Below are 54,388 nucleotides of genomic sequence, written 5' to 3' on the forward strand. Positions count from 1 at the left end.
TGCAAGCGGGCGAAATTATCCGCAATGCTGGCGCGTGGATCGAGCAGTTCCACCCTCTGGTCCAGCAGCGCGCAGGCCGCCGGCCGCTCGACCTTCCCCGCCAAGGGAGGCAGGCTGCCCGCAATAACATGGAGCAGCGTTGATTTGCCCGCGCCATTCGGCCCAGTGATCGCAATCCGCTCCGGCCCGTTGACGCTCAGGGACAGCTCCCGCAGGACCGGCGCACTGGCATCATGACCTGCCGTCACATGGTCCAGCGTCACGATCCTCTGGCCAGACTGAACGGCGGTGGAGGGCAGGGCAACGGTCAGGCTCTCGACCACCTCGATCCGCTGCCGTGCCGTCTCTGCCGCCTGCATGGCTTCCCGCCGCAGACGCTCCGCCAGCCGCGCCGCTTCGCCGCCCGATCCCTCGGCCCGATCCTTCCTCAATCCGATCAATATGCGCGGCATGTCGCCCTTGGCCCCCTTGCGCGCCCCGGCGGCATCGCGCCGCTGCTTGCGTTCGGCCGCGACCTGCGTCCGCTTGGCGATCTCCTTCCGATGCCGTTCGGCATGGGCCAAGTCCTGCTCTGCCGCCGCGAGTTCGACCGCCTTGCGCTCCTGCCATGAAGAGAAGTTGCCGCCATGACGGCTGATGCCCAGCGTGGTCAGCTCGGCGATCACCTCCATCTCCTCCAGCAGCGCCCGGTCATGGCTGACCACGATCGCACCGGCCCGCCATCGCCCCAGCAAAGCGATCAGCGCCGCGCGCCCCTCCGCGTCCAGATTATTGGTCGGCTCGTCCAGCAGCAGGAAATCGGGGCGGGCAAAGATCGCTCCGGCCAGCGCCGCCCGCGTCCGCTGTCCTCCCGACAACTGACAGAGCGCTGCATCGGGCTCCGCCTCCAACCCAACTTCCGCCAATGCTTCCTCGATGCGCGAAGGTAGCGTCCAGTCGCATGCTTCCAGTTCGGCCATGTCCGCGTCGCCCTGTTCGGCCTTGGAGAGCGACGCCATGGCCTCCCGCACGCCGAACAAATCCGCGATCGTCTCGCCCGGCTCGACCTGCACCGTCTGCCGCAGTTCGGCCACCGTCCCGTCCAGCTGAACACTGCCGCCGCTGGGCTTCAGCCTCCCGGAAATGAGCGCAAGCAGCGTCGATTTGCCGACGCCATTGCGTCCGACAAGTCCAATCCGCTCGGAAGTGAAACGAAAATCAAGGTCGCTAAGGACGGATGTCCCGTCAGGCGCGGACCAGCTGATATGAGAGAGAGTAATCGCAGGCATGGACAAAAAACTTCCTGAAAGCAGAGCGTTGGGGCTGTGCGATCAGATGCAAGTCCATTATGTCGATCCTCCGGAAACTGGCCCGCACCGATACAGCAGGCCGCTCACCCTGGCAACCGTAGCGCGCTCCCCCAATTGACGCGGCGCAGCATCGCGGTCACTGAAGGGCCAAAAGGGCTGGGTCCACATGCGAATCGTCATCATCGATGACAGCGGCCTGCGCGCGACGGTTCTCGAAGAAGGACTGCGCGAGGCGGGCTATGACGATATCCACATCGTCCCCCCGCGCGGCGGCTTCGTCGCGCGGCTCGAACGCATGGCGCCCGACGTCGTGCTGATGGATCTGGGCAGCCCCAGCCGCGATACGCTGGAAGAAATGCTGTCGGTCAGCCGCGCGCTCGCCCGGCCGATTGCCATGTTCGTCGATCAGTCGGACGAGTCCATGATCGGCGCGGCGATCGACGCGGGCGTTTCCGCTTATGTGGTCGATGGCCTGCGCAAGGAGCGGGTAAAGCCGGTGCTGGAACTCGCCGTCCGTCGCTTCAACGCCTTCGCCCGACTCCAGACCGAACTGGACGAGGCGCGGACGCAGCTTTCCGACCGCAAGATCATCGACCGCGCCAAATCCATTCTGATGAGCCAGCGCGGCATCAACGAACCGGACGCCTATGCGCTGTTGCGGTCGAGCGCGATGAATCAGGGGAAAAAGATCGTGGATGTCGCCCAGGCACTGATCACCGCGAGCGACCTGTTGGGAGGGGGCCTATGACGATATCCTTGCGCATCGCCTATTTGCCGCTGACCGATTCCGCCGTGCTGGCGGTGGCGCGGGAAAAGGGTTTCGCGGAGGAGGAGGGGATCGCCCTCGATCTCGTCCGCACGGTCAGCTGGGCGACGTTGCGCGACCGGCTGATCTTCGGTCAGGTGCAGGCCGCGCACATGCTGGCGCCGCTCGCCATCGCGGTGACGCTGGGTTTGAGCCAACAGCCCGCGCCGCTGTCGGCGCCCTATAAGCTCAACGTCAATGGCAACATGCTGGTGATGGCGCGCGAGTTCGCGCAGGCGCTCGACCCTGACGTCGCCGCACGGCTCGACGATCCGCTTGGCACCGCCCATGACTTCGCCGCCGCCATCGGCCTGTGGAAACGCAAGCCGGTGATCGGCGTCGTCCACCGCTTTTCCAGTCACGCGATTATGCTGCGCTACTGGCTGGCGAGTGCGGGCGTCGATCCGGATCGCGACGTGTTGTTGCGCGTGGTGCCGCCTTCGCTGACGGTTGAGGCCCTGCGCGGGGGCGAAATTGACGGTTTCATCGCTGGCGAACCCTGGGGCAGCGCGGCTGTCGAAGCGGGCCTTGCCGAAGCGGTGGCGATTGGCGAACGGATCTGGCGGCGCGGCGTTGAAAAGGTGCTGGCCTTCCGGACGCCATGGCTGGAGGAAAATCCGCAAACCGTGGACGCACTGATCCGCGCGCTGGTCCGTTCCGCCGCCTGGTGCGACGACCCGGCGAATCATGAAGCGCTCGCCCACCTCCTGTCGCAACCGCATTTCGTCGATCAGCCCGCCGACCTCATCCTGCGCGCACTGTCGGGCCGCATTACCGCACGGCCGGATATGCCGCCGCTCGACATGCCCGACTTCATGCTCTTCTCCCGCGAAGCGACGCCCTTTCCGTGGCGTAGCCAGGCGCTATGGCTCTATTCGCAACTCGCCCGCTGGAAGATGGTGGATCATACGCCTGAAAACGCGGCCAAGGCGGGATCGGTATTCCGCCCCGACATCTTCCGCCGCGCGCTGGCCGAAAGCAATGTGCCGATTCCCGGCGCCAGCATGAAGGTGGAGGGCGCCGTCGCATCCCCCTTGGCGGTGGGCTCCAAGCGGGGAGAATTGACGCTCGGCCCCGACCGTTTCTTCGACGGCCGCACATTCGACCCCGAACATATCGAGGATTTTCTGAAGAGCTTCTAACGCGCGTGGCGCTTGAAAAAATTGTGCCTTGCAACATGAAACGAATCATTAGATAAGGCAAAGGTCGCGCGACGAAGCGCGTTCATGGATGAGCACGCCCAAGGATGGGGTCGCGCTCTCCTCAAACAATATTTGCAGCAAAGCCGCTGGCCGGGTCTCGTCACAAACGGGCGTCCGGAGAGCGGCTTTTTTTGTGTCCATTTCACTTGGATTGAAGGACCTCGTCATGGCAACTGCTTATTGGGATCGCGAGAAAGGCGGCGAGGGGACAGCCGGGCCAACCAGCTTCTGGAAAGCTGGCCACACGCCGACCCTGATTGCCGCTTTCCTCTATTTCGACCTCGCCTTCATGGTGTGGGTGCTGCTCGGGCCGCTTGCGCCCTCCATTTCCAAAACGCTGGGCCTGACCCCTGCGGAAAAGGGCCTCATGGTCGCGGTGCCGACACTGGCGGGCGCGCTGCTTCGCGTGGTCAACGGCCTGTTGGTCGACCGCATTGGCTGCAAGCAGGCGGGCGCGATCAGCCAGGTCATCGTGATCCTTGGCCTCTTCACCGCCTGGTTCATGGGCGTGAATAGCTTCGGCGGGACGCTGGCGCTGGGCGTCATCCTGGGGTTTGCAGGCGCTTCCTTCGCCATCGCGCTCCCCCTGGCAAGCCGCTGGTATCCGCCTGAGCATCAGGGCAAGGCGATGGGCCTTGCCGGCATGGGCAATTCGGGCACGGTTCTGGCGTCCTTGTTCGCGCCGATCCTTGCCAAGCTGTTCGGCTGGAACGCGGTGCTGGGCCTCGCCTGCATCCCGCTGACCATCGTGTTTTTCCTCTACCTGATCATGGCGAAGAACGCCCCCAACGCGCCCGCGCCCAAGAAGCTGGTGGATTATTTCCGCCCGCTGAAGAGCGCCGACGCATGGTGGCTGATGGGCTTTTATTCGGTGACCTTTGGCGGTTTCGTCGGTCTGGCCGCGTCGCTGCCGATCTACTTCACCGACCAGTTCGGCCTTACCCCGATCACGGCAGGCTATTGCACCGCGGGCTGCGTATTCGCTGGCTCCCTGGTTCGCCCCATGGGCGGCGCGCTGGCTGACAAGATCGGTGGCGTGAAGGCGCTGATGATGGTCTATATCGTCGCCGCATTGGCGCTGGCGGGCGTATCCTATGCGCCGACGCTGGTCTCTGCCCTGGGCCTTTTCGTCGCCGCGATGCTGGCGCTCGGCGTGGGCAATGGCTCGGTGTTCCAGCTGGTGCCGCAGCGTTTTCAGGAAGAAATCGGCGTCATGACCGGGCTGGTCGGCATGGCGGGCGGCATTGGCGGCTTCTACCTCGCGTCCTCGCTGGGTATCGCCAAGCAGTTCACCGGCAGCTTTGCCCCCGGCTTCCTGATCTTCGCGGGCCTCGCCGTGGTCGCGTTCCTCGGTATCTCGCTGGTGCGTGCCAAGTGGCGCGCGACCTGGAGCACCGGCGCGCGTATCTGATCAACGCTTACCGGAGAGGAGAGGCGGCGGCACTCGAAAGAGGAGCCGCCGACCTTGTTTTTGCGCTGCGGCGAAATTTCGAGCCAAGGAATCACTTGACCCCAACCGCGTTTCATTTATGCTGCACTGCGAAGGACAAGGTTGTCCTCTACTGACATAGCTGCGGTGATCCAGGGTTGGATCGTCAAAGCGTTAATGATGGCAAAGCCGCCATCCAGACTCCTGGGTTCAAAGCCCAGGGGTCCGGATGGCGGCTTTTTTTATTGTCTGGAGTCAAGGGATGGATTTTCAGAACAACGCCGGACCGGAGACGGCCAACGAAGAGGATATCTTCGTGCCCTCCGACGATGTTCGCGAACATCTGGTTGTTGTGGGCAACGGCATGGCTGGTTGCCGCGCGGTCGAGGAACTGCTGGCACGCGATGCGGGGCGTTATCGCGTCACGATCTTCGGGGCCGAGCCTTATGTGAACTATAACCGCATCATGCTCTCGCCGGTTCTGGCCGGGGAAAAGAGCTTCGATGACATCGTCATCAACAGCCGCGAATGGTATGATGAGAACAAGATCGAACTGATCGCCGGTGATCCGGTGACGGCAATCGATCGCGCCGCAAAGACCGTCACGAGCCAGTCGGGTCGCACTGTTGGCTATGACAAGCTGCTGATCGCGACGGGTTCCGATCCGTTCATCATCCCGGTTCCGGGCAAGGACTTGGCCGGAGTGATCAGCTTCCGCGACATGAAGGATGTCGACACCATGCTGGAAGCCGCCGATAAGGGCGGCTCTGCGGTGGTGATCGGCGGCGGGTTGCTCGGGCTGGAAGCGGCGCATGGCCTGACTCTGCGCGGCATGAAGGTCACCGTGATCCACCTGATGGACACGCTGATGGAGCGGCAGCTGGACGAAGCGGCGGGTTGGCTGCTCAAGTCCGCGCTCGAAGGACGCGGCCAGACGATCCTGACCGCCGCCAACACCGAAAGCATCTATGGCGACGGCAAGGTCGAGGGCGTCCGCCTGAAGGACGGCACGGAAATCCCCGCGAGCCTTGTTGTCATGGCGGTAGGCATCCGTCCTGCGACCGCTCTCGCCCGTGAAGCTGGCCTTGAAGTCAATCGCGGCATCAAGGTCGACGACCATATGGTCACCAGCGACCCCGATGTCCTCGCGGTCGGCGAATGCGTCGAGCATGACGGCAATGTCTACGGCCTCGTCGCGCCGCTGTGGGACATGTGCCGCAGCCTCGCGGACGGCCTCACTGATCAGCATACGGGCTACAAGGGTTCGGTCACCTCGACCAAGCTCAAGGTTGCGGGTCTGGACGTCTTCTCCGCCGGTGATTTCTCCGGTGGCGAAGGCTGCGAGGACATCGTCCTGCGCGACGCCTCGCGTGGCGTGTATAAGCGCGTCATCGTCAAGGACGACAAGATCATTGGCGCGGTCCTCTACGGCGATACCGTCGATGGCGGCTGGTATTTCGACCTCCTCAAGCGCGAGGAAGATGTCGGCGAAATCCGCGACCTGCTGATCTTCGGTCAGGCTTTCGCCTCTGGAGGAGGCGCGCTGGACCCTAAGGCGGCCGTTGCGGCGCTCTCGGACGATGCCGAGATTTGCGGCTGCAACGGCGTCAGCAAGGGCCAGGTCGTTGCCTGCATTGAAAAGGGTGCATGCAGCCTCGACGCGGTGCGCGGCACCTGCAAGGCGTCGGCCAGCTGCGGCAGTTGCACGGGCCTTGTCGAAAACCTGCTGGCGGTGGTGCTGGGCGATGACGTCCAGTCCGGCCCCAAGACGATGTGCAAATGCACCAGCTTTGGCCATGATGATGTCCGCCGTGAGATCGTGGCGCAGAATATGCGCTCGATTCCCGAAGTGATGCAGAAGCTGCACTGGTCGACCCCGGATGGCTGCTCCTCGTGCCGCCCGGCGCTCAACTATTACCTCCTCTGCGCGCTGCCCGGCGAATATGTCGATGATCAGCAGAGCCGCTTCGTCAATGAGCGCATGCACGCGAACATCCAGAAGGACGGCACTTACTCCGTCGTCCCGCGCATGTGGGGTGGCCTCACCAACCCCAAGGAACTGCGCGCGATCGCCGACGTGGTCGAGAAATATGATGCGCCGATGGTGAAGGTCACCGGCGGCCAGCGTCTCGACATTTTCGGCATCAAGAAGGAAGATTTGCCCGCCGTCTGGGCCGACCTCAATGCTGCGGGCATGGTGTCGGGTCATGCTTATGGCAAGTCGCTGCGCACGGTGAAGACCTGCGTCGGCTCCGAATGGTGCCGCTTCGGCACGCAGGATTCGACCGGCCTTGGCGTCAAGACGGAACGGATGACCTGGGGATCGTGGATGCCCCACAAGTTCAAGATCGCCGTATCGGGCTGCCCCCGCAACTGCGCGGAGGCGACGATCAAGGACTTTGGCGTGGTCTGCGTGGATAGCGGTTACGAACTGCATGTCGGCGGCAATGGCGGCATCCATGTCCGCGCCACCGACTTCCTCTGCAAGGTCGCGACCGAGCAGGAGGCGCTCGATTATTGCGCCGCCTTCACCCAGCTCTACCGCGAGGAAGCCCGCTATCTGGAGCGCACCGCGCCGTGGATCGAGCGTGTCGGCGTGGAATATGTGAAGCAGCGGATCGTGGAAGACGAAGCAGGCCGCGAGGCTCTTCGCGCCCGCTTCCTCTACTCGCAGAGCTTCTCTCAGGAAGACCCCTGGGCGCAGCGCGCAGCTGGTGCGGAGAGCGAATTGCACCAGCATCTTGAACCCATCGCCATCGCTGCGGAGTAACCATCATGACCGATTGGATCGACATCGGAACGCTGGCCGACATTCCCCAGCGCGGCGCTCGCACGGTGCAAATCGCAGGCGAGAAGGAAATCGCCGTCTTCCGCACCAGCGACGACAAGGTCTTCGCGCTGGTCAACGAATGCCCGCACAAGCAGGGGCCGCTAAGCCAGGGCATCGTCCATGGCCACAGCGTCGCCTGTCCGCTGCACAACTGGAACATCGCCCTGAAAACGGGCGAGGCGCAGGGCAATGACGAAGGCTGCACGCCGACCATCGCCGTGAAAGAGGAGGGCGGTCGCATCCTGATCGCTCGCCCGGCAGCGATGAAGGCGGCAGCCTGACGAGCATCAAGCTTCCGGTCCCTAGCCACAACGGCGGGGACCCGGGTGGGGGCGTCTTGTTGGCCATCCCTTGCGGCAAGCGCTTCCACCCAATTCCTATTCCTCGGGACGAAGAGGTAAGAGCATGACAGAGGCCATCCGCACCACCTGCGCCTATTGCGGCGTCGGTTGCGGCATTTCGGCCACGCCGACCGGACCCCGGTCGGTCACGATCAAGGGCGATGAAGCGCACCCGGCCAATGGCGGGCGCCTCTGCTCCAAGGGCACGCATCTGGGCGAAACCGTCGGCCTGACCGGCCGCCTGCTGCACCCGATGATCGGCAACAAGCGCGCTAGTTGGGACAAGTCGCTGGACATGGTCGCGAAGAAATTCCGCGAGACTGTCGACCGCTACGGCCCCGACAGCGTCGCCTTCTACGTCTCCGGCCAGCTGCTGACCGAAGATTATTATGTCGCCAACAAGCTGATGAAGGGCTTCATCGGCACGTCCAACATCGACACAAATTCGCGGCTCTGCATGTCGAGCGCGGTCGCCGGTCACAACCGTGCCTTTGGCGAGGACATCGTGCCCGCCACCTATGGCGACCTTGATGAAGCCGACCTGATCGTCCTCGTCGGCTCCAACACTGCCTGGTGCCACCCGATCGTCTATCAGCGCATTCAGGCCGCCCGCGCCGCACGCGGCACCAAGCTGGTCGTCATCGACCCGCGCCGCACCGAAACCTGCGAAGGGGCGGACCTGCATTTGCCGGTGAAACCCGGAACCGACGTCGCGCTGATGAACGGCCTGCTGGCTTGGTGCGACGCTGAAGGCATCACCGATCCCGCCTTCATGGCCGAACATGTCAACGCGCCGGAAGGCTTCTGGGAGCATATCCGCACCGGCCACGACCTCTGGACGACCGCCAAGACCTGCGACATCGCGCCCGCGCTGCTGGAGCAGTTTTTCAAGCTGTTCGCCGCCACGCCGCGCACCGTCACCCTATTCAGCCAGGGCATCAATCAGTCGATCCGCGGCACCGATCAGGTCAATGCGATCATCAACGTCCACCTCGCCACCCGCCGCATCGGCAAGCCGGGCGCCGCGCCCTTCTCGATCACTGGCCAGCCCAACGCTATGGGCGGCCGCGAAGTCGGTGGCCTTGCCTCGACCCTCGCCGCCCACATGGACTTCGCGCCGGAAAATGTTGAGCGGGTGGGACGTTTCTGGGCCGCCCCGAACATGGCGACCAAGCCCGGCCTGAAAGCCGTCGATCTCTTCCGCGCCATCAACGAAGGCCGGGTCAAGGCGCTCTGGGTGATGGCGACCAACCCCGCCGTCTCGCTCCCCGATGCGAACCGCGTCCGTGAAGCGTTGGAATCTGTCCCCTTCCTCGTTGTGTCGGACATCATCGCCGACACCGACACCAGCGTCCATGCCGACGTCCGCCTGCCCGCCGCCGGATGGGGCGAGAAGGACGGCACCGTCACCAACTCCGACCGCACCATCAGCCGCCAGCGCCCCTTCATGGCGCTCCCCGGCGAGGCGAAGCCCGACTGGTGGATCGTCAAGGAAGTCGCCCGCCGCATGGGCTGGCGCAACGCCTTCGCCTATGACCGGCCCGCCGACATCTGGCGCGAACATGCCCGCCTGACCGCCTATCAGAATGACGGCCAGCGCCTGCTCAACCTCCGTGCCCAGGCCACCATCGGCAACGACGCCTATGAAGCGATGGAGCCCTTCCGCTGGGGTGGTGAGAAGCCCTTTGCCGATGGCCGCTTCTCCACCCCCGACGGCAAGGCGCGGTTGGTGCTGACCAAGCAGATGGACCTTCAGGAGCCGCTCAAGCAGTGGTCGATGACGCTCAACACCGGCCGTTACCGCGACCAATGGCACACGATGACCCGCACCGGCCTGTCGCCCAAGCTCGCCCGCCATCGCGAGGAACCGCTGGTCGACATCCACCCCAAGGATGCGGAGGAGCTGGGCATTTGCGACGGCGACCTCGCTCGGGTCCAGACCGCGCAGGGCAACAGCATCTTCCGCGTGGCGTTCAGCGAAGGCCAGCGCGTGGGCGAAATCTTCACGCCGATCCACTGGACCGATCAAGTCTCGACCGGCGGCCGTACCGGCCTGCTGCCCCGCCCGCTGGTTGACCCGCATTCCGGCCAGCCCGGCTTCAAATCGACGCCCGCCAGCATCGAAAAGGTCGCGACGGAATGGAAGGGCTTCCTCATCCTGCGCGGTGAACAGCCCGCCAAGGTCCCCTGTCTCTGGGCCACGAAGGTCACCGTTCCGGGCGGCGCGCTCTACGAAGTCGCGGGCAATGGCGATCCCACGCGCCTTGAAGCCTGCCTGCCCAAGGGCGACCGCGTCGAAGCCGTCGACATGACACGCGGCACCCGCCGCATCGCCATCATCCGCGAAGGCAGGCTGGCGGCGGTCCTCTTCGTCACCCGCACCGGCCTGCTCCCCTCGCGCGACTGGCTCATCGGCCAGCTCGAAGCCGAAGAGGTGGGCGCCTCCGTCCTCGCCGCGCGCGGTCCCGGCAACCAGCCCGACAAGGGGCCGACCATCTGCGTCTGCTTCGACATCGGCCTCAACCAGATCGTTGCCGCCATCCGCGACCAGAGCCTGGTCGACGTTCCCGCCATCGGCAAGGCGATCGGCGCGGGCACCAATTGCGGGTCCTGCCGTCCCGCGCTCGCCAACATCCTCGCCCAAATTCCGCAGGAGGCCCTTCATGCAGCCGAATGAATTGATCGCTCCCGGTGAAGTCTGGCTGGTCGGCGCAGGCCCCGGCGACCCGGACCTCCTCACCCGCAAGGCTGAAAAGCTGATCGCCGCGGCGGAGATCGTCTTCTACGACGCGCTCGTCGGCCCCGGCGTACTCGACCTGATCCCTGAGGGCGTCGAGCGGATCAGCGTCGGCAAACGCTCCGGCCGCCACAGCAAGGCGCAGGAGAGCATCAACGACCTGCTCCTCGCCGCCGCCAAGGCAGGCAAGCGCGTCGTGCGCCTCAAAGGTGGCGACCCCTCGGTCTTCGGCCGCTCGTCCGAAGAGATGGAGCATCTGGCCGCCGACGGCATCCGCTTCCGCATTTGCCCCGGCATCACCACCGCCAGCGCGGCGGCGGCGAGCGGCAGCGCCTCGCTCACCCTGCGCGGCAAGGCGCGCGGCCTGACGCTGGTGACGGCGCATTTGAAAGCCGGTGAGCCGCTCAAGCTCGACTGGGAAGCGCTGGCCCGTCCCGGCGGCACGCTCGGCATCTATATGGGCCGCGCCGCCGCTGGAGAGATCAGCCGCCAGTTGATCGCCGCCGGACGCGATCCCGAAACGCCGGTGATGGTGGCGGTGAACGTCTCGCTCCCCACCGAACGCCTGATCCGGGGCAAGCTGTCCGCGCTTGCCTTTCTGGTCGCCACGATCAGCGATGAAGACCCGACCCTGCTGCTGATTGGTGAAGCGGTGGCGGGAACGTCCATGCCTGTAGGGGTTGCAGCCAGCGTCGCTCTTCAGCTTTGAAGACCGGCTCTTTGCAACTTTTGCCCTGAGCTTGCCGAACGCCCCCGAACTTAGTTGGAAGGAAGGGAGGGGGCTTCGGCAAGTTCAGTTCGGCTCGCGCCAGCGCGCCAGATCCTCCGGCCGATTGATATTCGGCAGCACCAGTTCCGGCCGCTCCACCACCCGCGCGCCCACCCGCTCGATCCACCCGAAGATCGACCGATTATTCTCTTCCGCCAGATGCGCGTCCAGTTCGTCCGCGAGCGACGCAGGCCAGAAGCCCGCAAGCTGCTGCCCTTTCAGCACCGCCCCACTGTAACCCACAAGCGCCTCCACCAGCGCCGCCGGATAAACGGGCATGTCGCACCCCGTCGTCAGCACCGCGTCATAGCCCTGATCTCGCGCATGATGCAGCGCCGCGTTCAGCCCCCCCAGCGGCCCCATGTCCGACGCAGGCCGATCCGCCAGCCCCGTCAATCCCTCGACGCTCCGACCGCAAACCACCACCGCCTCCACCTGCGGCGCGATCGCTGCCACGGCATGCTCCATCAACGTGCGCCCGTCCGGCATTAGCGCCATCGCCTTGTCGCTCCCGAACCGGCTCGATCGTCCCCCGGCCAGTATCGCGCCCAGCAATCGCATCGATCCACTCCTTGGCAATAGCCTCACTTTCCCCTATGGCGCGCCGCGTGAACGGGCAACCGTTCGCGAAAGAAGATCGCGCCGGAAAGGGAATGCGGTGCGGACGGGATCACCGTCCAACTCCGCGGCTGTCCCTGCAACTGTAAGCGGCGAGCGCGATGCACAGGGAAACCCGCATGCCTTCAAAGGGGAAGGCGAGGGGGACCAGCCACTGGACCAAAAGTCCGGGAAGGCGTGCATCACCGCGACGACCCGCGAGCCAGGAAACCTACCGGCGCATGGTCGCTCTTGCCTTGGGTCCAGGGATAGGTCCGGGCACGGTGTTTTCCGTCTGAGCGACGAAGCGGCGCAGGGCCGCATCGGTGCGCGTGACGGGGCTGGCGTCTCTTCTTCCCGCGCACCGGCCGCTCATGCGGCAGGCCCTGGGCTCATGTCGCATGGCGCTCAGGGAAGACAGACATATGATCAGGACCGGAATTTCACTGCTGGCGCTCCTCGCCGCCACCCCCGCTCTCGCCGAAGATTCGGGCGAGATCGTCGTCACCGCGCTCGGCATCGAACAGCCTACCGATGAAGTCGGGCAGGCGGTGACCGTGATCGACGAAAAGACGATTGAAACGCGCCAGAATGTCAGCGTCGTGGACCTGCTGATCACCACCCCCGGCATCCGCTTCAACCGCACCGGCAGCCTGGGCAACGTCACCAGCGTGTCGGTGCGTGGCGCCGAAACGACGCAGACGCTGGTGCTGATCGACGGCGTGAAGGTCAACGACCCGAGCGGCATCGGCGATCAATATGATTTCGGCAATTTGCTTGTCGGCAACATCCGCCGGATCGAGGTGCTGCGCGGTTCCAACTCCATTGCCTATGGCAGCCAGGCGATCGGCGGCGTCGTCAACATCATGACCGGTATCCCAAGCGAAGGGTTCGGCGGCAAGGCGTCGGTCGATTATGGCTATGCCGATACGCTGAATGCGAAGGCGGATGTATCGGGCACCAGCGGCATATTGTCGGGCGGCGTGGGCCTCGCCTATTTCCGCACCGATGGCATCTCCGCTGTCTCTTCCGATTTCGGTGGCGCGGAAAAGGATGGCTATGAAAATATCACTGGCAATGCCCGGCTGAAGATCGACTTCACCGATGATCTGAGCCTCGACCTGCGCGGCTATTATATCAACGGCGATCTCGACTATGACAGCTTCTTTGGCACGCCGGCCGACAGCCCCGACGTCGCGAAGTCCAATCAATATATCGGCTATGCGGGCGTGAATTTGGCGCTGTTCGACGGCAAGCTGACCAACCGGGCGGCCGTTACCTGGTATCAGCAGGATCGCGATTATTATTTCGTGCGCGGCAACGCCCCGGACTTCGGCTATTCCGGGACGAACCTGCGCTTCGAATATGAAGGCGTCTATCAGCCCATCGATGACGTGAAGCTGCTGCTCGGCTATGAACATGAGCGGCCCGATTATGAGTTTTTCGGCTTCGGTTCGCAGGAAAGCCACCGCGCCAACATCGACAGCATCTATGCGCTGGCCGTGGTAAAGCCGGTAGCGGGCCTGTCCATGACAGCAGGGGTGCGTCATGACGATCACAGCCAGTTCGGCGGCGCGACGACGTTCGGCGCGAACGCCAACTACACGCCCAATGGTGGCGCGACCAATTTCCGCCTGAGCTACGGGGAGGGCTTCAAGGCGCCGTCGCTCTATCAGCTTTACGATACATTCAGCGGCAATCCGAACCTGAAGCCCGAGCGTTCGAAGAGCTACGACATCGGCTTCGACCAGAATCTGGGGAGCGACCGGGCGGTGCTGTCCGTCACCGGATTCTGGCGCGACACGCGGGACCAGCTGAATTACGACAATACGACCTTCACCTATGGCAATCTGGATCGCACCCGCGCCAAGGGCGTGGAAACGACGCTGACGCTGCGTCCGGTCGATGCACTGACCTTCACCGCCGCCTATAGCTATGTCGATGCGCGTGATCGTTCGCCGGGCAGCGCGGCCTTTGGCGAGCGCCTGCTGCGCCGCGCCGCTAACGCCGTCAGCGCATCGGTCGATTATGCCTGGTTCTTCGGCCTGTCGACCGGGGCAACCGTGACGATGGTCAGCGACAGCGTCGATCTCGACCCCGTGACCCGCAACCGGGTGCAGATTGACGGCTATGCGGTAACGGATATCCGCGCGTCCTTCCCGATCACGGAAAGGCTCGAAATCTATGGTCGCATCGACAATCTGTTCGATCAGGAATACGCCACCGCCTATGGTTATGGCACCTACGGCCGGTCGGCCTATGGCGGCGTGCGTGTCCGCTTCTGACGGTAGAAGGTGAAGGGGGTGGGCGACTGCCCCCCTTCATCGCAGGGGCGCGGCCTTTGGCTGCACCCTGCCTTTTGCGGCGTCCGCCTGCGCCACGATGCTGCGCGCGGCCTGCACATAGGCGGGGCCGCCGCACACGGTCCACGCTTGCGGTACGTGGATGCGGGGGATGGATCGCAGCACCGGGTGGTGCAGCATTTCCGTCCCCTGATCGACGACCTTTTCGCTGCCTTCTTCCACAATCAGATAGTCGGGCCTGGCCGCGATCATCTCCTCCAGCGGCACCTGCGCCAGCGCTGGCTTGCCAAGTTTCGCAGCCAGATTGGTGAGGCCTGCGCGCCGGATCAGTTCATCGACCAAAGTGCCGGTCCCGGTCATATATCCGCGCCGCTGATAATAGGCCGCCACGCCGCCGCGCCGGGACCGGGGCAGGGCGGCAAGGTCGCGCTCCATGCCCGCGATCATCGCCTCGCCCCGCGCGGGATGGCCGACAACGGCCGCCACCTGCCGGATCTGGTCGCGGATGGCGGCAAAACTGTCCGCGCTCGCCAGCCCGAGCTTGCGCCATCGCCCATCCGGCGCGCCGACAACGCCGCCAGCGCCATCGGGAAAGCCGATCACCAAATCGGGACGCAAGGCCAGCACCTCTTCGGCCGGGCGTTTCAGCACTGGAAAGCGCCGCGCCTTGGCTACCGCCGCCGACAGTTCCGGATCATGCCCATAGGGGCTCAAGGCTGCGATCTGCCCCGGATCGGCGAGCGTCAGCACATATTGGTCGGAACAGGTGTTGAGCGACACGATACGCTTGGGCGGCGAGGGCGCAGCGCCGGTCAGGCTGAACGCCAGCAGTGCCGCGATGATCTTTCTGCGCATCAACTCGCCTCCTGGACGTTCAGTGCTCCTGCGAAGGCAGGAGCCCAGTTGAGACCGTCTAGACTGGGCTCCTGCCTTCGCAGGAGCACGGAGGTGACCTGCTCTACCGGGCAGCAGCGGAGAAGCAAGCCATGAGCGCGCGCCGCCACCCGATGCTCCTGCCGCTTTTGTTCGCGCTGACCCTGCTTGCGGCGTTGGGATCGCTGACGCTGGGCGCGGTTGCGCTCTCTCCCGCTCGTATCCTCGCCGTGCTGACTGGTGGCGGTGATGAGGTTGCGCGCGCCATCCTTGTCGACCTGCGCGTCCCGCGCATGCTGCTCGGCCTGATCGTCGGCGCTATGCTCGGCCTCGCCGGGGCGGCGCTTCAAGGTTATCTCCGCAATCCGCTTGCCGAACCTTCAGTCCTCGGCGCGTCGAATGCCGCCGCGCTGGGGGCGGTCTGTGCGCTTTATTTCGGGCTGGCGCAGATTCATCCCGCGATCCTGCCGGTCCTTGCCATCGGCACCAGCCTGATCGCCATAGCCGCGCTGTTCCTGCTGGCGGGGCCTTCGGAAAGCCCGCTGACCCTGATTCTGGCGGGCATCGCCGTTGCGACATTGACGGGGGCGGGGATCAGCCTGTCGCTCAACCTTTCACCCAATCCCTTCGCCGCGATGGAGATCATGAGCTGGCTGATGGGCAGCCTTGAGAATCGCAGCTACGCCCATGTCTGGATCGCGCTGCCCTGCGTCCTCCTCGGCGCCGCGCTGCTGATCGCCGACGGCCGCAGCCTCGATGCACTGACCTTGGGGGAGGAGGGCGCCCAAGCACTGGGCGTGGACCTTTCCAAGGCACGGCTGCGCATGATGCTGGGCGTCGCGATCGGCGTCGGCGGAGCGGTTGCCGTGTCGGGGGCGATCGGCTTTGTCGGCCTTATCGTCCCTCACTTGGTCCGTCCCCTCACGGATCGCTCCCCTTCGGCCATCCTGCTCCCCTCGCTGCTCGGCGGTGCGGCGCTGCTGACGCTGGCGGACATCGGCGTTCGGCTGATCCCCACCAGCAGCGAACTCAAGCTCGGCGTTCTGACCGCATTGCTCGGCGTCCCCGTCTTCCTCGTCCACCTGATGCGGGAGCGGCGGCTATGGTAACCATCCGCACTGAAAACCTGTCCGTCCGCCTTGGCCGCCACGCTGCCGTGACCGACGTCACCACGACGCTGGAGCCGGGGCAACTGGTCGGCATCATCGGCCCCAATGGCGCTGGCAAATCCACGCTGATCCGCGCCCTGCTCGGCCTCATCCGCGCGGAAGGTGGCGAAGTATCGATCGACGGCCTCCCGATCGCCAGCCTCAGCCGAAAGGACATAGCGCGCCGAGTCGCCTATCTACCGCAAGGCCAGACGCTGCACTGGCCGTTGCTTGTCGAACGGTTGGTAGCGCTCGGCCGCATGCCCCATCTCGGCCCACTGTCCCGCCTGTCTCCGCAGGATGAGGCTCTAGTCGATGCCGCGCTAGCCCGCGCCGATGTCCTCCACCTGAAAGGCCGCATCGCGACCGAACTATCAGGCGGCGAGCGCGCCCGCGTCCTCCTCGCCCGCGCGCTGGCAGTAGGCGCGCCAGCCCTGATCGCCGACGAACCCCTCGCCGCGATCGACCCCGGTCATCAACTGGATGTCATGGACCTGCTCAAGGCCGAAGCCCGCACCGGCTCGCTGGTCGTGACGGTGCTGCACGATCTTGGCATGGCCGCCCGTTATTGCGATCGATTGCTGCTGATGGACAATGGCAAGCTTGTAGCCGATGGCAAGCCGCTCGACGTCCTGACGGAACAGAGCCTTGCCCAAGTCTACGGCATCTCCGCCTGCATCGAGCCCGATGGCGAATGGCCGCTGATCCTGCCAACCGGGCGGATCAAAAGCTAACCACCACACTCCGTTCGCCCTGAGCCTGTCGAAGGGCTTCTCTTTTCTTTTAAGAAGGAAAAGGCTTCGACAGGCTCAGCCCGAACGGGGTGAGGTGAGTTATTCTCCAAATGCCTTGGGCGCAGCCGCCACCACCGTATAGGTGCCCGCACCAACCTCCGACACTTCCAGCGCCCGCTCGGCAACCCCGCCACGCCCGAACCGGAACGCGCCATCAATCCCCGAAAAGCCCCCCGAATCGCGCAGCCGCGCCGCCGGGAACACCGTCCCCGGTTTCCAATCCCGCGCAATCCGCACGGTCAGCAGCACCGCGTCATAGCCGAGCGCTGAAAGCCGGAACGGCGCGCTGCCATAACGCGCGCGATATTTGCCCGCCAATTGTCCATAAAGCCCGTCCGACACGCTGGCGAACCACGCGCCCCGCAAAGCCGGAGCGGACGCCAGCCCGCGATCCGTATTCCACAATTCCGTGCCCAGCAGGCGGGCCGTCGCCCCGCCATTCTTCCGCACGATCGGCGCCAGCTGCAACGCCACCCGCCCGCTATCCGCGATCAGCAGCGCGTCATAGCTGGACGACGCCTGCAACTTCTTGACCGCCGCCGTCATCGAAGCAGGCGTCCGGTCGAACGTCTGCATCGACACGACCGTCCCGCCCGCACCCTCGACCGCGCGCAGAAGCGACGTGCCCGACCGCTCACCATACATGCCCTTGGGCACCAGCGCGGCGAACTTCGACAGCCCTTTGCCCTTCGCGAATTCGACGACGCGTTCGATCGACTGGTTGGGGTTATAGCCCATGATGTAGACGCCGGCTCCGGCAACGCTCACATCGTTGGAAAAGCTGATCACCGGCACATTCGCACGCGCCGCGATCGGTCCCACGACCCGCGCATCTTCCGCCAGCAGCGGGCCGAGGATCAGGCGATTGCCCTCCGCCAGCGCCTTGTTCGCCGCCGCAGCCGCGCCCATGCTGGTGTCATAGGTGGTGATGCGCACCTTGTCGGCCTTGGTATCCAACAGCGCCAGCGTGGTCGCATTGGCGATCGACTGTCCCACGCCCGCATTCGGCCCGCTCATCGGCACGAGCAGCGCGACGCGGTGGCGCAGCGTGTCGGTCGGCAGGCCCTGTGTCACATCAGGACCACTGGGAACAGGCTCCGTCGGCCGCACCGGACCCGGCCCACGCGGCACGATCGACTGACAGGCGGCGAGAGCCAAAGCGCTGGCGGCGAACAGGATACGCGCACCGCGCTTCATTGCCGCGAACATGTCCGCTTGCCGGAGGGCATCCGTCTCTGTCATCTGGCGTCCTTATGGAAGATACAACTTCTGGGCTGGAGCCCGGGCTTTACATCGTTGCGGGGCCGATCGGCAACCTCAGAGACCTTAGCCCGCGCGGGGCGGAAGTCCTGCGCCTTGCCGATGTGATCGCCGTGGAAGATACACGGGTGAGCGCACGTTTGCTGCGTCACGCGGGATCGGATCGCCCGATGATCCCCTATCACGACCACAGCGCCGAAGGCGTCCGCGCCCGCCTGATCGAGCGGATGGCGAGCGAATCGGTCGCGCTCCTGTCCGATGCCGGAACGCCGCTCATTTCCGATCCGGGTTACAAGCTCGTCCGCGACGCGCGAGCCGCCGGGCGCAACATCACTACGCTGCCCGGCCCCAGCGCCGCCATCGCCGCGCTAACCCTGTCCGGCCTTCCCACCGACCGCTTCCTCTTCATGGGCTTCCTCCCCGCCAAACAAAAGGCCCGCGCCGACACCCTTGCCGAAGTCGCCGCCCTGCGCGCCACGCTCATCTTCTACGAAAGCGGCCCGCGCCTGTCGGAAAGCCTAGCCGCCATGGCCGAAGGACTTGGAGACCGCGAAGCCGCAGTCTCCCGAGAAATCAGCAAAACGTTCGAGGAAACCCGCACCGGCACGCTGACCGAACTCTCCGCCCGCTACGCCGACGCCCCGCCCAAGGGGGAGATCGTCGTCATCGTCGGCCCGCCCGGCGAAGCCCCCCCAGCCAGCGCCGAAGACGCCGACGCCGCCCTCCTCGAAGCGATGCAGCGCCTTCCCGTCTCCAAGGCTGCGGGAGAGGTTGCGAAGAAACTGGGCCTAGACCGCCGCGCCCTTTACGACCGCGCGCTGGAACTGAAGGGGTGAAGCGCCAACAGGCCGAGAAGCGCGGACGGCAGGCCGAACGCATCGCCGCATGGTGGCTGCGGCTCAAAGGCTGGCAGATCGTCGGCCGCCGCCTGCGCACCCCTGCGGGAGAGGTAGACCTTGTTGCAAGACGTGGCGCAATGCTCGCCTTTGTCGAGGTAAAGGCCCGCGCCACCGCCGCAGACCTCGACCTCGCGATAGACGAACGCCGCCTCTCGCGCGTCGCGTCCGCCGCCGAAATGCTCTTCTATGACCTTGCAAAGCCGGGCGACGACATGCGGATCGACGTGATCCTCCTTGCGCCGGGCCGTCCGCCGCGCCATCTGGCGAATGTCTGGCATGGGGGCTGATCCTTTCATCCCCGGAAAAAGGATTGGACATGACTGAGCTCAACCCCCTCACCGTCGCCGTGCAGATGGACCCGATGGAAGGGATCAACATCGCGGGCGATTCCACCTTCCACATCATGCTGGCGGGGCAGGCGAGGGGGCACCGGCTCTACCATTATCTCGCGCCCGACCTCACCTATCGCGACGGCCGCGTGCTGGCGAAGGCGCGTCCAGTAAAGGTTCAGAAGGTCAAAGGCGATCATTTCGCTTTCGGTGAGCCCGAGATGCTCGACCTCGGCCGCGACGTCGATGTCGTCCTCATGCGGCAGGACCCGCCCTTTGACCTGAGCTACATCACCGCCACCCATTTACTGGAACGGGTGCAGGCCGAAACGCTGGTGGTGAATGATCCCGCCGCCGTCCGCAACGCGCCCGAAAAGCTGTTCGTGCTCGACTATGCCCGCTTCATGCCGCCGACCATGATCACCCGCGACCTTGCGGAAGTCCGGAGCTTCCTCGCCGAACATGGCGAGATCGTGGTCAAGCCGCTCTACGGCAATGCGGGCAACGCGGTCTTCCATGTCGGTCAGTCCGGCGCCAACATCTCCGCGCTCGTGGAACTGTTCAACGCTTCATGGGTCGAACCCTTCATGGTTCAAGCCTTCATCCCCGGCGTCGCTCAGGGCGACAAGCGCATCGTCCTCATCGACGGCGAGATCGCAGGCGCGATCAACCGCATTCCCGGCGCAGGCGAGATCCGCTCCAACCTCGCGGTGGGCGGATCAGCCGCGCGCACCGAACTCACCGACCGGGAGCTGGAAATCTGCGCCGCCATGGGGCCGGAACTCAAACGCCGGGGCCTGCTCTTTGTCGGCATCGACGTGATCGGCGGCGAATGGCTGACGGAAATCAACGTGACGTCCCCGACCGGCATCGTGTCGATCGACGCCTTCAACGGTACGGACACAGGCAGCATGATCTGGGACGCGATCGACGCCCGCCTCGCCGCAAGAGTAGCTGCTTGAGCTACCTTCAACCGTCTAACAAAAACCCCGTCATCCCAGCGACCCGCAGGGCGGCGTCAGCCAACGCTGGGACCTCGTGCCCCAAGCCGTGCCATCAAAGCGATTCCAGCCTCCGTTGGAATGACGAAGTATGACCAACTGGGTCCTCCACCTCATCGACGCAGGCGGCTATTGGGGCATTTTCGCCTTGATGGTCATCGAAAATGTCTTCCCTCCGATCCCGTCCGAACTCATCATGGGCATTGGCGGCATCCGCGTCGGCCAAGGCCGCATGGCGATGGAGTGGCTGCTCGTCGCGGGCACGCTGGGCACCACGGTCGGCAATTATTTCTGGTATCTGGTCGGCCATATATTGGGCTTCGCACGACTCAAGCCGCTGGTGGACCGCTATGGTCGTTGGGCTACGCTGGAATGGCGGGACGTTGAGGCGCTCGATCATATATTCGGCAAATATGGCCAGATCGTCGTGTTCGTGTTCCGCTTCCTCCCCGCCTTCCGCACCATGATCTCGCTCCCCGCCGGGCTGTTCCGCATGGGGCATGGAAAATTCCTCGCCTGGACGGCGGGCGGCGCGCTGATCTGGAACATCATCCTGGCCTATGCAGGCTACATTCTCGGCCAGAATTTCCGCGACATCGACAAATATGTGGGGCCTGCGGCGACGGCGTGCGTGGTCGGGGCAATTGCGCTCTACCTCTGGCGCTTGGCAACCTGGAAGCCGAGGGGCTGAATGGGCTGTTCCCCCTCCCGCAGGCGGGAGGGGGCTAGGGGGTGGGCTGGCGCAACGTTGGATTGAGTCTTGTAACGGCGAGGTCGAAGCTCGCTACGCTCGCGCCCACCACTAACCCTTCAAACGAGTCACGCGCCTCGTTTGAACGTTTACGGGAGGGGAACAGCGTCCCTCCGCCCAACTCAAGCCCGAGGATGCGCATTCCGATAAACATCCAGCAAATGCGCCGCATCCACCTGCGTATAAATCTGCGTCGATGACAGGCTGGCATGCCCCAGCAATTCCTGTAAAGACCGCAAATCCGCCCCGCGCCCCAGCAAATGCGTCGCAAAGCTGTGCCGCAAAGCATGTGGCGTCGTCCGATCCGACAGCCCCAGCCTTCCCCGCGCACCCTGCACCGCGCGCCGGATCAAAGCCGCCGACAGCGGACCACCCCGCGCCCCCCGAAACAGCGCCTCATCCCGCTCCACAGGATAAGGGCAAACCGCCACATAAGCCTCGATCGCCGCCCGCACCTGCGGCAACAGCGGCACTTGTCGGCTCTTCCCGCGCTTGCCCGTCACCCGCAGCGTATCGCCCAGCGGCAGCACGTCGCCCATCAGCCCCATCGCCTCGCCGATCCGCAATCCGGCGCCATAGAGCAGCAGCAGCACCGCCCAGTCCCGCGCGCCGATCCATCCCTCCCGCGCGGTCTCCGCAATCTCTCCCGCCAGCGCCACCGCCTCGTCCGGCGAGATTGGCCGGGGCAACCCCCGCTTCACCTTCGGCCCTTTCAGCAGCGGCACCCGCGCATCCTCGCCGCCGGTGAATTTCAGGAATCCCCGCACCGCCGACAATTCCCGCGCCGCCGATCCATTGCCGATCCCGTCCATCCGCCGCGCCGTCAGGAACGCCCGCAGGTCAGCCTGATCCACCCGCGCCAGGCCCGCCGCCGTCACAGCTTCCCCGCGATGCTCCGTCAGGAACGCGATCAACCGCTCCGCCGTCGCCATATAGGCGCGCACCGTGTGCGTGGATCGCCGCCGGTCCAGTGCCAGATGCTGCCGCCATGCCTCCACAAGATCCCTGCTCGCGCTCATGGCGCCAAGTCTAGGCGATGGCGTCCCCAAACGGAATCCCCCGATCAACCGGCCCTTGAAAATCCCGCCCAGATGGGCACATGAGGCGCATGGCAACCGCACCTGACATGGCCGACATGCCCACGGGCACGCTGCTGCAAATCTCGCCGCGCATTGGCCGCGTTCTGGCGCCCAATCCATCGCCCTTCACCTATACGGGCACACAGACCTATCTGGTCGGGTCAGAGGACGTGGCGGTGATCGATCCCGGCCCCGCCGATCCCGATCATCTGGCCGCGCTGCTCGCCGCGATCGCAGACCGCCCCGTGCGCGCAATCCTGTGCACCCACACCCATCGCGACCACAGCCCTGCCGCCGCGCCGCTTTCTGCACAGACCGGCGCGCCCATCATCGGCTGCGCGCCGCTGGTGCTGGACGATGACGGCCCGCGCGCCGACGCCGCCTTCGATCCTTCCTATACGCCCGACCGCATCCTCGCCGACGGCGAACAGGTGACGGGCGAGGACTGGACGCTCGAAGCCGTCGCCACGCCCGGCCACACCTCGAACCATCTCTGCTTCGCTTTGGTGGAGGAACACGCCCTCTTTACCGGTGATCATGTCATGGGCTGGTCCACCAGCGTCATCTCGCCCCCGGACGGGGACATGGCCGACTATATGCGCTCGATGCAGCGGCTGCTCGATCGGCATGATGCCATCTATTATCCCGCCCACGGCGATCCGGTGCCCAATCCGCGCCGTCTGGTGCGTGGCATGATGGGGCATCGCAAGCAGCGGGAAGGGCAGATCATGCGCTTCCTTCAGCGCCACGGCGCGTCCGAAATCCCGGCGATGGTGGCGCAAATGTATAAAGGCGTCGATCCGCGCCTTCATCCCGCCGCCGGGCGTTCGGTCCTTGCTCACCTTATCGACCTGAACGGGCGTGGCGTGGCGGAGGTCGCAGGGGATGGCCGCTGGCAATTGCGCTAGGGGAAACAGTTACTGGCCAACCGCCGCGCCGCCCGCTAGGGGCGCGGTCAAAGGCCCGTGAGGAGTAGGGACATGAACGCCATCACCGGAATCCCGCAGGGGACCGACCTGCGCGCAGAGATCGACCGGCTGCGCAAGGAACGCAACGCCGTCATCCTCGGCCATTATTATCAAAAGCCGGAAATTCAGGACCTGTCCGATTTCGTCGGCGACAGCCTCGAACTGTCCCGGAAGGCAGCGGAAACGGACGCCGACGTCATCGCCTTCTGCGGCGTGCGCTTCATGGCCGAGACCGCCAAGATATTGAGCCCCGAAAAGATCGTCGTCCTGCCCGACATGGACGCCGGTTGCAGCCTAGAGGACAGCTGCCCGCCCGCCCAGTTCAAGGCATTCCGTGAGGCGCATCCTGACCATATCGCCTTGAGCTACATCAACTGCTCTGCCGAGGTGAAGGCGCTGTCCGACATCATCGTCACCAGCTCGTCCGCCGAAACGATCCTCAGCCAAATCCCGCGCGACCAGAAGATCATCTTCGGCCCCGACAAGCATCTGGGCGGTTACCTGAAGCGCAAGTTCAACCGCGACATGCTCCTGTGGCCGGGCGTCTGCATCGTCCACGAAGCGTTCAGCGAAACCGAACTGCTCAAGCTCAAGGCCCAGCATCCCGACGCCCCAATCGCCGCGCATCCCGAATGCCCGCCCTATATCGTCGATCATGCCGATTATGTGGGGTCCACCAGCGGCATCCTGCAATATGCCAAGACGATGACCGGCGACACGCTGATCGTCGCCACCGAACCGCACATCATCCACCAGATGCGCAAGTCGGTGCCTAACAAGAATTTCATCGGCGCACCCGGCGCGGACGGCAACTGCAACTGCAACGTGTGCCCCTATATGGCGCTCAACACGATGGAAAAGCTGTACCTCGCGCTCCGCGACCTCCAGCCCCGCATCGAAATGGAAGAAGGCCTCCGCCTCGCTGCAAAGAAGAGCCTCGACCGCATGCTGGAACTCGCCAGCGGCACGGTAGGCAAGGGCGATGTGGGCAGTCGCTGAACGATCAACACACCTATCGCCGTTCGGGCTGAGCTTGTCGAAGCCCCTTCCTTCTTGAAGTAGAGCCCTTCGACAGGCTCAGGGCGAACGGGGGTAAAAGTTTCATCTGGACCCCAAAGGGATACCCATGACCTTCACCTTGCCCGGCTTCGACCTAGACGCCTTCATCGCCTCAACTCTCGCCGAAGACCTCGGCCCTGACGGTCGCGATGTCACCAGCGAAGCGGTCATCCCCGCCGATGCGACCTTCGAAGGCGTGATGGACAGCCGCGACGCGGTGACGCTCGCTGGCCTCCCCATCGCCGCCGCCTTCTTCCGCGCCCTCGACCCTGACGTGAAGATCGAGCTGCTCCGCCAAGACGGCGACCGCGTCGCGCCAGGCACTGACATCATGCGCATCCGCGGCAAGGCCCGCGCCATGCTGACCGCCGAGCGCTCCGCCCTCAACACCGTCCAGCACCTCACCGGCATCGCCACCATGACCCGCGCCTATGTCGACGCGATCATGGGCACCGGCGCGACCCTGCTCGACACGCGCAAGACCATCCCCGGCCTCCGCGTCCTCGAAAAATATGCGACGCGGCAGGGCGGGGCGACCAATCACCGCATGGGCCTGTGGGACGCGGCGATGATCAAGGACAATCATGTCGCGGTCGCAGGCTCCGTCGACGAAGCCGTCCGCCGCGCCGCCGCCGCCGGGATCGAGCGCATCATCGTAGAGGTCGACCGCATCGACCAGATCGAACCCGCGCTCGCCGCAGGAGCCACCCACTTGCTGCTCGACAATATGGACGCGCCCACCCTGCGTGGCGCCGTAACCCTCGTCGGCGGCCGCGTGCCGACCGAAGCCTCAGGCGGCGTCACGCTCCAGACCATCCGTGCCAAGGCGGAAACCGGCGTCACCTACATCAGCGTCGGCCGCCTCACCCAATCCGCCCCCGCCGCCGACATCGGCCTGGACTTCGCTTTCGCGTAAAGCCTCTTAACCCTCGATCGTCACCGTCGAGGGATGATGCTTATCCAAATGCTTGCGGATAATCCGCAAATTCTTCGTGTTGGACTTGAACAAAAAGTCGAACACATCGCCCGCAAAGGGGATCGCGCCCACGACCGTGTCGAACCCCACATTGGCCGCCATCCGAGTCAGCTGCCATTTCGACATGCCCAGATTGCGCGCCTCCCACACGATCCAGGCGCCCATGGCCGCAGTCGCCAAATCACCCACCACCGGGATCAGCCCGACCAGGCTGTCCAGCCCCACGCGCCGATTGGTGCCGGGAATGACGAACAATCCTTCCAGCATCGCCTCCATCGCCTCGATCCGCCGCCGCACCGAAGCGGGGTCGCGGCCAAAGCCCGGCAGGTCACGCACCACGCGGTCAAACTGGTCTTGCGATAACGCCATGCTGTTCCTCCTGCCCCTTAATTGGTGGCGCGGAACAGATGGTTCAATGGATGCCGCGCCCGTGGCGAGGGCATGAAGCCGGTCAGCCGCCGCGACACCAGCGACCAGCGCACCGGCGCGCCCAAGGCGATATAGCCGTTATGCGCCTGCATCAGCGCCTCGGCCTGCGCCACCCGCGCCATGCGCTCGGCCGCGCTGCCTGCCATGCTCGCGGCCCGCAACTGTGCATCGGCCTCCACCGAGCAATGCACCTTGCGCGCGCATCCGGCGCGGCCGAGATACCAGAGCACGCTGTCATAGGCGGCGACTTCATCGATCAATCGCAGGTCGGCATCATCCTTCATGCCCACCCGCTCGACGCCCAACCCGATCATCGCCAGGTCATGGCGGACCAGCGCGAACAGGCTCGTCGCGCCCGGCCCTTGCGGCAAAGCCACTCGCAGCACCGGAGCATCGCCATTGTCGCTGCGCCACCGCGTGATGACCGCACTGGCCGCCGATCGCCGGTCCCCCAACGGCATCGCTGTCCAATCCGGCGCAGTCGGGGGCCGAGGCAGATCAAGCTGCGTAGGCACGATCTTGTCGGTAATGGCCCACCCGCCCAGCGGAAACAGGATGGGCAACTGGCTGCGATCGATCGCCATGTTGATCGCCCGCCGCACGCCGTCATCGTCCAGCAGCTTGCCCTTGCCGGTCACGGCAAATCCCAACAGCCCCTGCACCGGGTCGATCCGCACCGCATCGCGATCAACCCCGGCTGGCACCAGCAGCGGCAGGTCGGCGAACCGTCCGCCCAGCACCGCCGCCGCCTTGCCCTCACGAAAACGAATGATCGCCAGCGCGGCTCTGTCCGCGCGCAATATGCGTGTTTCCCACGCCGCCGCCTTCGCCTCCTCCCCATCGTCGTCTCTGGGTGCCTTGTCGACCGGCGTCAGCGTCAACGCCTTGCCCCATGCCTCGCGCCGGTAAGGCCCGGTGCCGCCCTGCCGCGACAACAGCGCCATTTGCGGTTGCGCCAGCATCTGCAACAAATAGGGGCGGGGCTGGGACAGGCGGATCTCGATCACCTCGCCGGTCATCGGCACGACCGCCTCCACCGCGTCCAGCGGCCCGTCCGGGTCCAGCCGCCGCAACGTCTCGATCCGCGCCATCAACAGCTGCGCGACAGTCTTCGCCGTCACCTTCGTCCCATCGGCCCATAGCGCGCGCCGCAGGCGAAAGATGTAGCTGCGCCCATCCTCCTCGACGATCCAGCGCTGGGCGAGCGCGGGCAATATCTCGCCTCCCGCGTCAAAGGCGACCAGCCCCTGCGCCGTCGCCTCCAGGATCAGCTTGGCACCCGGATTGGGCAGGTTTTCGATTGGTTTGGCGAAGTCAGCGGGTGATCCGATCACGCTCACCACCACCGGCCCGCTCGCCTCCTGCGAACAGCCCGCGATCATCGCGGCCGCGCCCAGCAGGACAGCCATCGATCGAAGCAGGGGAGCAGCCACGGTCATGCGTATGACAGGCTTAGGGTTTATCAAGCTCAAGTTGAAGCTTTTAGAGCGTGATCGTCTTACATGGAAGCATCGGTACTAAGGTTGATTTTCCGTCGCCCCGGGCTTGACCCGGGGTCCCGCTGCCTCAGCAGCGTCGGAAAAGAAGCGGGACCCCGGATCAAGTCCGGGGTGACGATTACTCAAACATGGCCATGCTTTAAAATCGGGCCTCCGCCAGATCGTTTTAGGGCCGATCGACCTTCAGGAGATGGCGAGCCGAAAATGGTGGTTTTCCGTGACCCTTGAAGCGAGTCACGCGCCTCGCTTCAACGCAGCGTACTCAAAGTACGTGAGCACCGGAAGCGCGGAGAACGCCATTTGCAGGCCGCCAGAACTGAATGTCGATCGGCCCTAGCAGGGCGAGCGAGGGGCAGGGCGATCGCACCTGTCCCGGAACAGGATTTCATTAACCACGACTCCACATTGGCCGCCCTTTTCCAACCGTCTATGTCTTTAGTTATGCGTATCCTTTCGACGATCCTGCTCGTTTCCGCCGCCGCTGGCGCGGCTGCCCTGGCACAGGGGATGCCGACGCCTTTCACCGTGGCGGAAAGCGGGCGCGGCTACACCTCGCTCAAGGATGCGGTGGCGGCGATCGGCAATGGCAAGGGCACGGTCCTGATCGCGCCCGGCACCTATGCGCAATGCGCGGTTCAACAGGGCGGGGACGTTGCCTTCCGCGCCCAGACGTCGGGCAGCGTCATCCTCGACGGCATGCCGTGCGAGGGCAAGGCGGCATTGGTGCTGCGCGGTCGGTCAAGCAGCGTGGATGGCATCGTGTTCCAAAATCTGCGCGTGCCAGATGGCAATGGCGCGGGCATCCGGCTGGAAAGCGGCAACCTCACCGTCACCAACAGCCTCTTCCGCAACAGCGAGGAAGGGATTTTGAGCGGCGACTCGCCGGGCAACAGCGTCACGATCGACAAATCCACCTTCCGCCATCTTGGCCGGTGCGACCGCGATCTGGATTGCGCCCATGGCATCTATATCGGTCGATATGGCAAACTTACCGTCACGCGGTCGCGATTCGATCAGGGTGATGGCGGCCATTATCTTAAAACCCGCACGCCCCGCGTCACCATCACCGGCAACAGCTTCGACGACAGCCATGGCCGCCTCACCAACTATATGATCGACCTGTCCAACGGGGCGAGCGGTGAGATCAGCGGCAATGAAATGGTGCAGGGCCGGGACAAGGATAATTACAGCGCCTTCATCACCGTCGCTCCGGAAGGGCGCGAACATGACAGCAACGGCCTGTCGATCGCTGGCAACAGCGCGTCTTTCGTGCCCGGCCTGCAACGCAGCAGCAGCTTCGTCGCCAACTTCACAAGCGACGCGGTGAAGATCGGCGCGAATCGCCTCGGCACCGGCATCAAGGTCAGCGATCGCCGCTAAAGGCCCGGCTTGCGCCTTCGGTTGCGTCGCCCGATAATGCTGTCATGCGCAGCACCTATGATTCCGCCACCGTCCGCCTTTATCATCTGAGCGACAGCGACGAAGGCGGCGCTGCGACCACCCTCTTTTACGGCCCGTTAAGCGAAGCCGTGCATATAGCGCAGCAACAGCCTCAGGAAATCCAGGACGGGCTGTTCATCGCGACCGACAATGATGTGGTTGCCTGGCTGGATTTGCAGGAGGACTGAACGCAGTCCTTCTGGATTAGGAGGGCTTGTGCAGAAGTTGGAAGGCTTTTTCGAGGTCGATTATGACCGCGATCGCAAGCTGCTACATATCACCACTTACGGCTTCTGGAATCTGGATGCGGTCGATCAGTTCGGCCGCGCGCTCGAGGAAGAAGTCCGCGCGGCGGATCCGTCGTGCGACGTTCTGGTCAATACCTGCCGCACGGAAATCCATACCCCCGAAGTCAGCGAAGCGCTCGGTCGCCTCTCCTACACGCACAAGGATTCGGATACCGGCCGCATCGCCGTAGTCTCGCCTTCGGTGCTCCTGCGCATGCAGACGAGACGGCTGCAAAATATGAACACAACCTACGGCTATTTCGAAACCGAGCAGGAGGCTCTCGACTGGCTCGCGACTCCTGCTGATTCGTCGGCGCCGCAGACGCGCGCCGCTGGCTGAAGCGACCGGGATCGCTCGTGCGGCGGTTGCGGCGCTGCTCAACCGTCGGCAAAGCCGAAAGGCGCGTAGCCCCGCCGATAGTCCTCCGGCAGCATTTCACGCCCGATGGGCGGCGCGGATCGCGCCATGCACTGGCTCCGGTGGCACAGGCGGCATGTCAGTCCGATCGGCGTCGGCTCGGACGCCCCAAGTCCCTGCGTATAGATCAGCCGATGGGCATGTTCGGCCGCGCAGGCGAGCGCGATCGCCCGCTCCACACGCGGCGCGCCCCAGCCGCCGCCGCCCGCCGTCACCCTCCGCGCGATCGAGAAAAACCGTTGTCCGTCGGGCAGTTCCAGCCATTGCGTCACCACCTCTCCGGGCCGCTCGAACACATGATGGATCGACCAGAGCGGGCATGATCCGCCATGCCGCGCAAAGGGAAAGCCCGCGCCGTCCAGCCGCTTGCTGATATTGCCCGCCCGGTCGACGCGCAGGAAAAAGAAGGGCACGCGTTCGTGCCCCGGCTTTTGTAGCGTGGTCAGCCGGTGCGCCGTCTGTTCAAAGCTCGTTCCGAACTGCCGGGCTAACGCTTCGACATCATAGCGCCGCGCCTCCACCGCCTTGGCGAAGGCCGCATAGGGCATCAATATGGCGGCGGCGCCATAATTGGCGAGGCCTTGGCGGGCCAGCTGGCGTCCGCTCGCGCTGGAAAACTGTCCGTCCTTCAGCAGGGACTCCATGTCCGTGCGCATCTCCAGATAGGCGATCTGTATCGCCAGTTGAAAGGCGGTGCTCGCGCCGTCCAGCGCATCGTCGATCAGCACCGCGTCGCGATGCCGGTCCAGCCGCCGCATCGATCCTGCCATGACATCGGGCGGCAGGCGTCGGACGCGCAGGCCATGCTTGCTTTTCAGCCATGCCGCCGTGCCGCCCGCCTGTTCGATCTGCGCGGCGATCCTTTCCCCCGCATCGTCCAGCGGCGGGAAACTGTTGCGCCGCGCGCCCACGAACCGGCGTGCATCGGCCGCCGGGTCCGGCGCTTCATCGGGCGCGTCGGCGCGATCGCTGCTCCGATCCGCGAGCGCCATCTGCTCCTCGCGATAGGCGGTATGCAGCCGCAATAACGCTTCGCTGAACCCCGGATAGTTGATCGCAACATCTTGCATCGCCAGCGCGGGCAGGTCGATGTCGGCGAACATCGGGTCCTTCAACGCTGCCTGCAACCGCGCCGTCTGCTCCGCGCCGCCGTCGCCTGCCAGCTCGCTCATGTCCATCCGGTATGTGCGCGCCAGCCGCAGCAGCATGTCCGCCGTCAACGGCCGCTGGTTCCGCTCCAGCAGCGCGACATAGGAAGCGGAGATTTCAAGGTCCGCCGCCATATCGGACTGCGTCAACCCCAGCTCCCGCCGCAACCGCCGCAAGCGCGGCCCCATATAGACGGGACGATCCTTGGCCATGTTCGCTTGCGCTCCTGTGCAGACATTACAACTATACAGAGAAAGTTTGTAAAGATCGACAATTGAACCTCACAGCCCCTCCCGCCGCAGGTCATCCTCCCTCAAAAGGTTTTTAATTCGCCAATTCATTCAGGGGATTCCCATGACTTACGCCCAACAAATCACCCGCGCCTCCTCCCTGCTGGGCGAAGAGCCCAACTGGAATGGCATCGCCGCCGATTCGGTCGCCAGAATGCGTCTCCAGAACCGTTTCCCCACCGGCCTCGACATCGCCCGCTACACCGCCGCGATCATGCGCCGCGACATGACCGCCTATGATGCCGACCCCGCGAACTACACCCAGTCGCTGGGTTGCTGGCACGGCTTCATTGGCCAGCAGAAGATGATCAGCATCAAAAAGCATTTCGGCACGACCAAGGGCAAATATCTCTACCTCTCCGGCTGGATGATCGCGGCGCTGCGTTCCGAATTCGGCCCGCTCCCGGATCAGTCGATGCACGAAAAGACCAGCGTCCCCGCGCTGATCGAGGAACTCTACACCTTCCTGCGTCAGGCCGACGCCCGCGAACTCGGCATGCTGTTCCGCGACCTCGACAAGGCGCGCGAGACGGGCAATGAAGTTGAGGTCCATCGCCTCACCAACGCGATTGACAATCACGAAACCCACATCGTCCCGATCATCGCCGACATCGACGCAGGCTTCGGCAATGCCGAGGCAACCTATCTGCTCGCCAAGAAGATGATTGAGGCGGGCGCCTGCGCGCTCCAGATCGAAAATCAGGTTTCCGATGAGAAGCAGTGCGGCCATCAGGACGGCAAGGTCACCGTTCCGCACGAGGACTTCCTCGCGAAGATCCGCGCCTGCCGTTATGCCTTCCTCGAACTCGGCATCGATGACGGCATTATCGTCGCGCGTACCGATTCGCTCGGCGCCGGTCTCACCAAGCAGATCGCCTTCAGCCGCGAGCCGGGAGACCTTGGCGACCAGTATAACAGCTTCCTCGATGTCGAAGAGGTCGCCGATCCATCGACCCTGCGCGGCGATGTCGTCATCGCCCGCGACGGCAAGCTGCTGCGTCCCAAGCGCCTGGCGTCCAACCTTTTCCAGTTCCGCCCCGGCACGGGCGAGGACCGGGTCGTCCTGGACTGCATCACCTCGCTTCAGAACGGCGCCGACCTGCTGTGGATCGAAACCGAAAAGCCCCATGTCGAACAGATTGCGGGCATGGTCGACCGCGTCCGCGAGGTCATTCCGAACGCCAAGCTGGTTTACAATAACTCGCCGAGCTTCAACTGGACGCTGAACTTCCGCCAACAGGTGTTCGACAACTGGCAGGCCGAGGGCAGGAACGTTTCCGCCTATGACCGCGCCCGCCTGATGAGCGCGGACTATGACGCCACCGACCTTGGCCGCGAGGCTGACGAGAAGATCCGCACCTTCCAGAAGGACGCCGCAGCGCGGGCGGGCATCTTCCATCACCTCATCACCCTGCCGACCTATCACACGGCTGCGCTGTCGACCGACAATCTGGCGCGGGAATATTTCGGGGACGCCGGGATGCTCGGCTATGTTGAGGGCGTCCAGCGCCGCGAAATCCGCGAGGGCATCGCCTGCGTGAAGCACCAGAATATGGCGGGCAGCGACATCGGTGATGATCACAAGGAATATTTCGCCGGTGAGGCAGCACTGAAGGCTGGCGGCAGCCACAATACGATGAACCAGTTCGCAGCTTGAAGAACCAAGGAAAGGAGGACGAAATGACTGAACCCACGAGGTCCCGCGCGGTTTTCTCGACCGAGGATTTTTCGCTGCTCAGGACGGCGGTGGCCGATTATCTGCAGAAGGTGAAAGACACGCCGGAATCGGTGAAGTTCGCCAACCTGTATCACCGGCTCGGTCGCCTGCGCTAATCGCCCGCTGTCGATGAGAGAAAGCCTGCCTCCGGTGATCCCGGCGGCAGGCTTTTCTAATCACCGTCAAGCCCGCTTTGTGCTTTCGCCCGAACGGCTGGACGCTTATCCTGCAGGTGTCAGACCCGACGGGAGAGCCCCCATGCCCTACACGCTCATTACCGCGAACCGGAATTATTCCAGCTGGTCACTGCGTCCCTGGGTGCTGATGAAGGCGCTCGGCATTCCCTTCGCGGATCGACTTGAGCCCTTTGTGCAGAGCATAAATTACTCTGCCTTCCGCAACTTTTCACCAACCGGGCAGGTGCCGGCCTTGATCGATGGCGATCGGACGGTGTGGGATTCCCTCGGCATCACCCTCTATCTTGCCGATCGCCACCCTGCCGTATGGCCACAGGAGGAATCCGCCCGCGCCTTCGCCCAAAGCGCCGTTGCGGAAATGCACAGCGGCTTTGCGACCCTGCGCAACGAATGCCCCATGAATGTCGGCGTGCGAGTCGAACGCGACCTGCCCTCGCCACAGCTGAACCGCGACATAGCGCGGCTTTCGGAATTGTGGGGGGAGGGGCTGAAGCGCTTCGGCGGTCCCTTCCTCGCCGGGCCAGCCTTCACCGCGATCGACGCCTTCTACGCGCCCGTCGCATTCCGGGTACGGACCTATGACCTGAACGTCGGGCCAGTGGCGCACGGATGGGTCGATCACATGCTGGCCCACCCCGCAATGCGGGAATGGGAGGCCGCTGCTCTCGCCGAAACCTGGCGGGAGGAAAGCCATGAGGCGGATGTGGGCGCCGCTGGCCGCATCATAGAAGATTACCGCGCGTCCTGACCTGCCCCTTGCAAGCCTGCTATCGGCGTAGACAGCAAATATTGGTCCCATGCCCCCTTTCGCCGCGCCCGCTCTGGGTCTAGGGGGAAAGGGTTATGGTCAAGCCCCGCACGCTGTACGAGAAGATTTGGGACGCGCATGTCGTTGAACGCCGTCCCGATGGAACCTGCCTCATCTATATCGACCGCCACCTCGTACATGAGGTGACGAGTCCCCAGGCCTTCGAGGGTCTAAGGATAGCGGGCCGCCCGGTGCGCCGCCCCGATCTGACGCTCGCTGTTCCGGATCACAATCTGCCCACGACGCCCCGCCGCGATGCGCAGGGCAACCGCATCCCCATCGCCGATCCAGAAAGCGCGCAGCAGCTTGCCGCGCTGGAAAGAAATGCGCCGGAGTTCGGCGTTCGCCTGATCGGCGATGCGGATCTTGAACAGGGGATTGTTCACGTAGTGGGGCCGGAGCAGGGCTTCACCCTGCCGGGCACGACGCTGGTCTGTGGCGACAGCCACACCAGCTCGCACGGGGCGCTAGGCGCGCTGGCCTTCGGCATCGGCACGTCGGAGGTCGAGCATGTGCTCGCCACGCAGACGCTGCTTCTGAAGCAGTCGAAGACCATGGAAGTTGTTGTCGAAGGCGAACTGGGCTTCGGCGTCACGCCCAAGGATGTGGCGCTGGCCATCTGCGGCCGTATCGGCACGGCGGGCGGCACCGGCTATGTCATGGAATATCGCGGCTCTGTCTTCCGCGACATGTCGATCGAGGGTCGCCTGACCGTCGCCAACATGTCGATCGAGGCGGGCGCGCGTTCGGGCCTGTTCGCACCGGATGACAAGACCGTCGCCTATCTGAAGGGCCGCCCCATGGCGCCCAAGGGTGCCGATTGGGATGCCGCCGTCGCTTATTGGAAGACGCTGGCGACCGATGAAGGCGCGCAGTTCGACAAGACGATCGTGATCGAGGCCGCCGACATCGTGCCCAACGTCACCTGGGGCACCAGCCCCGAGGACGTCGTGCCCGTGACCGGCGTCGTTCCCGATCCGGAAAGCTTCGCCGACGCGTCCAAGCGCGCCGCCGCGCAGAAGTCCCTCGACTATATGGGCCTCACCGCCGGACAGCGGATGGAGGACGTGGTCGTCGAACATATCTTCATCGGCAGCTGCACCAACAGCCGCATAGAAGATTTGCGCGCCGCCGCCGCCCTGCTGAAGGACAAGCATATCGCCAGCGGCATCAAGCAGGCGCTGGTCGTTCCCGGATCGGGTCTGGTGAAGCAGCAAGCCGAAGCCGAAGGGCTCGACCGCATCTTCACCGATGCCGGGTTCGAATGGCGCGAACCCGGTTGCTCTGCGTGTCTGGGCATGAATCCGGACAAGGTGCCTGCCGGAGAGCGCTGCGCTTCCACCAGCAACCGCAACTTCATGGGCCGCCAAGGCCCCGGTTCGCGCACCCATCTCGTATCCCCCGCCATGGCAGCCGCTGCCGCCATCACCGGACATCTGACCGACGTGCGAGAATTGCTGAACGAAAAACAGGGAGAGGTGGTCGCATGAAGAAGGTATTCTGGGTGCTGGCGCTCGGCGCGCTGGCCAGTGCCGCCATGGCGGCGACCCTCGGGCGTGCGGAAGACAGCCGCCGCCTGGAGACCAAGCGGGCGCATTGATGGACAAGCTGAATATCGTTGAGGGCAAGGCCTATCCGTTCGGGATGAAGAATGTCGATACCGACATCGTCATTCCGGCGCATTGGCTGAAGACCATTTCGCGCTCGGGCCTTGGCAAGGGCGCGTTCGAAGTGCTGCGCAAGGAACCGGGCAACGTCTTTGACGATCCGGAATATGCTGGCAGCCCGATCCTGATCGCGGGCGACAATTTCGGCTGCGGGTCCAGCCGCGAACATGCCGCCTGGGCGCTTGCCGACCTTGGCATCAAGGTGGTGATCGCGCCGAGCTTCTCGGACATTTTCTCCGGCAACGCGTTCAAGAACGGCATCCTTACTGTGGTTCTGCCGCAGGAAGCGATCGACCGCCTGATGGAGGTCGCGAAGACCGATCCCATCCATGTCGATCTGGAACATCAGACGGTCACGACGCAGTTTCAGGATCGATTCCAGTTTGAAATCGATCCCTTCCGCAAGCATTGCCTGCTTGGCGGGCTGGACGAGATCGGGTTGACGCTGGGGCAGGCTGACACGATCAGCCAGTTCGAGGCGAAGGACGCCGGGCTGCGGCCCTGGCTTGTTCCTGCCGTTGCGTAACCGTCCCGATCTTCCTATCTCATCCCAGACTTCAGCTTCTTTTTGACAAGGCACAGGCATGACGACTTTCGATGATCGCGAAAAGGCCTTTGAAAATATGTTCGCCCATGACCAGGAAATGCAGTTCCGCATTCAGGCGCGGCGGAATCGGCTGCTCGGCGAATGGGCGGCGGTCAAAATGGGGCTGACGCCGGAAGAGACCGACGCCTACGCCAAATCCGTAGTGCAGGCCGATTTCGAGGAAGCCGGTGATGAGGATGTCATTCGCAAGCTGGTGGGCGACATGACCCAGGCGGGCGTAGACATTGACGAGCCAGGCGTGCGAGCGGCTCTGGAAGAGCAGCAGGTGATCGCGCGCCGCCAATTCATCGAAGCCCAGTAAGCAGGACGGACACGCCCCATGCCAATGGCTGCCGACGATATTGCGGACATGATCCGGGCGGCTATTCCGGACGCGGAGGTCGAAATTACCGACCTCGCCGGTGATGGCGATCATTATGCGGCGCGCGTCGTGGCGGAAAGCTTCCGGGGCATGAGCCGGGTCGCGCAACAGCGCGCCGTCTATGCCGCGCTTGGCGGCCGGATGGGCGGCGTGCTCCATGCCTTGCAACTGACCACTGCCGTTCCCAACTAACCGCTATCATTTTTCATGCGCGCTGATTGCCTTTTTGCAGCGCCCGACAGGACTGGACCGACCCATGACCGACGCCGTGCATCAGCGGATCGCTGATATTGTGAACAGCAATGACGTCGTGCTCTTCATGAAGGGCACCCCCCTGTTCCCGCAATGTGGTTTTTCCAGTCGTGCAATTGCCATCCTCGATCATCTGGGCGTTGCCTATGAGTCGGTGGACGTGTTGCAGGACCAGCTGGTGCGGCAGGGCATCAAGGCTTTTTCGGATTGGCCGACCATCCCCCAGCTCTATGTGAAGGGCGAATTTGTCGGCGGCAGCGATATCATGATGGAAATGTACGAGGCCGGTGAGCTTCAGCAGCTGATGACCGACGAAGGCGTTGCAGCGGCCAACTGAAGCGCCGCAATCAGACTTTAACGATCTCTGGAAGGATAGCGTCCAGTAGCAGCATGGCTGCTGGCGTAATCTTCAGATGCTGCCCTTTGCGCTCGATCAGGTCCAGTTGGGCGAGCCGCGCAATGGCAGCTTCATCAATCAACTGCTCGACGGGGATACCGGATAGCGCCGAGATGCGATCAAGATCGACGCCCTCCGCAAGCCGCAATCCCATCAGCAGCGCTTCACGCCCGCGATCTTCTGGCGTCAACGCTTCCTCGCTTTGCAGTCCATGGCCGTTGCGCTGCACGGCACCCATCCAGTTTTCGGGCTTTTTATGCCTTAGCGTCGCCATCCCCTCGCGCCGTCCATGCGCGCCGGGACCGATCCCGGCATAGGTGCCATAGCGCCAATAGGTAAGGTTGTGGCGGCTCTCCTGACCGGGCTTCGCATGATTGCTGATTTCATAAGCGGGCAGTCCGGCCGCCTCGGTCATGGCCTGCGTCTGCTCATAGAGGGTCGCCGCATAGTCCGGATCGGCGGGCGTCAGCTTCCCCTGAGCAACGAGCGTGGCGAACCGTGTGCCCGGTTCGATCGTCAGCTGATAAAGCGACAGGTGATCGGTGCCAAAAGACAGGCCGCGCGCCAGCTCCGCCTCCCAGTCCGCCTCGCTCTGGTCGGGCCGCGCATAGATGAGGTCCAGGTTCACCCGCCCGAATACCGATTGGGCGACATCCAGCGCGGCCAGGGCCTCGCCCACATCATGCGCCCGGCCGAGAAAATGCAGCGCCTGATTATCGAGCGCCTGTACCCCCAGTGACACGCGGTTCACCCCCGCATGCGACAGATCGGTGAAGCGCGCCGCTTCCACCGAACTCGGATTAGCCTCCAGCGTAATTTCCATGTCCGCCGTTGGCCGCCAGTAGCTGGCTGCAGCGTCCATGATGTTCGAGACGATCTCCGGCGGCATCAGCGATGGCGTGCCGCCGCCAAAGAAGATGGATGACAGCGGCCTCCCGCCAGTCAGCCCCGCTTCATGAGCCAGATCCTCCAACAGCGCGGTGCGCCAGGCATCGGTATCGATGTCCGCACGGACATGGCTGTTAAAATCGCAATAAGGACATTTGGAAACGCAAAATGGCCAGTGCACATATAAGGCCATAGGTTCAGGCGCGGGGGCCGGGGAATCGATCGGGGGCAGGGGCATGAGTGGGGGGGTCCTTAGACGGCTTTGGGCCGCACGGCTAGCAATGGCAGCGCTCGCGATGACAGGGATCATTGCTGATCAGCCCACGAAAGCCTCCCCGTTGGGCCGGGCGGCGCCGACCCAGACGGTCATGCCCGCCGCCTATTACGGTATGGAAGAGGCGGAACGCGGCAACCTATTGCTGCGCGACGTCGTACTGGGCATGCACAATGACGAGCGCCAATCTCTGGGCCTCACGCCGTTGGCATGGGATAGCGCCCTCGCTCAGGATGCTGCCCAATATGCCCAGCAGATGGCCGTGACCAACCGCTTCCAACATTCCCCGCGCGCATCCCGCGCTGTTCCCAGCGGTGAAAATCTTTGGATGGGTCCGCGCCGCCTCTACGGATATGAGACGATGATCGGCGCTTTCCTCGATGAAAAGCGCTTGTTCCGGCGTGGAGGTAAGCTGCCGGACATCAGCATGTCGGGCCGCTGGGAAGATGTCGGCCATTATACGCAGATGATCTGGCGCGGCACGCAGAAGGTCGGCTGCGCCCTCGCCGAAGGGCAGAATTACGATTATCTCGTCTGCCGCTATTTTCCAGCGGGCAACGCCTTTGGCAAAGGCCCGCTGGACGCCGATGACAGCCCCTTCGGCGCCCGTCTGGCCAGCATGGGCGAATAAGCCCGCGTCGCGTTTTTTAAAAAACCGCCGCGACCAGCTGCGCGAAAGCATCCGCACGATGGCTCATCGCATGTTTCTTTTCCGGCTCCATCTCGCCAAAGCTGATCGTGTGGCCCAGCGGCTGGAACATCGAGTCATAGCCAAAGCCCTTGTCCCCGCGCGGCGGCCAGATGAGGATGCCGTCAACCCGCCCCTCAAAAGCCTCGACATGACCATCGGGCCAAGCCACCGCCAACGCGCAGATGAAATGCGCGCCATGCCCGGCATCAGGCCCCTTGGCTTCGATTGCATCCCAGACGCGTTGCATCGCGATGCTGAAATCCTTCGTCTCACCCGCCCAGCGAGCGGAGAAGATGCCCGGATCGCCATTCAGCGCCTCAACGCACAGCCCGCTATCATCCGCCAGCGCGGGAAGCCCGGACAGGTCCGCCGCCTGCATTGCCTTCAGCTCTGCATTGGCGATGAAGGTCGTGCCCGTTTCTTCCGGTTCGGGCAGGTCCAGCGCTGCTGCTGACACAGTCTCGATCCCATAGGGGGCCAGCAGTTCGCCAATTTCCCGCACCTTGCCGGGGTTATGGCTGGCGATCACCAGCTTACCGGGACCCAGCTTGCGGATCGCCTGTTCCTGTCCGAAATCGTCGCTCATGATTATGTCATTCTCCCCGTTCGCTTCGAGCATAGTCGAGAAGCGCGTAGTGCATAGATAGCATTTCTCGAAACACTCGAAACGAGCGGACGAACGCGCTTAGCGGCCCGTCGCCTTGTCCTGAGCAGCAAAAATCTGCGAGCAGCCGATGCGCGCCAGACGTAGCAGGCGCAGCAGCTCTTCCTCGTCATAGGCGGCGCCCTCAGCCGTCGCCTGCACTTCGGCAAACTTGCCATCGCCGGTCAGGATCAGGTTGGCGTCGGTTTCGGCATTGCTGTCCTCGGCATAATCGAGGTCCAGCACCGGCGTGCCATTATAGATGCCGCAGCTGATCGCCGCGACCTTCTGGATGATCGGATCTTCGGCCAGCGCACCCGAAGCGATCAGCTTGTCGATGGCGATGCGCAGCGCGACCCAGCTGCCGGAAATCGCCGCCGTGCGGGTGCCGCCATCGGCCTGGATCACGTCGCAATCGATAACAATCTGCCGCTCGCCCAGCTTTTTCATATCAACGACGGTGCGCAGCGACCGGCCGATCAAACGCTGAATTTCCTGCGTGCGGCCCGACTGCTTGCCCTTGGCTGCCTCACGGCTGCCGCGCGTATGGGTGGCGCGGGGCAGCATGCCATATTCCGCCGTCACCCAGCCTGAACCCTTGCCGCGCAGGAAGGGCGGCACCTTCTCCTCCGCCGAAGCGGTGCACAGCACCCGCGTATCGCCGAAGCTGACCAGGCAGCTGCCCTCGGCATGGATGGTGAAGCCGGGCTCCATGGTGATGTCGCGCATCTGGTCGGGCGCGCGGCCGGAAGGACGCATAAAATTTTCTCCGAAGGGTTCAGTCGGTGCGGCTTAGCGCTGGGAGCGTCGTCTTGCCAGTGGCGATACGTGCGAAAGATGGTAGGAAGCGCCCATGCAGTTGCGTCGGATGATGATTTTCGCGGTCGCGGCCCTGACAGCCGGTTGTGCGGCAGAGCGGGTTGAACTTGAAAAGCCCGCTGCCCGCGGTGACACGATCCGTTTTTCGGCGGGGCCCTGTTTCGGCGTCTGCCCCAGTTACAGCCTGCAGGTGACGCCTGATGGCTCAGGCTTGCTGGAGCCTGAGCGGTTCACGGCCGTTCCGGGCGCGACGCGCTTCACCGTTACCCCAGCGCAATATCGCCGTTTCCGCGCCGCGCTGGCGCAGTTCCGGCCTCCCGCAGGAACAGTCCGGCGCATCACCCATGGGGAGAATTGCACCCGCTTCGCGACCGACATGCCCGGCTACACCATCGAATGGACCAGGGATCAGCAGCCGACCACCCGGCTGGAGTTTCAGTCGGGATGCATGGACGCCGGTTATGGAAAGCTGCGTGCCACCATTGCGGCCGTTCCCCGGATGCTGGACATCGACGCGATGGTGAAGCCGTCCGCCGTCAGATAGCCCCGGCTTGAGTACGGCCCTTCGCTCGCCTAGATAGGGGCGCATGGCGGTCACACCAGTTACCGAACTCAATGAGCGGGCGCGCGACGTTTTCCGGGTGGTGGTCGAAAGCTATCTCGGCACCGGCCTGCCCGTGGGTTCGCGCACCATCAGCAAAATCGCCTCGCTCAGTCTGTCGCCCGCATCGATCCGCAACGTCATGCAGGATCTGGAGGAGTTGGGCCTGTTGGCCGCCCCGCACACTTCGGCAGGGCGCATGCCGACCGAAACCGGATTGCGCCTTTTTGTCGATGGCATGATGCAGGCTGCCGAGCCTTCGGTCGAGGAACGCCGCGCGATCGAGGCAGGCATTGCCGAGGGTGGCCCGATCGAGGAAGCATTGTCCGCCGCCACCGCCGCGCTATCGGGCCTCTCCGCCTGCGCGGGCATCGTCATGGTGCCTAAGCGCGAGCCGGTGATGCGCCAATTCGGTTTCGTGCCGCTCAATGATCGTCAGGCGCTGGCCGTGCTGGTGGGACAAGACGGCTCTGTAGAAAACCGCGTGCTCGACATGCCCGCAGGCGTGACGCCCAGCATGCTGAACGAAGCGGCGAACTTCATGTCCGCGCGCTTTGCCGGAATGACGCTCAGGGAGGCGGGCGAAGCGCTGCGCCGCGAGATGGAGGGCGAGAGGACCGCGCTTCAGGGTGCGGCGCGGGAACTGGTGGCGCGTGGTATCGCTGTCTGGTCGCAGGATGCGGATGACCGTCCCGTCCTGATCGTGCGTGGTCAGGCGCATCTGCTGGATGATGGCACCGCCGCCGACCTGGAACGGGTGCGCCAGTTGCTCGAACAACTGGAAGGCAAGCAGGAGATTTCGCGCCTGCTGGAAGGCGCGTTGGCGGGCAGCGCGACGAAAATCTTCATCGGGTCGGAAAACAAGCTCTTTTCCCTCTCCGGTTCTTCGGTCATAGCCGCGCCTTACCGTGGCGGCGATGGCCGTGTTGTCGGCGTGGTCGGCGTCATTGGCCCGACGCGCTTGAACTACGCGCGAGTGATCCCCATGGTGGATTTCACTGCGCAGACGTTATCGAGATTGATGAGATGAGCGAAGACAAGCTGAATATCGAAAATACTGAAGTCGTTGACGAACTGCCCGAGGACGCAGCGCCTGTGGGCGATGCGGCTGCTGAACGCCTTGCAGCGCTGGAGGGTGAGCTGGCGGCGGCGAAGCAGGACGCGCTCTACGCCCATGCCGAAACGCAGAATGTCCGTCGGCGGCTTGAAAAGGAACTGGCCGACACGCGCGCCTATGCGACGACGTCGTTCGCGCGGGACATGCTCTCGGTGGCGGACAATCTGGGGCGCGCGCTGCAAACCATCCCGGCGGAACTGCGCGAGGATGAAAAGTTCAAGGGGCTGGTCGCTGGCCTCGAAGCGACGGGCCGGGAACTGGAAGGCGTCTTTGGCCGCAATGGCATCGAAAAGCTGGTGTCGGTTGGACAGCCGCTTGATCCCAACAAGCATCAGGCGATGATGGAAGTGCCGTCGGATGATGTTGAGCCCGGGACAGTGCTGGTGGAGATGCAGGCGGGATACACGATCCGTGATCGCCTGCTGCGCCCGGCCTTGGTGAGTGTTGCCAAGAAGCCCGACTGACGACCATTCACGAGCCAATCCAAAAACCCGCCGGGCTTGATCCGGCGGGTTTTTTCATATGCGGGAGGGCAGAAGGCTCCGCTGCGGACGATGCACAATTTTTCCGTGGCCGTGCGTGGGCGGCTTGAAAGGCAAGGCGCCGATTCCCAAAGCATGGTCGACGTCGCCGCTCGGATCGACGAAGCGGCCAGCCAGATCGAAAGGCTCGACCCATGATCCTGACCGCCAATGTGCCGACCAAAAACGGCAGCCGCTATCTCCAGCAGCTGTGCAAGCATTGGAGCCACAAGTTTGAAACCGACTTCGATGCGCAGCAGGGCGTGATCGCCTTTCCTATGGGGCCGATCCGCATGGCTGCCGACGAAGACACGCTGACGGTGGCTATCGACCCGGTGGAGGGTGCTGACGTGGAACGTTTCAAGCAAGTCGTGGCCGACCATCTCGACCGCTTTGCCTTTCGGGAAGCCCCGCTAAGCTTCGATTGGCAGTGACCGCCTTAGAACACATCCGTCATCCCGGACTTGATCCGGTATCTTGCTTCCAGGCTTGTCTGCGCTCTCATCGGAGCGGAATACGGCGCGCGCTGGCAAGGTGATGGGCATGCGTTATCGCCACGGCGAGCGCATCGGACGCATCCGGTCCCGCAACCTTGGCTCCCGGCAACAGCCGCGAAACCATGGCGTGGACCTGATCTTTCGACGCGTTGCCAACGCCGACGACGGATTTTTTGACAAGCCGCGCCGCATATTCGCCAACCTCCATCCCCGACCGGGATGCCGCAAGCAGCACGACGCCGCGTGCCTGCCCCAGCTTCAGCGTTGATTGCGGGTTTACGTTGACGAATACTTCTTCGACCGCCGCGCCATTGGGCTGATGTTCGAGGATCAGGTCAGTGAGCGCGAGATCAAGCGCCAACAGGCGCGTCGCAAGCGCCATTTCGGCGTCGGTCTTGATCTGCCCGTTGGCGATGTGGGTGAGGCGATTGCCGTCAGCCGCGATCAAGCCCCAGCCAGTGGTGCCAAGGCCGGGGTCGAGTCCAAGGATGATCATGAGAGCATCCTCGCCCCTTCAGGTGAGAGGATAGGGAGGTTTACCGGCCTGCCGGTTAGCCGGACTTGGAGAGGGGAAGGTAGCAGCCGGATTCTCGACGCCGAACAACCCTCTCCCCGCCGGGGAGAGGGGAGGGTGTTTATCAACCCAGCTTCTCCATGACCTCGTCGGACACTTCATAATTGCCCCACACGGTCTGGACGTCGTCATCATCTTCCAGCGTGTCGACCAGCTTCATCAGGGTCGCAGCGCTGCCTTCATCGACTTCGACGGTCGTCTGCGGCTTCCAGGCGAGCTTCGCGCCTTCGGCCGGGCCGAGCTTGCCTTCCAGCGCCTTGGCGACTTCGTGCAGCGCGTCCATGGCGGTCCAGATTTCATGTTCGTCTTCGTTCGACGACACATCGTCCGCGCCCGCTTCCAGAGCAGCCTCGAAGATCGCATCGGCATCGCCAGCGCTTGCCGGATACGTGATCAGGCCCATGCGGTCGAAGCCATGGCTGACCGCGCCAGACGCGCCCAGATTGCCGCCATTCTTGGAAAAGGCGGTGCGGACGTTGGTCGCGGTACGGTTGCGGTTGTCGGTCAGCGCCTCGACGATGATCGCGACGCCGCCGGGGCCGTAGCCCTCGTAGCGGATTTCCTCGTAATTCTCCGTGTCGCCGCCGATCGCCTTGTCGATGGCGCGCTGGATATTGTCCTTGGGCATGGACTGCGCCTTGGCCGCGTTGATGGCGAGGCGGAGGCGGGGGTTCATGTCCGGGTCGGGCATGCCCATCTTCGCCGCCACGGTGATTTCGCGGCTGAGCTTGGAGAACATCGAGGAACGCTTTTTGTCCTGCGCGCCCTTGCGATGCATGATGTTCTTGAATTTGCTATGGCCGGCCACGGCCTGCTCCTAATCTTGTCTGATCCGAAGCGCGCTCTCTAGCGGGCGTCCTGCCCAAGCGCAACTAGACGAGGATCGCGGTGCCGGATGCCGACACCATCAGCATCGACCCGTTCGAACCCAGCACTTCATAATCGAGGTCGACCCCGACCACGGCATTGGCGCCCAGCGTCGCCGCGCGCATCCTCATCTCGCCAATGGCCTGTTCGCGGGCGCGCTGGAGGACATCCTCATAAGCGCCCGAACGGCCCCCGACGATGTCCCGCACACTAGCGAACAGGTCACGGAAGAGGTTGGCGCCCACGATCACCTCGCCGGTGACGATGCCGAGATATTCCTTTGCCGGACGCCCTTCGAGGCGGCTGGTGGTGCTGACGATGATCTCGGACATGACGTGTCTCCCTGCGTCTTGATGCGGTCGAGGGGCCTGTCTTGTAGGAAGAAAGGCCCTTCGACAAGCTCAGGGCGAACGGCGAGGGATGGATTATTCCATCCCGAGCGCGGACAGATAGGTTTGGAGAATAGCTTCCATTTCCTGCCGGTCATGCTGCGGCATTTTGCGCAGGCGGACGATCTGGCGCATGATCTTCGGATCATAGCCGGTCGCCTTGGCCTCCAGATACACGTCCTTGATATCGTCGCCGATGCCTTTCTTCTCTTCCTCGAGCCGCTCGATGCGTTCGATAAGAAGGCGTAGCTGATCGGCGGCGACGTTGCCCTCGCTCATATAATGTATCTCCGGATTGAATGTGAATCGGGTTGGCGCACGCTCCTAATGATTGTCGGCGTTCTTCGCCACACTCTCCTGCATCTTTGCGATCTGTTCCGGCGTCGCCTCGCTCTGATGGCGTTGTTTCCACTCCGAAAAGGGCATGCCGTGGATGATTTCGCGCGCCTCGTCCTTGCTCAGATTGCCGTCGGCTTCCGCGATCCAATCGGCAAGGCAATTGCGGCAAAAGCCCGCCGTTCCCATCAGATCGATGTTCTGGACGTCGGTCCTGTGCTGCAAATGCGCAATCAGGCGGCGGAAGGCGGTTGCGGCAACCGCATCGTTGAGCATATTGTCGGCCAAGGCGATCCTTTCGCTGATCTACATCATCCTGTCGTGCAGTAGGGATAATCGAAAACGGCGCTCTGGCAAGCCAGGGCGCGACCATGACGGCCAGGAGCTTTTTGAGAATGACGAAACTGCCGCCCCGTTCGCGCAAGGTCCGGATTTTGGCGACCCTTGGCCCCGCGAGCGACACGCCGGAAGTGATCCGCGCGCTGTTCATCGCCGGGGCAGACGCTTTCCGCATCAACATGAGCCATGGAGCGCATGAGGATCATGCGTCGCGTATCGCGTCCATCCGGGCGCTGGAAAAGGAATTCGGGCGGCCGACGACCATATTGGGCGACTTGCAAGGACCCAAGCTGCGTGTCGGTACGTTCAAGAGCGGCCTTGCCGTTCTGGAGGTGGGTGCATCCTTCATACTCGACCGCGACGAAACGCCGGGCGACGCACGGCGCGTGAACCTGCCACACCCGGAAATCTACGCGGCGCTGGTCCCTGAAACCCGGCTGCTACTGGACGACGGCAAGCTGGTGCTGCGGGTGAAGAATGTGTCCGATGACCGGATCGAAACGGTGGTCGAGGTCGGTGGCACCCTGTCGAACCGCAAGGGCGTTAACGTACCCGATGTGGTCGTTCCCGTACCCGCCTTGACGGAAAAGGACCGGCGCGACCTGAGCTTCGCTGTTGAGCAGGGCTGCGATTGGATTGCCTTGAGTTTCGTGCAGCGCCCCGAGGATCTCGCTGAAGCGCGCAAGCTGATGGGCGGCCATGGCGCGCTGATGGCGAAGATCGAGAAGCCCGCCGCGGTCCAGCGGCTGGAGGAGATATTGGAGCTGGCCGACGGCGTGATGGTCGCGCGCGGCGACCTGGGCGTCGAACTGCCGCCCCAGGCCGTGCCGCCGCTTCAGAAGCAGATTGTCGCGACGGCCCGGCGCATGGGGCGGCCGGTGGTGGTCGCCACGCAGATGCTCGAATCGATGATCAAGGCGCCGACGCCCACCCGCGCCGAAGTGTCGGACGTCGCCACCGCCGTCTATGATGGCGCCGACGCGATCATGTTGTCGGCGGAAACCGCGGCGGGCGATTGGCCCGAAGAGGCGGTCGCGATGATGGATAGCATCGCCCACAGCGTAGAGCGTGACCCCGGCTATTTCGCCCGGCTGCATTTCACCGAAACCAAGCCGGACGCGACTACCGCCGACGCGCTGGCGGAAGGGGCGGCGGGCATCGTCTCGGTCGTTGGGGCAAGCGCGATCACCTGCTTCACTTCATCAGGCAGCACGGTGCGCCGTGTAGCGCGCGAGCGGCCGCTGACGCCGATCCTGGCGCTCACCCCCCGGCTCGACACCGCCCGAAAACTGGGTCTGACCTGGGGCGTGCATGCGGTGCGCACCAAGGATATCGACACGTTCGAGGAAATGGTCGGCAAGGCCCGGCGCATGGCGCTGCGGCATAATATGACGCAGAAGGGCAGCAAGATCGTTGTGTTGGCCGGGGTCCCCTTCGGCACTCCGGGGTCAACCAACGTGCTGCATGTCACCGCCATTCGCGGTGATGAGCTTACAGGGCGGGATTAAGCTGTAGCAGGCCTTGCGCTGCAAGATCGCGGCGCAAGGTCTCTGCGTCCCGGAAGAGGTGGCTGCGAATGCCTAGCGCTTCCGCCGCCGCGACATTTTCTACCCGATCATCGATGAAGAAAGCCTCCTCGGTGCGCAGGCCAAAGCGGCTGAGCGCTAAGCGGTAGATGGCAGGGTCGGGCTTCACCAACCCTTCAGCGCCAGACACCAGAATGTCGCGAAAGTTAGCGAAGAAATCCGCCTCCCGCGCGTGAAAGGACTCCCAGAATTCCGCGCTGAAATTGGTGAGGCCGTAGAGCGCTACGCCCTGCCCACGTAATTCGCCGACCAATTGCGCCATGCCTGCAACGGCTGGTTGGACGCTGTCGATGAAACGCTCGCCCCATATCCGAATCAGCGCTTCATGTTCCGGATGGCTATCGATCAGTTCAGCGCTGGTTTCCGCGAACGGACGGCCCATGTCGTGCTGGCAATGCCATTCCATCGACACGACATCGCGCAGAAACGCGTCGAGCGCCCGATCATCATCGATCAGGCGCTCGTAGAGGAGCCGAGGCTCCCAATGGTACAGAACCTGTCCGACGTCGAATATGACGGCGGAGATCGGCTCGCTCAATTAGCCCTGGCGGGCCTTGAAGCGGCGATTGGTCTTGTTGATAACATAGGTACGGCCGCGACGGCGGATCACGCGGTTGTCCCGGTGACGGCCCTTGAGCGACTTGAGCGAGTTGCGGATCTTCATGGAAGTCAGCCTTCTAAGAATCTTGCGTGATCGGAAAATCGAAGCGCAGCCCCTATGGGTGGGGCGGCTGAAAGTCAAGGGCGGCTGGCCGCACTTTTGCCCCGTTCATGCCATATGCAGCAAAGACATGGCTTCAACTGTTGAAGGGATATCCGGTTCGGCATCGTCTATCGACTGCCGCATCTTTGTCGGAGATTAGCATGATCAAGCAGATACTCCTTCCCTCATTCCTTGCCCTGTCACTCGCCGGATGTGCGACGGCGGTGCCACCCGTCGAGGTAACCCGCTTCCATGTCGGAAATCCGGCGCAAAACGGAACGTTGGCGGTGGAAGAAATGGCTGCGAATCCCGATGCAGGGCTCGAATTCCGGACCTATGCCGCTGCTGTCGAGCAGGAGTTGCAGCGTGTTGGTTTCATCGCCGCACCTGCCGGAGCGCGCAGCGACTATGTGGCATCGGTCGGTTTCCGCCGATCTTTCCGTCCGACTGGCTACGGCAATGATGGCAGGCCCGTGAGTGTAGGCGTTGGCGGAGCAGTCGGCAGCGGCGGCTATTCAGGGCTGGGCTTGGGTATCGGCATCAACCTGTCGGGACGGCCGAAGGATATGGTGACGACGGAGTTGCAGGTGCAGATCCGCAGGCGATCCGATTCGACGACGATCTGGGAAGGCCGGGCATTGACCCAGGCGCGCGAGGGTACGCCCGCCGCTCAGCCCGGTATCGCCGCGCAAAAGCTCGCCAGTGCGTTGATCGGGGGCTATCCGGGGGAATCGGGGCGCACTATAACCGTGAAATGACCATCTCGATCAGCAATGCCTTCGACAGCGGCAATATTCGCGTTCTTTCCATTATCGATACTGGCGACAGGGTCCGGGCCGAGCTGGAGATCGTCAAGGACAGGCAAAGCGACTTCTACCAATGGTTCCACTTCCGCATCGCGGGCGTTGCCGGGCGGGAAGTGGAATTGGCTATCGTCAATGGCGGGACCTCCGCCTATCCGGATGGCTGGCCGGGCTATAAGGCGCGCATCAGCGAAGATCGGGAAGTCTGGACGCAGGCGGACACCCGCTATGCCGACGGCGTCCTCACCATCAGTCTTTCGCCGGATCGCAACGCGCTGTGGGTCGCATATTTTGCGCCTTATTCGATGGAGCGGCACCACGACCTGATCGCATGGGCGGGTTGTCAGCCGGGGGTCGAGCATCGGGAATTGGGCCTGACGCTCGACAAGCAGCCCCTCGACCTTCTGACGCTGGGTGATGGGACAAAGCAGGTCTGGCTCTACGCCCGCCAGCATCCCGGCGAGACGATGGCGCAGTGGTGGATGGAAGGCGCGCTGGAACGGCTCTGCGACGAGGAGGATGCCGTCGCCCGGCTGCTCCGCGCCAAGGCGACATTCCATATCGTGCCCAACATGAACCCTGACGGCAGCCGCCGGGGACATCTGCGGACCAACGCGGCGGGCGTGAACCTCAACCGTGAATGGCACGAACCATCGATGGACCGCAGTCCGGAGGTCTACCTTGTCCGGCAGGAAATGGACCGGACGGGGGTCGACTTCGCCATGGACGTGCATGGCGACGAAGCTATCGCCGCAGTGTTCCTGGCGGGCTTTGAAGGCATCCCTTCACTCGGCGAGCGGCAACTCGCCCTCTATAATCGCTTTCGGGATACACTCGCGGCCCGGACGCCTGATTTTCAGACGGTGCGCGGCTATCCTTCATCGGCGCCGGGCAAGGGCAACCTGACCATGTCCACCAATCAGGTCGCCGAACGTTTCGGCGCGGTCGCGATGACGCTGGAAATGCCCTTCAAGGACAATGATGATTTGCCCGATCCGGAATTTGGCTGGTCCCCGGCACGGTCGAAGCAGCTTGCCAAGGACTGCCTTGCGGTTTTGGCGGAGATGATCGGGGAGCTTTGAGCTGGATGCACTGAAGGCGGTCAGCCTAGTTAAACAGGCTGGCGAGAAAGTCCCTCATCGATCGGAAGCTGCGGTGGTCCGCGTCGGGGCTGTAGGCGAGCCCCTTTTCCGGCATGTTGACCGCCTGATCGGTAAATGCGTGTCCGGTGTTCCCATAAGCATGGATCTGCCAATCGCATCCCGCTTTCGTCAGTTCGTCGGCCAATGCCACCGTAGTGGCTGGGGGAGCCAAGGGATCGTCCCAACCGTGGCACACCAACAGCTTCGCGCTGATGGCGGCGTTGGGAAAAGCTGGCGCGTCATAAATCCCATGGAAGCTGACGCCGCCCGCGATGTCGGCCCCGCTGCGCGCCAGATCGAGCACGCATTTGCCGCCGAAGCAGAAGCCGATCGCGGCCGTCCGGCTCGCGTCCGCTTCGGGAAGTGATTTGAGGACGGAATGAGCCGCATTGAGCCGGTCACGCAGCAGGGCGCGGTCAGCATTCACCTCGTTCATGTAGCGCGCCATATCGGGGTCATCGCGGCTGGCTCGCTTGCCCTGACCATAGATGTCCGCGACCAATAGTGTGTATCCCAGTTCCACGACCTTTTGAGCGTAGACGAAGTCCGCTTCCTTGGTGCCCAGTGCATTAGGGAAAAGCAGGATGCCGGGCCGGGGTGCGCCAGCGGCTTTGTCGAAGACGGCCATGCTCTCGAAGGTTCCACCGGGTCCTTCATGAACCGTGACGCGGCGAGTGATAGTCATGGCAAGCCTCGCTGATGAGAATGGCAAGGCGACATTAGGCCGCTGGATGTGCGTGGCAAGCGTCGCGGTGCCGGTCACTTTCGAGCGTATAAGAAAAGGGCGCCCTCATGAGAGGGACGCCCTTCTTTTTCTGCTATAGCCGTGTCTTAGAAACGGTAGCCGAGGATCAGCGCGCCCTGGTGACGCTCGGGGTTCACGCCACCGATCTGCTCGTAACGCGAATAGCGATATTCAGCGCGAACGATGAAGCCCTGAACCGTCGTTTCCAGACCGGCGCCCAGACGGTAGCCGTCCAGCTTGGTGCTGTTGTCCAGAGTGTCTTCTAGACGGGCATTGGTGTAGCCGCCCTTGGCATAGGCGAGGACGTTCGGCACGACTTCGCCGCCGATGCGGACGCCTGCATAGAGGTCGCGATCGGTGCGGACGATGCCTTCCTTGACGTCGGAATCGGCATATTCGCCTTCAATGCCGAACACGGCGCCGTTGACGTTGACGTCATAGCCGATCACGCCGCCATACAGCAGGCCGCTGTCATGGTTGACAGAGTCGAAATCGACATGGTCCACGCCGACGACTGCGCCGACATAGGGACCGGAAAAGGGCACGGCGTCCTGAGCGAAGGCCGGTGCGGAAACGCTGGCAAGCAGCAACGCCGAAGCGATCAGTTTTTTCATGGGGGGCTCCTTTTCTGGGTAACCGGATGTTGTCTGAGCGCGCTTTAAGGAGCCTGAGCGTGAAGAGTAAAGTATCACAAACAACGACATACCGCATTGCACAACGAACTGTGGCAATGTTGCATCACGTCTTGAAATGGATTCTCGGCGCCCTAGGCCGGATCGAGATTCAGGATTCACAAAAGGCGTGATGTCTGACTCATGGGGCTCCGTGTTGAGGCGCGGAGCGGATGATGGGGATCAAACGGTACGAATTGAATGAGGCGCAATGGGCGAGGGTTTCGCCACTTCTGCCTGGCAAGGCGAGCGATCCGGGGCGGACGGGATCGGATAACCGCTTGTTCGTGAACGGATGTTTGTGGGTGCTGCGCTCGGGCGCGCACTGGTGCGACCTGCCGGAGCGCTACGGTCGGTGGAAGACGGTCCATCGGCGTTTCAGCAGGTGGTGCCATGCGGGTGTCTGGGAACGGGTGCTCAACACGCTGACCGCCGACCGGGACAACCAATATCTGATGATCGACAGCACCATCGTCCGCGCCCACCAACAGGCAGCGACCGGGAAAGGGGGGGCAAGGACCAGGGGCTGGGGCGTTCCCGAGGTGGACTGACGACCAAGATCCACATGCTGGCGGACACGTTCGGTCGGCCATTGCGCTTTCGCATCACGCCCGGGCAGGCCAGCGACGTCACCGCCGCTCCCGATCTTCTGGAAGGCCAGAAGGCGGGGGCCGTACTCGCTGATAAAGCCTATGACAGCAATGATTTACGCGAACATATCGCCGACATGAAGGCGCAGGCGGTGATCCCGTCGAAGCGAAATCGCAAGGTCTTCATCCCGCATGACACCGCTATCTACAAGCACCGCAACTCAAGCATTTCAGACGCTTCGCTACCCGCTACGATCGGCGCACCGCCCACTTTGCCGGCTTCGTACATCTCGCCGCTGCCATGATCTGGCTACGCTGAATGTCGATCGGCCCTAGTCAGCGGCATGACTGAGCAAGGGCTGGTTCAGAGGCTGCCGAACCCCGGCGCCTCACCGCGCGCCTGCCTATCCAGCCGGGTTGGACGTTTCCAGCCGATACGGGGACGCTTGCGTAGCCGCAGCGTCGGCCAGTCGCCATTGTCCACACGCTCGGCAAGGCGCATGCCCTGAGTCCGATAGGCTGACAGAACGGCCTCCGCCTGTTCCTTCAGCAATCCGGCGAGCAGGACGGTGCCACCTTCCTCCACGAGCGCGCAAAGCGAGGGGGCGAGTTCGATCAACGGGCCAGCGAGTATGTTCGCGATCAGCAGATCATAAGGCGCGCGCGTTGCAATTGCGGGGTGATCAACGCCCGCCGCGACATACAGCGCCAGTTGGCCTTGACCCTTGCCGACCGCGATGTTGTTGGCTGCGGCATTTTCCGCGCTGATGTCGACGGCGATCGGGTCGATGTCGGAAGCGGTGGCATAGGCATGGGGCCACAAATGGAGCGCTGCGAAGGTGAGCAATCCGGTGCCCGTGCCAATGTCCGCCACATTGCCAAAGCGCATGCCAACCTGCCGCATGCGGTCCAGCATCAGAAGGCAGCCTGCGGTGGTTTCATGCTGCCCGGTGCCAAAGGCGCGGCTCGCTTCGATCAGGAAATTGACATGGCCCGGCTGCTCCGCATCGCTGGCAAGATTGCGGATATGGAAGCGTCCGGCCGTGACTGGCTCCAGTCCTTGCTGGCTCAGAGTTACCCAATCCTCATCGGGCAACTGTTCGATCAGGGGCTTGGTGCCGCCCGCGCTGGGGATCAGGGTACGGAGCAGCTTGATCGCGGCGGGGCTGGGTTTGCCTTCAAAATAGGCATCAAGCTGCCAGGCATTTTCATCATCCGGCGCGGCCTCGCTGGTCATCAGCACCGGCGGCTTGTCCATGAGCGCGAAGCCCGCGATGTCACCGTCCAACGCCTCCGCCTCGGCACGGGTGCAGGGCAAGGTGACTTTCCAGCTTTGGACGGAAGAGGGCGCGGCATCAGTCATGCCGCGCCCTTTAGAAGCTTCAAGCGGGAAGGGGAAGTCGAGAGGGCTTCAGTCGCTCTCCGGCTGTCTTTTCCCTGAAACTCAGGCCACCTGCCGTCCAAAATCGGATGATGCGGCACGCAGGCTGGCAAGCTTGCCCTCGACGCTCATGAAGCCGCGTTCCAGCTGGTCGATCTCGGAAGCAACGACTTCCGTATCCTGACGGATGGCGGAAATGGTGCTCGACATGGAGTCGGCCGCCAGCGCCGTCTCATCGACAGCGGCGGTGATCATGGTAACCGTCTGGGCTTGAGCGTCCATGGCATGACGGATGCGATCGGCGCTCGACTGCACTTCCCCGACCGTATCGCGGATTCGTTCATTGGTTTCGACCGACTGCCGCGTCGAAGCCTGAATATCCGCGATCTTGCCCGCGATTTCATCGGTCGCACGCGCCGTCTGGTTGGCAAGGCTCTTCACTTCCTGCGCCACGACGGCAAAGCCGCGCCCCGCGTCGCCCGCGCGCGCCGCTTCGATGGTGGCGTTGAGAGCGAGCAGGTTCGTCTGGCCCGCGATGTCGCGGATTAGGCCCAGGATCGACTCGATCGATTTCGCATGCTCAGTCAGAGTTGCCGACATCGTCACCGCATCGCCCGACTGCCGGGCGGCACGCTGCGCAACGTCTGCGGCGCTTTCGACTTCCGTGCGAGCATCCTCGATTGCGCGGATCAGCCCTGCCGAGGTGCGGGCTGCTTCACGCATCGCGATTGCCGATTGTTCGGCGGCGGCGGCGACTTCCGAAGCCTTGCCCAACATGCCGCGTGTGGCGGCAGAGGCATCCTTCGCCTGTTCACGCAGCGATTCGCCGAGCTGGGAAGCGCCGTCGATCTCACCCATGATCCGCTGCTCGAACAGGGTGCCGATGCGTTGCCGTTCGTTGCGCTGCGCTTCTGCCTCGTCGCCCGCGAAGGCGTTGGTCATCATGCTGGCATCGACCATGCTGACCATGGTGATGATGTTTACAAGGCGCTGGCGGGTGGCATCATCCGCCGCCTTTTGCCAGACGAGGTTGGTCAACTGCTTGTTGGCTTCCGATACCGCCGTCAGGACGAGACCCAGGGGCAAGCCGCGTTTGCGGGCCAATCGGACACAGGCGATGGAGCTGCCCGCCCAACTGCCTGCCTCATAGAAGCTGAGCTTCTGCCGCACATATTCATGTGCTTCGGTTTCGATCTTGGCGATCGTGGAGGCGGCCAGGACGCTGCGCAGATGAGATTGATCCATGTAGCTGTC

59 protein-coding genes, 1 pseudogene and 1 riboswitch (2 of these 61 running past the window's edge) are annotated in these 54,388 nt (G+C 63.7%); of the genes and pseudogenes, 38 read left to right on the top strand and 22 right to left on the bottom strand.

Annotated features, from left to right (window positions below; genetic code table 11):
- Positions 1-1,268 carry the 5' portion of an ABC-F family ATP-binding cassette domain-containing protein gene (locus ACWNC0_RS09095; protein WP_449471101.1) on the bottom strand. It extends 310 nt beyond the left edge of the window, so the window shows 1,268 of its 1,578 coding nt (coding positions 1-1,268); it begins with the start codon at positions 1,266-1,268; the stop codon falls past the left edge of the window.
- A 187-nt stretch (positions 1,269-1,455) separates the two neighbouring features.
- Between ACWNC0_RS09095 and ACWNC0_RS09100 the strand changes: the two genes are divergently transcribed.
- The 7 genes from ACWNC0_RS09100 to cobA all read left to right on the top strand — a co-directional run bounded on the left by ACWNC0_RS09100 (position 1,456) and on the right by cobA (position 11,342).
- Entirely contained in the window at positions 1,456-2,037 is a 582-nt protein-coding gene (locus tag ACWNC0_RS09100; RefSeq protein ID WP_449471103.1) for an ANTAR domain-containing response regulator, read from the top strand.
- On the top strand, positions 2,034-3,236 hold the full coding sequence (locus ACWNC0_RS09105; protein ID WP_449471104.1) for a CmpA/NrtA family ABC transporter substrate-binding protein: 1,203 nt from the start codon (positions 2,034-2,036) through the stop codon (positions 3,234-3,236). Before ACWNC0_RS09100 ends, ACWNC0_RS09105 begins: the two co-directional genes overlap by 4 nt.
- 226 nt (positions 3,237-3,462) lie before the next feature.
- On the top strand, positions 3,463-4,707 hold the full coding sequence (locus ACWNC0_RS09110; RefSeq protein ID WP_449471106.1) for a nitrate/nitrite transporter: 1,245 nt from the start codon (positions 3,463-3,465) through the stop codon (positions 4,705-4,707).
- Between the two features lie 280 nt (positions 4,708-4,987).
- Positions 4,988-7,495: a nitrite reductase large subunit NirB gene (nirB, locus tag ACWNC0_RS09115; RefSeq protein ID WP_449471108.1), complete on the top strand. Its 2,508-nt coding sequence runs from the start codon at positions 4,988-4,990 to the stop codon at positions 7,493-7,495.
- A gap of 5 nt (positions 7,496-7,500) precedes the next feature.
- On the top strand, positions 7,501-7,836 hold the full coding sequence (gene nirD / locus ACWNC0_RS09120) for a nitrite reductase small subunit NirD (RefSeq protein WP_449471110.1): 336 nt from the start codon (positions 7,501-7,503) through the stop codon (positions 7,834-7,836).
- A gap of 124 nt (positions 7,837-7,960) precedes the next feature.
- Positions 7,961-10,573 (top strand): molybdopterin-dependent oxidoreductase, encoded by a 2,613-nt coding sequence (locus tag ACWNC0_RS09125; RefSeq protein ID WP_449471111.1) that lies wholly within the window; start codon positions 7,961-7,963, stop codon positions 10,571-10,573.
- Entirely contained in the window at positions 10,560-11,342 is a 783-nt protein-coding gene (gene cobA, locus ACWNC0_RS09130) for a uroporphyrinogen-III C-methyltransferase (protein WP_449471113.1), read from the top strand. Before ACWNC0_RS09125 ends, cobA begins: the two co-directional genes overlap by 14 nt.
- Positions 11,343-11,426: 84 nt before the next feature.
- Here the strand turns inward: cobA and mobA are convergent, their stop codons facing one another.
- Positions 11,427-11,963, bottom strand: coding sequence for a molybdenum cofactor guanylyltransferase (gene mobA / locus ACWNC0_RS09135; protein ID WP_449471115.1), 537 nt, complete (start codon positions 11,961-11,963; stop codon positions 11,427-11,429).
- Between the two features lie 42 nt (positions 11,964-12,005).
- A riboswitch (cobalamin riboswitch) is annotated at positions 12,006-12,253 on the top strand.
- Positions 12,254-12,424: 171 nt separating this feature from the next.
- On the opposite strand from mobA, the gene ACWNC0_RS09140 reads away from it, so the two are divergent.
- The gene (locus ACWNC0_RS09140) at positions 12,425-14,284 is read left to right on the top strand and encodes a TonB-dependent receptor plug domain-containing protein (protein ID WP_449471116.1); all 1,860 of its coding nucleotides are present in this window, start codon (positions 12,425-12,427) and stop codon (positions 14,282-14,284) included.
- A 36-nt stretch (positions 14,285-14,320) separates the two neighbouring features.
- Here ACWNC0_RS09140 and ACWNC0_RS09145 read toward each other — a convergent pair whose 3' ends face one another.
- Positions 14,321-15,157, bottom strand: coding sequence for an ABC transporter substrate-binding protein (locus ACWNC0_RS09145; RefSeq protein ID WP_449471118.1), 837 nt, complete (start codon positions 15,155-15,157; stop codon positions 14,321-14,323).
- A gap of 131 nt (positions 15,158-15,288) precedes the next feature.
- On the opposite strand from ACWNC0_RS09145, the gene ACWNC0_RS09150 reads away from it, so the two are divergent.
- Positions 15,289-16,284, top strand: a complete 996-nt coding sequence (locus tag ACWNC0_RS09150) for a FecCD family ABC transporter permease (protein WP_449471119.1) — start codon at positions 15,289-15,291, stop codon at positions 16,282-16,284.
- Positions 16,278-17,057 (top strand): ABC transporter ATP-binding protein, encoded by a 780-nt coding sequence (locus ACWNC0_RS09155; protein ID WP_449471120.1) that lies wholly within the window; start codon positions 16,278-16,280, stop codon positions 17,055-17,057. The genes ACWNC0_RS09150 and ACWNC0_RS09155 overlap by 7 nt, the downstream gene beginning before the upstream one ends.
- Positions 17,058-17,156: 99 nt before the next feature.
- Here ACWNC0_RS09155 and ACWNC0_RS09160 read toward each other — a convergent pair whose 3' ends face one another.
- On the bottom strand, positions 17,157-18,359 hold the full coding sequence (locus tag ACWNC0_RS09160) for a penicillin-binding protein activator (RefSeq protein WP_449471122.1): 1,203 nt from the start codon (positions 18,357-18,359) through the stop codon (positions 17,157-17,159).
- A gap of 11 nt (positions 18,360-18,370) precedes the next feature.
- Here ACWNC0_RS09160 and rsmI point away from each other — a divergent pair, with 11 nt between their 5' ends.
- From rsmI to ACWNC0_RS09180, 4 genes are all read left to right on the top strand, one after another.
- Positions 18,371-19,213: a 16S rRNA (cytidine(1402)-2'-O)-methyltransferase gene (gene rsmI / locus ACWNC0_RS09165; RefSeq protein ID WP_449471123.1), complete on the top strand. Its 843-nt coding sequence runs from the start codon at positions 18,371-18,373 to the stop codon at positions 19,211-19,213.
- Positions 19,210-19,563, top strand: a complete 354-nt coding sequence (locus tag ACWNC0_RS09170) for a YraN family protein (protein ID WP_449471124.1) — start codon at positions 19,210-19,212, stop codon at positions 19,561-19,563. Before rsmI ends, ACWNC0_RS09170 begins: the two co-directional genes overlap by 4 nt.
- 29 nt (positions 19,564-19,592) lie before the next feature.
- Positions 19,593-20,567 carry a glutathione synthase gene (gene gshB, locus ACWNC0_RS09175; protein ID WP_449471126.1) on the top strand — a complete coding sequence of 325 codons (975 nt, stop codon included), beginning with the start codon at positions 19,593-19,595 and terminating at the stop codon, positions 20,565-20,567.
- 130 nt (positions 20,568-20,697) lie between these two features.
- Positions 20,698-21,297 (top strand): DedA family protein, encoded by a 600-nt coding sequence (locus ACWNC0_RS09180; protein ID WP_449471128.1) that lies wholly within the window; start codon positions 20,698-20,700, stop codon positions 21,295-21,297.
- A 182-nt stretch (positions 21,298-21,479) separates the two neighbouring features.
- Here the strand turns inward: ACWNC0_RS09180 and ACWNC0_RS09185 are convergent, their stop codons facing one another.
- Entirely contained in the window at positions 21,480-22,376 is an 897-nt protein-coding gene (locus ACWNC0_RS09185) for a tyrosine recombinase XerC (RefSeq protein ID WP_449471129.1), read from the bottom strand.
- Positions 22,377-22,465: 89 nt separating this feature from the next.
- On the opposite strand from ACWNC0_RS09185, the gene ACWNC0_RS09190 reads away from it, so the two are divergent.
- From ACWNC0_RS09190 to nadC, 3 genes are all read left to right on the top strand, one after another.
- Positions 22,466-23,344, top strand: a complete 879-nt coding sequence (locus tag ACWNC0_RS09190; protein ID WP_449471130.1) for an MBL fold metallo-hydrolase — start codon at positions 22,466-22,468, stop codon at positions 23,342-23,344.
- A 72-nt stretch (positions 23,345-23,416) separates the two neighbouring features.
- Positions 23,417-24,403: a quinolinate synthase NadA gene (gene nadA / locus ACWNC0_RS09195; RefSeq protein WP_449471132.1), complete on the top strand. Its 987-nt coding sequence runs from the start codon at positions 23,417-23,419 to the stop codon at positions 24,401-24,403.
- Between the two features lie 127 nt (positions 24,404-24,530).
- Positions 24,531-25,379, top strand: coding sequence for a carboxylating nicotinate-nucleotide diphosphorylase (gene nadC / locus ACWNC0_RS09200; RefSeq protein WP_449471134.1), 849 nt, complete (start codon positions 24,531-24,533; stop codon positions 25,377-25,379).
- A gap of 6 nt (positions 25,380-25,385) precedes the next feature.
- Here nadC and ACWNC0_RS09205 read toward each other — a convergent pair whose 3' ends face one another.
- Both ACWNC0_RS09205 and ACWNC0_RS09210 read right to left on the bottom strand, forming a co-directional pair.
- Complete coding sequence (locus ACWNC0_RS09205) at positions 25,386-25,808, bottom strand: DUF4112 domain-containing protein (RefSeq protein WP_449471135.1); 423 nt, start codon at positions 25,806-25,808, stop codon at positions 25,386-25,388.
- Positions 25,809-25,825: 17 nt separating this feature from the next.
- The gene (locus ACWNC0_RS09210) at positions 25,826-27,307 is read right to left on the bottom strand and encodes an ABC transporter substrate-binding protein (protein ID WP_449471137.1); all 1,482 of its coding nucleotides are present in this window, start codon (positions 27,305-27,307) and stop codon (positions 25,826-25,828) included.
- Between the two features lie 501 nt (positions 27,308-27,808).
- On the opposite strand from ACWNC0_RS09210, the gene ACWNC0_RS09215 reads away from it, so the two are divergent.
- Genes ACWNC0_RS09215 through ACWNC0_RS09225 form a run of 3 tightly spaced genes read left to right on the top strand, consistent with a single transcriptional unit; the run spans position 27,809 to position 29,434 of the window.
- Entirely contained in the window at positions 27,809-28,747 is a 939-nt protein-coding gene (locus tag ACWNC0_RS09215; protein WP_449471138.1) for a right-handed parallel beta-helix repeat-containing protein, read from the top strand.
- A gap of 44 nt (positions 28,748-28,791) precedes the next feature.
- Entirely contained in the window at positions 28,792-28,995 is a 204-nt protein-coding gene (locus ACWNC0_RS09220; protein WP_449471139.1) for a hypothetical protein, read from the top strand.
- Between the two features lie 28 nt (positions 28,996-29,023).
- The gene (locus ACWNC0_RS09225; RefSeq protein WP_449471140.1) at positions 29,024-29,434 is read left to right on the top strand and encodes an STAS/SEC14 domain-containing protein; all 411 of its coding nucleotides are present in this window, start codon (positions 29,024-29,026) and stop codon (positions 29,432-29,434) included.
- Positions 29,435-29,472: 38 nt separating this feature from the next.
- On the opposite strand, the gene ACWNC0_RS09230 is transcribed toward ACWNC0_RS09225, so the two are convergent.
- Complete coding sequence (locus ACWNC0_RS09230; protein ID WP_449471141.1) at positions 29,473-30,873, bottom strand: helix-turn-helix domain-containing protein; 1,401 nt, start codon at positions 30,871-30,873, stop codon at positions 29,473-29,475.
- A gap of 142 nt (positions 30,874-31,015) precedes the next feature.
- Here ACWNC0_RS09230 and ACWNC0_RS09235 point away from each other — a divergent pair, with 142 nt between their 5' ends.
- From ACWNC0_RS09235 to grxD, 8 genes are all read left to right on the top strand, one after another.
- Entirely contained in the window at positions 31,016-32,608 is a 1,593-nt protein-coding gene (locus ACWNC0_RS09235; protein ID WP_449471142.1) for an isocitrate lyase, read from the top strand.
- Positions 32,609-32,631: 23 nt separating this feature from the next.
- Positions 32,632-32,784 (top strand): hypothetical protein, encoded by a 153-nt coding sequence (locus ACWNC0_RS09240; RefSeq protein WP_449471143.1) that lies wholly within the window; start codon positions 32,632-32,634, stop codon positions 32,782-32,784.
- Between the two features lie 142 nt (positions 32,785-32,926).
- Positions 32,927-33,613 carry a glutathione S-transferase family protein gene (locus tag ACWNC0_RS09245; protein WP_449471145.1) on the top strand — a complete coding sequence of 229 codons (687 nt, stop codon included), beginning with the start codon at positions 32,927-32,929 and terminating at the stop codon, positions 33,611-33,613.
- Between the two features lie 95 nt (positions 33,614-33,708).
- Positions 33,709-35,163: a 3-isopropylmalate dehydratase large subunit gene (leuC, locus tag ACWNC0_RS09250; protein WP_449471146.1), complete on the top strand. Its 1,455-nt coding sequence runs from the start codon at positions 33,709-33,711 to the stop codon at positions 35,161-35,163.
- Positions 35,164-35,272: 109 nt separating this feature from the next.
- Complete coding sequence (leuD, locus tag ACWNC0_RS09255) at positions 35,273-35,866, top strand: 3-isopropylmalate dehydratase small subunit (protein WP_449471147.1); 594 nt, start codon at positions 35,273-35,275, stop codon at positions 35,864-35,866.
- A 58-nt stretch (positions 35,867-35,924) separates the two neighbouring features.
- Positions 35,925-36,248, top strand: a complete 324-nt coding sequence (locus tag ACWNC0_RS09260; RefSeq protein ID WP_196225322.1) for a DUF1476 domain-containing protein — start codon at positions 35,925-35,927, stop codon at positions 36,246-36,248.
- Positions 36,249-36,266: 18 nt separating this feature from the next.
- Positions 36,267-36,500, top strand: a complete 234-nt coding sequence (locus ACWNC0_RS09265) for a BolA/IbaG family iron-sulfur metabolism protein (protein ID WP_176591755.1) — start codon at positions 36,267-36,269, stop codon at positions 36,498-36,500.
- Between the two features lie 64 nt (positions 36,501-36,564).
- A complete protein-coding gene (gene grxD, locus ACWNC0_RS09270; RefSeq protein ID WP_449471149.1) occupies positions 36,565-36,897 on the top strand; it encodes a Grx4 family monothiol glutaredoxin in 333 nt (110 codons plus the stop codon).
- A 10-nt stretch (positions 36,898-36,907) separates the two neighbouring features.
- Here grxD and hemW read toward each other — a convergent pair whose 3' ends face one another.
- A complete protein-coding gene (hemW, locus tag ACWNC0_RS09275; RefSeq protein WP_449471150.1) occupies positions 36,908-38,083 on the bottom strand; it encodes a radical SAM family heme chaperone HemW in 1,176 nt (391 codons plus the stop codon).
- A 58-nt stretch (positions 38,084-38,141) separates the two neighbouring features.
- Between hemW and ACWNC0_RS09280 the strand changes: the two genes are divergently transcribed.
- Entirely contained in the window at positions 38,142-38,750 is a 609-nt protein-coding gene (locus tag ACWNC0_RS09280) for a CAP domain-containing protein (RefSeq protein WP_449471151.1), read from the top strand.
- A 16-nt stretch (positions 38,751-38,766) separates the two neighbouring features.
- On the opposite strand, the gene rdgB is transcribed toward ACWNC0_RS09280, so the two are convergent.
- Both rdgB and rph read right to left on the bottom strand, forming a co-directional pair.
- Entirely contained in the window at positions 38,767-39,396 is a 630-nt protein-coding gene (gene rdgB, locus ACWNC0_RS09285) for an RdgB/HAM1 family non-canonical purine NTP pyrophosphatase (protein WP_449471152.1), read from the bottom strand.
- A gap of 99 nt (positions 39,397-39,495) precedes the next feature.
- Positions 39,496-40,212: a ribonuclease PH gene (rph, locus tag ACWNC0_RS09290; RefSeq protein WP_449471153.1), complete on the bottom strand. Its 717-nt coding sequence runs from the start codon at positions 40,210-40,212 to the stop codon at positions 39,496-39,498.
- A 94-nt stretch (positions 40,213-40,306) separates the two neighbouring features.
- Between rph and ACWNC0_RS09295 the strand changes: the two genes are divergently transcribed.
- The 5 genes from ACWNC0_RS09295 (at position 40,307) to ACWNC0_RS09315 (ending at position 42,945) form a co-directional block, all read left to right on the top strand.
- Complete coding sequence (locus ACWNC0_RS09295; RefSeq protein WP_449471155.1) at positions 40,307-40,816, top strand: DUF6438 domain-containing protein; 510 nt, start codon at positions 40,307-40,309, stop codon at positions 40,814-40,816.
- A gap of 43 nt (positions 40,817-40,859) precedes the next feature.
- A complete protein-coding gene (gene hrcA / locus ACWNC0_RS09300) occupies positions 40,860-41,903 on the top strand; it encodes a heat-inducible transcriptional repressor HrcA (RefSeq protein WP_449471157.1) in 1,044 nt (347 codons plus the stop codon).
- Entirely contained in the window at positions 41,900-42,454 is a 555-nt protein-coding gene (locus ACWNC0_RS09305; RefSeq protein ID WP_449471158.1) for a nucleotide exchange factor GrpE, read from the top strand. Before hrcA ends, ACWNC0_RS09305 begins: the two co-directional genes overlap by 4 nt.
- 90 nt (positions 42,455-42,544) lie before the next feature.
- Entirely contained in the window at positions 42,545-42,670 is a 126-nt protein-coding gene (locus tag ACWNC0_RS09310) for a hypothetical protein (RefSeq protein ID WP_449471159.1), read from the top strand.
- Positions 42,667-42,945, top strand: coding sequence for a DUF2218 domain-containing protein (locus ACWNC0_RS09315; RefSeq protein ID WP_449471160.1), 279 nt, complete (start codon positions 42,667-42,669; stop codon positions 42,943-42,945). The genes ACWNC0_RS09310 and ACWNC0_RS09315 overlap by 4 nt, the downstream gene beginning before the upstream one ends.
- Before the next feature lie 67 nt (positions 42,946-43,012).
- On the opposite strand, the gene ruvC is transcribed toward ACWNC0_RS09315, so the two are convergent.
- The 5 genes from ruvC to ACWNC0_RS09340 all read right to left on the bottom strand — a co-directional run bounded on the left by ruvC (position 43,013) and on the right by ACWNC0_RS09340 (position 45,450).
- Positions 43,013-43,504 (bottom strand): crossover junction endodeoxyribonuclease RuvC, encoded by a 492-nt coding sequence (ruvC, locus tag ACWNC0_RS09320; RefSeq protein ID WP_449471162.1) that lies wholly within the window; start codon positions 43,502-43,504, stop codon positions 43,013-43,015.
- 142 nt (positions 43,505-43,646) lie between these two features.
- The gene (locus tag ACWNC0_RS09325) at positions 43,647-44,390 is read right to left on the bottom strand and encodes a YebC/PmpR family DNA-binding transcriptional regulator (protein ID WP_449471164.1); all 744 of its coding nucleotides are present in this window, start codon (positions 44,388-44,390) and stop codon (positions 43,647-43,649) included.
- Positions 44,391-44,454: 64 nt separating this feature from the next.
- Entirely contained in the window at positions 44,455-44,781 is a 327-nt protein-coding gene (locus ACWNC0_RS09330; RefSeq protein ID WP_174525906.1) for a heavy metal-binding domain-containing protein, read from the bottom strand.
- A 93-nt stretch (positions 44,782-44,874) separates the two neighbouring features.
- Positions 44,875-45,117, bottom strand: a complete 243-nt coding sequence (locus ACWNC0_RS09335) for a DUF2312 domain-containing protein (RefSeq protein WP_449471166.1) — start codon at positions 45,115-45,117, stop codon at positions 44,875-44,877.
- A 45-nt stretch (positions 45,118-45,162) separates the two neighbouring features.
- On the bottom strand, positions 45,163-45,450 hold the full coding sequence (locus tag ACWNC0_RS09340; RefSeq protein ID WP_449474587.1) for a DUF1244 domain-containing protein: 288 nt from the start codon (positions 45,448-45,450) through the stop codon (positions 45,163-45,165).
- Positions 45,451-45,569: 119 nt separating this feature from the next.
- On the opposite strand from ACWNC0_RS09340, the gene pyk reads away from it, so the two are divergent.
- Positions 45,570-47,021 carry a pyruvate kinase gene (gene pyk, locus ACWNC0_RS09345; RefSeq protein WP_449471167.1) on the top strand — a complete coding sequence of 484 codons (1,452 nt, stop codon included), beginning with the start codon at positions 45,570-45,572 and terminating at the stop codon, positions 47,019-47,021.
- On the opposite strand, the gene ACWNC0_RS09350 is transcribed toward pyk, so the two are convergent.
- Both ACWNC0_RS09350 and ykgO read right to left on the bottom strand, forming a co-directional pair.
- Positions 47,005-47,637 carry an HAD family hydrolase gene (locus tag ACWNC0_RS09350; RefSeq protein ID WP_449471168.1) on the bottom strand — a complete coding sequence of 211 codons (633 nt, stop codon included), beginning with the start codon at positions 47,635-47,637 and terminating at the stop codon, positions 47,005-47,007. The two genes, pyk and ACWNC0_RS09350, sit on opposite strands and share 17 nt — an antisense overlap.
- Complete coding sequence (gene ykgO / locus ACWNC0_RS09355) at positions 47,638-47,763, bottom strand: type B 50S ribosomal protein L36 (RefSeq protein ID WP_004210176.1); 126 nt, start codon at positions 47,761-47,763, stop codon at positions 47,638-47,640.
- 200 nt (positions 47,764-47,963) lie between these two features.
- Here ykgO and ACWNC0_RS09360 point away from each other — a divergent pair, with 200 nt between their 5' ends.
- Together ACWNC0_RS09360 and ACWNC0_RS09365 are read left to right on the top strand one after the other, a co-directional pair.
- Positions 47,964-48,560: a hypothetical protein gene (locus ACWNC0_RS09360; RefSeq protein WP_449471171.1), complete on the top strand. Its 597-nt coding sequence runs from the start codon at positions 47,964-47,966 to the stop codon at positions 48,558-48,560.
- Positions 48,557-49,687 carry a M14 family metallopeptidase gene (locus ACWNC0_RS09365; RefSeq protein WP_449471173.1) on the top strand — a complete coding sequence of 377 codons (1,131 nt, stop codon included), beginning with the start codon at positions 48,557-48,559 and terminating at the stop codon, positions 49,685-49,687. Before ACWNC0_RS09360 ends, ACWNC0_RS09365 begins: the two co-directional genes overlap by 4 nt.
- Positions 49,688-49,712: 25 nt before the next feature.
- Here the strand turns inward: ACWNC0_RS09365 and ACWNC0_RS09370 are convergent, their stop codons facing one another.
- Positions 49,713-50,432, bottom strand: coding sequence for a dienelactone hydrolase family protein (locus ACWNC0_RS09370; protein ID WP_449471175.1), 720 nt, complete (start codon positions 50,430-50,432; stop codon positions 49,713-49,715).
- Positions 50,433-50,578: 146 nt separating this feature from the next.
- The gene (locus tag ACWNC0_RS09375; protein ID WP_449471177.1) at positions 50,579-51,106 is read right to left on the bottom strand and encodes a porin family protein; all 528 of its coding nucleotides are present in this window, start codon (positions 51,104-51,106) and stop codon (positions 50,579-50,581) included.
- Between the two features lie 239 nt (positions 51,107-51,345).
- On the opposite strand from ACWNC0_RS09375, the pseudogene ACWNC0_RS09380 reads away from it, so the two are divergent.
- Positions 51,346-52,072, top strand: a pseudogene (locus tag ACWNC0_RS09380) (IS5 family transposase).
- A gap of 45 nt (positions 52,073-52,117) precedes the next feature.
- On the opposite strand, the gene ACWNC0_RS09385 reads toward ACWNC0_RS09380, so the two are convergent.
- Together ACWNC0_RS09385 and ACWNC0_RS09390 are read right to left on the bottom strand one after the other, a co-directional pair.
- On the bottom strand, positions 52,118-53,116 hold the full coding sequence (locus ACWNC0_RS09385; protein WP_449471179.1) for a 50S ribosomal protein L11 methyltransferase: 999 nt from the start codon (positions 53,114-53,116) through the stop codon (positions 52,118-52,120).
- An 81-nt stretch (positions 53,117-53,197) separates the two neighbouring features.
- On the bottom strand, positions 53,198-54,388 hold the 3' portion of the coding sequence (locus tag ACWNC0_RS09390; protein WP_196225339.1) for a methyl-accepting chemotaxis protein. Its footprint extends 141 nt past the window's final position; the window shows 1,191 of its 1,332 coding nt (coding positions 142-1,332); its start codon lies off the right edge, out of view; it ends in the stop codon at positions 53,198-53,200.

It is taken from the genome of Sphingobium chungangianum (assembly GCF_977014255.1).

Bases quoted from the DNA above. Each gene is read 5' to 3' on its own strand.
- ACWNC0_RS09160 (WP_449471122.1), bottom strand. From the start codon at position 18,359: ATGACAGAGACGGATGCCCTCCGGCAAGCGGACATGTTCGCGGCAATG.
- cobA (WP_449471113.1), top strand. From the start codon at position 10,560: ATGCAGCCGAATGAATTGATCGCTCCCGGTGAAGTCTGGCTGGTCGGC.
- ACWNC0_RS09365 (WP_449471173.1), top strand. From the start codon at position 48,557: ATGACCATCTCGATCAGCAATGCCTTCGACAGCGGCAATATTCGCGTT.
- ACWNC0_RS09240 (WP_449471143.1), top strand. From the start codon at position 32,632: ATGACTGAACCCACGAGGTCCCGCGCGGTTTTCTCGACCGAGGATTTT.
- ACWNC0_RS09260 (WP_196225322.1), top strand. From the start codon at position 35,925: ATGACGACTTTCGATGATCGCGAAAAGGCCTTTGAAAATATGTTCGCC.
- ACWNC0_RS09385 (WP_449471179.1), bottom strand. From the start codon at position 53,116: ATGACTGATGCCGCGCCCTCTTCCGTCCAAAGCTGGAAAGTCACCTTG.
- ruvC (WP_449471162.1), bottom strand. From the start codon at position 43,504: ATGATCATCCTTGGACTCGACCCCGGCCTTGGCACCACTGGCTGGGGC.
- ACWNC0_RS09330 (WP_174525906.1), bottom strand. From the start codon at position 44,781: ATGTCCGAGATCATCGTCAGCACCACCAGCCGCCTCGAAGGGCGTCCG.
- rsmI (WP_449471123.1), top strand. From the start codon at position 18,371: ATGGAAGATACAACTTCTGGGCTGGAGCCCGGGCTTTACATCGTTGCG.
- rph (WP_449471153.1), bottom strand. From the start codon at position 40,212: ATGCGTCCTTCCGGCCGCGCGCCCGACCAGATGCGCGACATCACCATG.
- ACWNC0_RS09305 (WP_449471158.1), top strand. From the start codon at position 41,900: ATGAGCGAAGACAAGCTGAATATCGAAAATACTGAAGTCGTTGACGAA.
- ACWNC0_RS09340 (WP_449474587.1), bottom strand. From the start codon at position 45,450: ATGCTCAACGATGCGGTTGCCGCAACCGCCTTCCGCCGCCTGATTGCG.
- ACWNC0_RS09370 (WP_449471175.1), bottom strand. From the start codon at position 50,432: ATGACTATCACTCGCCGCGTCACGGTTCATGAAGGACCCGGTGGAACC.
- ACWNC0_RS09185 (WP_449471129.1), bottom strand. From the start codon at position 22,376: ATGAGCGCGAGCAGGGATCTTGTGGAGGCATGGCGGCAGCATCTGGCA.
- hemW (WP_449471150.1), bottom strand. From the start codon at position 38,083: ATGCCCCTGCCCCCGATCGATTCCCCGGCCCCCGCGCCTGAACCTATG.
- ACWNC0_RS09205 (WP_449471135.1), bottom strand. From the start codon at position 25,808: ATGGCGTTATCGCAAGACCAGTTTGACCGCGTGGTGCGTGACCTGCCG.
- ACWNC0_RS09105 (WP_449471104.1), top strand. From the start codon at position 2,034: ATGACGATATCCTTGCGCATCGCCTATTTGCCGCTGACCGATTCCGCC.
- ykgO (WP_004210176.1), bottom strand. From the start codon at position 47,763: ATGAAGATCCGCAACTCGCTCAAGTCGCTCAAGGGCCGTCACCGGGAC.
- ACWNC0_RS09110 (WP_449471106.1), top strand. From the start codon at position 3,463: ATGGCAACTGCTTATTGGGATCGCGAGAAAGGCGGCGAGGGGACAGCC.
- ACWNC0_RS09280 (WP_449471151.1), top strand. From the start codon at position 38,142: ATGACAGGGATCATTGCTGATCAGCCCACGAAAGCCTCCCCGTTGGGC.
- leuC (WP_449471146.1), top strand. From the start codon at position 33,709: ATGGTCAAGCCCCGCACGCTGTACGAGAAGATTTGGGACGCGCATGTC.
- ACWNC0_RS09210 (WP_449471137.1), bottom strand. From the start codon at position 27,307: ATGACCGTGGCTGCTCCCCTGCTTCGATCGATGGCTGTCCTGCTGGGC.
- ACWNC0_RS09295 (WP_449471155.1), top strand. From the start codon at position 40,307: ATGCAGTTGCGTCGGATGATGATTTTCGCGGTCGCGGCCCTGACAGCC.
- nadC (WP_449471134.1), top strand. From the start codon at position 24,531: ATGACCTTCACCTTGCCCGGCTTCGACCTAGACGCCTTCATCGCCTCA.
- ACWNC0_RS09125 (WP_449471111.1), top strand. From the start codon at position 7,961: ATGACAGAGGCCATCCGCACCACCTGCGCCTATTGCGGCGTCGGTTGC.
- nirB (WP_449471108.1), top strand. From the start codon at position 4,988: ATGGATTTTCAGAACAACGCCGGACCGGAGACGGCCAACGAAGAGGAT.
- ACWNC0_RS09155 (WP_449471120.1), top strand. From the start codon at position 16,278: ATGGTAACCATCCGCACTGAAAACCTGTCCGTCCGCCTTGGCCGCCAC.
- ACWNC0_RS09100 (WP_449471103.1), top strand. From the start codon at position 1,456: ATGCGAATCGTCATCATCGATGACAGCGGCCTGCGCGCGACGGTTCTC.
- ACWNC0_RS09235 (WP_449471142.1), top strand. From the start codon at position 31,016: ATGACTTACGCCCAACAAATCACCCGCGCCTCCTCCCTGCTGGGCGAA.
- gshB (WP_449471126.1), top strand. From the start codon at position 19,593: ATGACTGAGCTCAACCCCCTCACCGTCGCCGTGCAGATGGACCCGATG.
- ACWNC0_RS09140 (WP_449471116.1), top strand. From the start codon at position 12,425: ATGATCAGGACCGGAATTTCACTGCTGGCGCTCCTCGCCGCCACCCCC.
- hrcA (WP_449471157.1), top strand. From the start codon at position 40,860: ATGGCGGTCACACCAGTTACCGAACTCAATGAGCGGGCGCGCGACGTT.
- nirD (WP_449471110.1), top strand. From the start codon at position 7,501: ATGACCGATTGGATCGACATCGGAACGCTGGCCGACATTCCCCAGCGC.
- ACWNC0_RS09245 (WP_449471145.1), top strand. From the start codon at position 32,927: ATGCCCTACACGCTCATTACCGCGAACCGGAATTATTCCAGCTGGTCA.
- ACWNC0_RS09335 (WP_449471166.1), bottom strand. From the start codon at position 45,117: ATGAGCGAGGGCAACGTCGCCGCCGATCAGCTACGCCTTCTTATCGAA.
- ACWNC0_RS09215 (WP_449471138.1), top strand. From the start codon at position 27,809: ATGCGTATCCTTTCGACGATCCTGCTCGTTTCCGCCGCCGCTGGCGCG.
- ACWNC0_RS09310 (WP_449471159.1), top strand. From the start codon at position 42,545: ATGCACAATTTTTCCGTGGCCGTGCGTGGGCGGCTTGAAAGGCAAGGC.
- ACWNC0_RS09230 (WP_449471141.1), bottom strand. From the start codon at position 30,873: ATGGCCAAGGATCGTCCCGTCTATATGGGGCCGCGCTTGCGGCGGTTG.
- ACWNC0_RS09150 (WP_449471119.1), top strand. From the start codon at position 15,289: ATGAGCGCGCGCCGCCACCCGATGCTCCTGCCGCTTTTGTTCGCGCTG.
- ACWNC0_RS09220 (WP_449471139.1), top strand. From the start codon at position 28,792: ATGCGCAGCACCTATGATTCCGCCACCGTCCGCCTTTATCATCTGAGC.
- ACWNC0_RS09190 (WP_449471130.1), top strand. From the start codon at position 22,466: ATGGCAACCGCACCTGACATGGCCGACATGCCCACGGGCACGCTGCTG.
- pyk (WP_449471167.1), top strand. From the start codon at position 45,570: ATGACGAAACTGCCGCCCCGTTCGCGCAAGGTCCGGATTTTGGCGACC.
- ACWNC0_RS09180 (WP_449471128.1), top strand. From the start codon at position 20,698: ATGACCAACTGGGTCCTCCACCTCATCGACGCAGGCGGCTATTGGGGC.
- grxD (WP_449471149.1), top strand. From the start codon at position 36,565: ATGACCGACGCCGTGCATCAGCGGATCGCTGATATTGTGAACAGCAAT.
- nadA (WP_449471132.1), top strand. From the start codon at position 23,417: ATGAACGCCATCACCGGAATCCCGCAGGGGACCGACCTGCGCGCAGAG.
- ACWNC0_RS09145 (WP_449471118.1), bottom strand. From the start codon at position 15,157: ATGCGCAGAAAGATCATCGCGGCACTGCTGGCGTTCAGCCTGACCGGC.
- ACWNC0_RS09315 (WP_449471160.1), top strand. From the start codon at position 42,667: ATGATCCTGACCGCCAATGTGCCGACCAAAAACGGCAGCCGCTATCTC.
- rdgB (WP_449471152.1), bottom strand. From the start codon at position 39,396: ATGAGCGACGATTTCGGACAGGAACAGGCGATCCGCAAGCTGGGTCCC.
- ACWNC0_RS09360 (WP_449471171.1), top strand. From the start codon at position 47,964: ATGATCAAGCAGATACTCCTTCCCTCATTCCTTGCCCTGTCACTCGCC.
- leuD (WP_449471147.1), top strand. From the start codon at position 35,273: ATGGACAAGCTGAATATCGTTGAGGGCAAGGCCTATCCGTTCGGGATG.
- mobA (WP_449471115.1), bottom strand. From the start codon at position 11,963: ATGCGATTGCTGGGCGCGATACTGGCCGGGGGACGATCGAGCCGGTTC.
- ACWNC0_RS09265 (WP_176591755.1), top strand. From the start codon at position 36,267: ATGCCAATGGCTGCCGACGATATTGCGGACATGATCCGGGCGGCTATT.
- ACWNC0_RS09375 (WP_449471177.1), bottom strand. From the start codon at position 51,106: ATGAAAAAACTGATCGCTTCGGCGTTGCTGCTTGCCAGCGTTTCCGCA.